Genomic DNA, 43,537 nt, shown 5'->3' with positions numbered 1-43,537 from the left:
CATCCGGCTGCTGCGACAGCCGAACGGTGCAGGTCTTCCACCTCCACGCGATCTCGTGGCGCCTCGTGGCGCACGGCCTCGCCCCACCAGATCACCAGGTGGCGGTAGCGAGCCTGGATGCGGGAGGCCTGGGCGTGTTCGCTGGCGTACTCGGAGCGGTGCCCACCCAGTCGGGGCAGGCGCTCGGCACGGCGTTCCCGGCAGGAGGGGTGGACACAGGTGGCACAGGCGGGGCCGATGAGCGGCTGGCGGCGGGGCAGGGTGCGGTAGAGCGGGTCGCTGGAAGGGCGGGGCGAGGGGATAGGGTTCTGCATCAGATCCTCGTTCCTGGCATATGCGTGTGTTTGGTTTTTGGGGGTTCAGGGCCCAGGGGAAGCGTTGCCGCGCTTTCCTGGGCCCGTCTCATGTCCTGGGTGACATGGCGACCGGTGGTGTTGGTCGCCGGTGTTAGTTGCTGCTGTTCCAGCGGCTTCCGGCCAGGTCGTAGGCGAGGTAGAACCAGACGTTGCGGAAGCTGGCGCGGCCGTTGTCGCCCCAGTCGCTGGCGAAGGCGTCGACCATGGCCAGCCCGCGCCCGGACTTCGCGTTCAGGTCCAACCCGTCCGGGTCGGGCGTGAGGTGCTGGTCGGGTCCGGAGGGCTGGCCTCGGTCGCGGCAGGTCAGGCGGAGCCCGTGGCGGTCGCGCTGGATGTTGAGGATGTAGCTGCCCCCGGGCTGTCCGGAGCGGCTGTGCCGAATCGCGTTGTTGCACAGCTCCGACCCGAGCAGGGTGAACAGGTAGCGGTAGTCGGGTTCGTGCTCGGCCGCGCAGGTATCCAGGAAGGCCCGGACCAGCGGCATCACGGTGGGGGTTCCCGCGAAGTCGTAGCGGCGGGCCCGGTAGTTGGGCCGCTCGGGCCGCCCGGAGAAATAGTGCCGGTAGTGCGGCCGGATGAAGCTGGCCAGCGGCACCGTGACCTCGCCCAAGGCGGGAGGGTCGTTGGGGGCGTTGAAAGGCATGACGAACACACTCCTAGGCATGGCGGTACCTGAGTCGGGGGTCGTGCGTGCTGCCCGTTGAAGAAGTCTCACGGTTGCCGTGATGCGCGGAACGGGCAAGGCATAGCCTGGCCAGATGAACCCTCAGTGATGAGTCGTTCACCAGCCACACTCAATGATGAGATCTTAGAATCCCAAAAGTCAAGCCGATCTTTAGATTCCCTCTTATTTTGCTAGGCTCCCCCCATGAACCACGGCTTCAGCCCCACAATTCGCCGACGTCGCCTCGCCCGCATACTTCGTGACTACCGCGAAGAGTCCGGACATACGCTAGATACAGCCGCAAAAGAGTCAGGCGTGCCAAGAAGCACCATTGGCAGACTCGAAGGCCCAGAGGGAAAACGCATCCAAACAGCGCACTTGGATGCACTGGCTCGCCTGTACAACATGGACGAAGAGTCCTGGCGGAGCCTTCACCAGCTAGCCAAAGACGCTGGTGAGCGGGGCTGGTGGTCCAAGTACAAGGACGTCTTCAGCACCAACGGCCTGCCGTCCTTCGAGGTCGAAGCCTCATGTATCCGGACCTATCAAGCGCAGGTGCTCCCCGGCCTGCTCCAAACAGCCGACTACACACGAGCCGTCTTCACCGGGACTGGCGCGTTTCAGGAAGAGCAGGTCCAGCGGCACGTCGCCGGACGGCTGAAGCGCCAAGAGATCCTAGAGCGGCTCTACCCGCCTGAGTACATCGCGATCGTCGACGAAGCCGCACTTCGCAGGTTCGCGGGAGGACCAGAGGTGATGAGGGAACAGCTGGAGCACCTCACTGACGTTGCCCAACGCCCACGGGTCTCCATCCACGTCCTGCCCTTCTCGGCTGGGATTCACGCAGCACACCTGGGAAGTTTCCAGATCCTGGAATTCCCAGAACCAACAGACCCCACCATTGGTTACATGGATACACCAACCTGTAAAATCTTCTCAGAAGAGGACGAAGAGATACGCCGGTACGAGGCCATGTGGCGCGAAGCCCACAATGCCTCCCTCACCGCAGCTCAGAGCATGACTTTCATCCAGGACTTGAGCGCATCATTGAAAGGCACTACATGACCGTTCTTGAGTTCAAGAAGAGCAGCTACAGCGGTGCAAGCGAGGACTGCGTGGAGGTCGCGCACATCCCCTCTGCCTTCCACAAGAGCAGTTACAGCAGTGATCGGGTTGAATGCGTCGAGGTGGCCGAACTCCCCTGTGGTGCGGCCGTCCGGGACTCGAAGCGACCCGAGGCCGGGCACCTCCCCTTCCCCTCCTCTGAGTGGACTGGCTTCCTCAAGAGCGCCCTCAACCACTGACCTGAGACGCCATCGGGCCCGGCCACAGTCTTGTACCGTGGCCGGGCCCGCGTCGCACATCAACTCCCACCAGAGGTTTCATCTCGGGTGTGTTGTGGGCTCCGTTGCGCGCCGATCCCGAAGCCCTAAGCCTCAGTTCCCAGAGCCAGGTCCACCCGGGTTCCCTCCCAGGCATCCCCGGACCTCCAGATCACCTCGGTCCCGAAGACCTCGCTCACCATCGTGGCCGCTTCGGGAGGCTCCGGCGGCTGCGGGAGCACCAGGAAGGCCCGATCGGCCTTCGTGCCGGTCGCGTACTCGACCTCCATGATCCGCAGAACTCCCTCGCGCATCCGGGCGTACGTGTGCCCGTCCTCCCCCAGGACCTCATACAGGTAGCTGCCCTCGGTCCCGTCGCACTCCACGTCGACGAACTCGGACCACCTCGGTTTCTGCTGCTGTTTGAACAGGTCCGCGATGAGCTGGTGCCGCAGGCTCTCGTGTCCGTGGTCCTCTCTCTCACGCTCCACCGCCGCACGGATGACGGTCAGGAATCCGTCTTCCACGGACTCACTCGTCTCGGACATGCTCTGCTCCATCGTGTTCGGTTTCCGTGGTTGGGGAAGCGGGTCAGCGGGCGCCTCCGCCAGCTCCTGCTCTGAAGGATCCTCCTGCGGGTCAGCCTCCGCCCCTTCCCCCGCATCCTCGGGGCGGTTCAGCCGGTACCGGGAAGGCACCCCAGCCAGGAACTGCGCGTAGCTCCGCTCCAGGTGGACGGTCTGGTAATCCGTCACGGACCGGACGTCCGCGCTCAGCACCAGCCGGTACCCCCGATCGTCCAGCAGCCAATAACCGTCCCTGTTCCGGGACCAGATACCGCTGGTCCACAGGTGGGTCAGCATGTCGCGGAGCTCCACCTGAGCATCCCGCGCACTGGCCCGGTGCCGCGCCGCGAACCGGGCCCGCGCCGCCGCGGAGACACGGACCGCCTCGGGCCCCTCCTCCGGTAGGTCCGGGACTGCCCCGCGGGTGGCGGGGCGGGGCAGAACCCCGGGCGCCTCCGAACGGGGAAGCGGAACCCGCGTCCGGTAACCCCCGCACCCCTCCTGACGGCACCACCTGTCAGCAGCGGTAGTGGAGTTGCGGCAGCGGTGGCCGTCGGTCCGGAACCGGGTGCACCGCACCAGTGCCCCGTGGTCCGCGCCGCCCCCCGGGGTCTGCTCGGGGTCGACCAGGACGTCGGGCAGCGGCCGCGCGTACACGATGCTCAGGGACTGAGTACACCTGGTCAGGGCGACATAGAGCTGGCCAACGCCGTTGGCGTCCGACGCGGTGATCTCGCCCGGCTCCACCAGGACGACGTGGTCGAACTCCAGACCGTTCACCCGGGACACCGGCAGGGCCTGGACCTCCGGACCCTCCTCGGTACCCCACGATTCCTTTCGTTGTTCCCTCACCCGCTCCAGCAGGGACGAGTCGTCAGCGGTGATGACCGCGATCGACCGGCTCCGTCCGCCCGTCTCCCGCAGCCGGTCCACCTGTGCCGCCACCTCGGCCAGGAGGTCGTCGGGGGCGGTCCAGCGCACCGTGACGTCCCCCTCCTCCGGGGGACGCACCGGGATCGGCTGGCGCACGGTCGGCGCCACCGCCACCGCGGCGGGCACGGAGACGTGCATGACCTCGTACGGAACCCGGTAGCCGACGGTGAGCTCGTGCAGGTGCCACCCGTCCCGCAGCGTCAGCAGCTCCACGAAGTCCGACCACTGTTCGTAACGGTGCTCCCCGGTGGACTGGGCCAGGTCACCCAGAACGGTGAGCGACCCGCTGGGGCAGCGCCGGGCCAGCCCGCGGACCTGCATCGGGGTGAGGTTCTGGGCCTCGTCCACCACGATGTGCCGGTACCGCATGGGGCCTTCACCGGTGAGCAGGACCCGCAGTTCCTCCAGGCAGACCAGGTCGGCGCGGGTCCAGGGTTCGTCAGCCTCGGTCCGGGACCTGGCGCGGTTCAGGGCCCGCTGCTCCTCCTCGGTCAGGACGCCCTCGGCCGCGGCGGCCAGCGCGTCGGGGTCATTGAGCAGTCTGCGCATCAGCCGCTTCTCGGACAGTTGCGGGCACACGGCCGTGAGCAGGCGGGTCACGGCACGGCTCTGCGACAGCCTGCGACGGACTCCCCCGTCGCGGCCCAGATGGCCGCTCCGCTCGGCCAGCTCGGCGATCAGGTGGTCGAGGAGGGAGTCCAGGAAGTACTGCCGCCGGTCGGCGTGGGTGCCGGGGCGCTGCCGGGCCTGCTCGACCAACCCCTCCAGGTCCTCCCCCGCCACGACGAGTTGGCGGCTCTCGTCTTGGAAGACGAGCCGTCCGTCCGTGAGGAGCCCGGCCAGCCCCTCGGGTCGGATCAGACCGCGCACCGCCCGCTCCAGCACCGCCGCCATCCTGGCGTCGGACTTGATCCGGGCCTGCTCAGGACCGTCCTCAGCCCGGACCTGTCCCTCCCACAGTCCGCCCAGGGCCTGGGCCCGCACCCCGCGGGTGCCGAGCGAGGGCAGGACCTGACCGACGTAGTTCAGGAACTCCGGGTGCGGCCCGACCACCAGGATCTGCTCGGCCTTGAAGTGGTCGTTGTCCAGCAGCCAGGTCACGCGGTGCAGCCCGACCGCGGTCTTGCCGGTTCCCGGTCCGCCCTGGACGACCAGGGTGCCGGGGCGGGCGTCGGAGACCAGTTCGAGCTGGTCGCGCTGGATGGTCTCGACGATGTCCCGCATCAGACCCTTGCGGGCGCGGTTGAGCTCCTCCAGGAGGAAGGGGTCGACCGTCTCCCCCTGCTCCCGGGCCCTGCGGCGGGTGGCCAGGGCCGCGACCTTCTTGGGTGAGGGAACAGCGGGGCGGGCGGGGGCGGTGGGATCTGAGGTGTCGGAGGTGTCAGCGGGGACGGCCGCGCTCTGGTCCGGCTCGCTGATCTCGTCGAAGTAGGAGAGGACCTTGCTGTCCTGGCACTTGAGCCTGCGGCGTAGGCGCACCGTCCCCGGGGAGCTGGGACTGGCCAGCCGCCACTTCGTGGCCAACGGCGCGGTCCACTTGATGACCAGGCGGTCGCCCTTCCCGTCCTTGACTCCCGCCCGCCCGACGTAGAAGGTTTCGCGTTCGCTGTCCTCCTCCACGTCGGCGCGCATGAACACGAGGGGAGTGCCTCCGAGTTGGAGGTCCTCCAACCTCGCCTCGAACTCCCTCTTCTGGGCGGCGTTGTCCTTCGTGCTCGCGCCCAGCGGGTGCCGGGCGAGCCTGCGGAGGTCGTCCTTCGCACGCTCGAAGTGGTGGTAGGCGCGGTCGACCGCTACCTGCTCCTGCACGATGACCGGGTCCCGGTCTCCTTGGTTCACGTCTACTCCGGCTGTTGTGCTGCGGGGGTATGCACCTGTACTGCGGGGGTGTGCACCGTCGGACGGGAGCCGTCGGGTGGTGCGGGTGGTCTCCGGGTACGGGAAGGGGCCGCGTCCTGACGGGGGTGTCGGCTCTCGTCGGATCAGGGAGAGGCACAGCCGAGGAGGAGCCGACGGGGCGGCGGTGCCGGGCGCCCTTCGGGGGAGGGCGGGACGGCGGTCGGGGGCGGGCCCGCCTGTGGGGCCCGCCTCTGCTTCGCGGGCACACCTGACCAGTGGTCACACCGGAGTTCGGGACGAACCTGCGAATTCCACGACCTCACTGCCCATGCCAACCGAAAAACCCGTCCGTGGTCATGACGCGGGGATGAGCACAGGGGTTGACGCAGAAACCTACCCCTCAGCACCCACCACCAGGCCCCTCCGGCCCCGGCTGCTCTCAGCGCTACCCGCTCCGGGGACTGCCCTCCGAAGGAAGTTCCTCCCCGGCCCGGGGCGCCGCGGGCAGGAGGTGCGGGCTCGCGGGCTCCTCCCGCAGCCACCCCTGGTCCACCAGGTACCTGATGGCCAGCGCGCCCTCCCACTGGTTCCAGCCGAACACCGCCTCCAGCTCACGCCAGGTGGGGCCGTGCCCGTGCTCGGCGAGGTGCTCCTCCACGTGCGCGGCCACCCACGGCTCCAGCCCCTGGACGATCCGCCAGGCACGCATGGTCTGGCCGGTCCGCAGCGCCCGCCGCTCTCCCGCCCGCCCGGGCTCGGCGCTTCGAGGCCGGGGAGCCCCGGACCCCCTCCCCTGGGTCGAGGTCGTACCCGCGCTACGGGTCCGCCCTTCCTGGGAGGTCAGGTGCCATCCCTTGCAGGCCGGGCACTCATAAGCCCGGCGGGGCATCCGGTCCGAGCGGTCGGAGCCGTGGTGGCGGATGGCGGCCAGGGCCAGTTCAGCGCTGATGTTGTCCTTGAACCAGCGTTTGCCGCACCTGCGCGGGCGGGAGGCGTGCGGCGCTCGGGCGGGCTTCGTACCGGAGTGGAGGTGTCGTCTGCTCATGGGGGGCTCCTCGAGATCGGCCGGTACCGGCGGGATACCGGGGTGCGTGCTTCGGGAAGCGAGCGGCTGACCGCTCTGGAACATGCCGAGGACACTACCCAGAAACATCGACCCGATGAAGTACAACCCTTGATAAGGGGACTTATCAGATCTCCACTACCAAAAATCCTCGCTCTGCCCTACAGTGGCCTCACACCCGCACTCCCCACCCCCGACACAGAGAGCGAGGAAGCGGCCCATGCCTTCGTCACCCCTGCTGCTCTCCCTGTCCGACATCGCGGGGCTCGCCCGCGTCCAGCGCCCGGTCGTCTCCACCTGGCGGCGGCGCCACCACGACTTCCCCTCTCCCATGGCGGAAAACGACAGCCGGGCCTGGTTCGACGGCCACGCGGTCGCCGACTGGCTGACCAGCACCGGCCTGGGCAACACCCCGGCGGACGAGATCGGCCCGGAGCTGGTCGCGCACGGACTGGTCCGCGTGGCGGAGGGGGTCGGGGCGCAGCGCCTCGTCTCGGTGCTCGGAGCCCTGCTGTGCCTCCAGTACATGGACGAGAAGCCCCTCACCGACACCACGAAGGACGCTCTGCTCACCCGTGCGGAGCACATGGACCCCGACGACGAGTTCTTCCTGCGCGAGCTGAGCGCCGACCCCGGGCTCTCCGCCCGCCTCGCACCCCTGGCCGAGGACCTGGTCGAGGCCGCCTACACCCCCGGTGGCGCGCACGAACACCTCATGCGGCAGCGGCACCGCCTCGGACTCGCCGACCCCGAGAGCGGATCCCTCGCCCCCGAACTGCGCCGCCTCATCGTGCAGGTGGCGGACCCGCACGAACGGGCCTCCGCCAACGACACGCTCACCGTCGCCGACCCGCACGCCCTGTACGGGGACCTGCTGCACGACATGGTGTGCGCCCTCGACGACCCCGCGGACAGCCGGACCCTGGCCGCCGAGCGGCGCCCCGACCTGGCCCGGCTCACCCGGCGCCGACTGCTGCTGGCCGGAGTGCCCGAACTCGATCTGGACGTGCAGGAGGGCACCGAACTGGAGGAGGGCATCGCCGACCCCGACCTGGTGGTCACCCTGCTGCCTTACCAGGCGGGCGAAAGCCGTTCCCAGGCCCGGGTGTTGGAGGAGATCGAGGCCATCGGAGACCTGCTCGGCCCCGGTTGCACGGCGGTGGTCATCGGCCCCGCCGACGCGCTGGTCGGTGCTCTGGACACCCGTGAGGCGCAGATCCGTTCCCGTCTGATCCGCAGCAAACTGGTCGAGTCGGTCACCACCCTGCCCGGCGGTGCCGACCCTTCCCGCCCCGGATACGAGTGCGCCATGTGGACCCTGCGCAGGGGCCAGGTCGCCAACACCGAGGGCCGGGTGCTGGTCAACGACATCAGCGCGCGTCCCCTGGACGACCAGGTGATGCGAACCCTGGCCGAGGACATCCTGCTCTGGCGAGCCGAGGGCCATCACCTGGGCGGACACGACCCCCGGTACGGGATGTCGGTGACCATCAAGGACCTGGAGGACCGGTTCGGGGAGTCGCTCGTTCCGCCGGGTCCGCCGGTGTCCCGACTGCTGTCCCAGGCAGTCCGCGACCGGCCGGCCCTGATCGCCGAGGCCGAGACCCGCCTGGCCGAGGCCGACAACCGGGCCCGTGCGCACACGGAGTCCGCAGGTCCTCTTCGCGGCGGTCTCCTCCGCCGGGTGGGACCCGCACCGGAGCGGGTCACCGTCAACACCCTGATCCGCCAGGACCGGCTCGTCCCGGTCAAGGGGCACCGGATCGCGGACGAACACATCGACCCTGCGGGGCAGCTGGACCTGATCGGCCCGGACGAGGTCTTGGGACGGTCCCAGCGCGGGGACCGTCGTATCGACCGCCTGGTCCTGGCCGCGGAGTACCAGCACGCGGCCCTGACCGAACCCGGCGACGTGGTGTACACGACCGCCACCGGCTTCGGGGTGATGGTCGACCACGAGGGGGCCTCGGTGGTCTGCTACCCGGCCCGGGTCCTGCGGGTGAACCGCAAGGCGAGACGGGCACTCACCCCCCGGGTCCTGGCACTGCTCCTGGAGGGCGCGGTCTCCACCAACAAACCGACGGGGTCGGTCCGCGCCCCCCGCGGCATCGGGGAGATCTCCCTGCCCGACCTGAACCCGAAGGAGGTGGAGCGCCTGGACACCTTCCTGGCCGAGTCGGACCGCAAACGCGCTCTCCTGGACGCCCAGTACACCGAGCTCGACACCATCCGGCGGCTGAGCGCTGCTGGTTTCGGTGACGGAACCCTGGCTGTCCCCACCGACTGACAGACTCCTAGACACTCCCCTCTTCCCGGTCCCGTTGTTCCTGGACAGCGGTGTCACCGGGTCATATCTACACAGAAAGAACACACCGCACATGCCGCCACGCAAACACGCCAGCACCCAGCAGGGGGAGCTGTTCAACGCCTCCACCCCGCAGGAGATCCGGGCGATCCTCTGGAAGGCCGCCGACCAGCTCCGCGGGTCCATGGACGCCGCCCAGTACAAGGAGTTCGTGCTCGGGCTGGTCTTCCTCAAGTACGTGGCCGACGCCTTCGACGAACGCCGCCGCGAGATCGTCGTCGAGCTGGAGGAGGACGGCGTCCCGGAGCACCGCTGGGACGCCTTCCTGGAGGACCAGGACTCCTACACCGAGGAGAACGTCTTCTGGGTGCCGGAGAAGGCGCGCTGGAAGCACATCGCCGAGAACGCGGCCAGCACCCCCGAGGGGGTCGGCAAGCTCATCGACGACGCGATGGGCGAGATCATGGCGAACAACAAGGCACTGACCGGTGTGCTGCCGCAGATCTTCAACCGCGACAACGTCGACCAGAAGCGGCTGAAGGGGTTGGTCGACCTCATCAGCGACGCCCGGTTCGCGGGCAATGACGAGAAGACCGCGCAGGACGTACTCGGTGAGACCTACGAGTACTTCCTGGAGCAGTTCGCCCGCGCGGAGGGCAAGCGGGCCGGTGAATTCTACACGCCCAAGAGCGTGGTGGAGCTGCTGGTGGAGATCCTGGAGCCGTACGAGGGCCGGGTCTACGACCCCTGCTGTGGTTCCGGCGGCATGTTCGTCCAGGCGCAGAAGTTCGTCGCGCACCACGGCGGCCGCGACCACACCCACGACATCGCGGTCTACGGCCAGGAGGCCAACGAGCGCACCTGGCGACTGGCCAAGATGAACCTGGCCATCCACGGCATGGACCCCGAAGGTGTGGGCAAGCGCTGGGCAGACACCTTCGGCGACGACAAGCTGCCCGACCTGAAGGCCGACTTCGTCCTGGCCAACCCGCCCTTCAACCTCCACCCCTGGGAGCGGCGTACCGACGACAACCGCTGGCGTTTCGGTGTCCCGCCCGCGAACAATGCCAACTACGCCTGGCTACAGCACATCGCTTCCAAGCTGGGTGACCGGGGTAAGGCCGGTGTAGTCCTCGCCAACGGGTCGATGTCCACTCAAACCTCCGGTGAAGGTGAGATCCGCAAGGCGATGGTGGACGCCGACCTGGTCGCGTGCATGGTGGCACTTCCCGGAAACCTTTTCCGCACCACCGCGATCCCGGCCTGCCTGTGGTTCCTGGTCCGGGACAAGGGCGCCCAGGGAGCCGAGGCGACCAACGACCGGCGCGGGGAGGTCTTGTTCATCGACGCCCGCGATATGGGCGAGATGATCAATCGCACCGAGCGAGTGTTCTCCCCGCAGGAACTGGAGAAGGTCGCCGACACCTTCCACGCCTGGCGCGGCACTGCTTCCGCAAGGAGGAAAGGGCTGACCTACAAGAACGTGCCGGGGTTTGCCTACTCGGCCAAGCTCCAAGAGATCGCTAAGCACGACTACGTGCTCACGCCTGGACGATATGTGGGAACGGCCGAGGCTGAAGAGGACCCGAATGCCGAGCCACTGGACGAGAAGATCGCCCGCCTGACGAAGGAGCTCTTCGAGCACTTCGACGAGACAAAACGCCTTGAGGGCGTAGTTCGCGAGCAGCTGGGGAGGCTTGGATGAGCGACTGGCAGGAGACAACACTCGCCAATATGGTCCATCTCCAACGAGGGTTCGACCTCCCATCCGGAGAACGCGTTCCAGGCCCGTATCCCATTCTTGGATCAGCTGGAATCAGCGGTTGGCACAACGAAGGACCCATCACCGGTCCAGGCGTAACAATCGGACGCAGCGGATCATCCATTGGAAAAGCAACCTGGCATGATGGGCCGTACTGGCCACTCAACACCACACTTTTCGCAAAAGATTTCCTCGGAAATAATCCTCGCTACATATTTCACCTGCTGGATTCAATTGATTTCTCTGGACACAACTCAGGAAGCGCACAGCCATCTCTCAATAGAAATTTCATTTCCAGCATCCACGTAACCGCCCCACCCATTGCCACACAAGCTGCCATAGCGAACATCCTCGGCGCACTGGATGACAAGATCAAAGCCAACAACCACACAGCTTCACTCATCGACGATCTCACCCATGCCATCCATTCGCGCACGCTCCAACTCGCGACCGGAGCACCCCTCCCTCGGGGCTGGCACATGGGGCGCCTGTCTGATCTCTGCACGACACAGTACGGATACACCGCCAGCAGTACTCCGCAGAACGTGGGCCCTCGCTTCCTGCGAGTAAAAGACATCAACAAGAACAACTGGATCGAGTGGGACTCGGTTCCTTACTGTGAAATCCCCCAGGAAAAAATTGAAAAGTACAAGCTCTCCGTGGGTGACATTGTCGTCGCAAGGATGGCAGACCCGGGGAAGTCAGCCATCATCGAGGATTACGAAAATTCTGTTTTTGCATCCTACCTGGTTCGCCTGAAAACGGAGTCGCTGAAGCATTCATATTTCATCTGGGGATTCCTCAAGTCGCGTGAGTATCTGCAGTATGCGCAGTCAACGAGGAGCGGTTCAGTGCAATCTAATATGAACGCGAAGGTGATCACCGCTGCCGAACTTCCCATCCCCCCACAGGAAGCCATGGATTCCTACATTCAGAAGATCCAACCGCTGCGTCGCAAGTTGTATTCAACGCTCGCCGAATCCCGCACGCTCGCGGAGTTGCGGGACACCCTCCTTCCTCAACTGATGTCCGGAAAGCTGCGCGTCAAGGACGCTGAGAAAATCGTGGAGGACAACGTATGACGCCCCCCAGACCCGGCGATTCCGCTTCCTCCGAGGTCCCTGCTGAGTCCGGATTCGGTTCCCTCGCCTCGGGGCGGGTAACCGAGGCCGATTGGGAGGGCTACGCCCTCGAAGAGCTCGGGGAGCTCGCCTGGCTACCCGATCCCGGTAAGAAGTTCGCCCCCGGTTCCGGGCAGCGCCGGGTCTGGGATGACCTTCTCCTCCAGGACGACCTGCGCGATGCAGTCGAGCGCCTCAACCCCAGGCTCACCCCCTCCGCAGTAGAGCGTGCCCTGACCATCGCGACCACGCCCGCCTCGCGCGAGCCCCTCCCCGAGAACCGGCTCGCGCACAGCTACCTCACCTCCGGGATTCGGCTCACCTACACCGACGAGTTCGGTGCTGAGCACTCCCCCACCGTCCGGCTCGTCGACTTCGCCAACCCCACCGCCAACACCTTCCGCGCCGTCAACCAGGTACGGCTGCTCGACGGTGACCACGAGCGCCGGTTTGACGTCGTCCTCTACGTCAACGGTCTCCCCTTGGCCGTGGTCGAGCTCAAGAACGCCTCCGACCCGAGCACCACCACCCTCGCCAGAGCGCACGCTCAGCTGGGCACGTACGCGGAGGAGTTCCCGGCGGCCTTCCGGTACAACGTGCTCTGCCTGGTCTCGGACGGGGTCACCGCCAAGTACGGCACCCCCTTCACGCCCTTCGAGCACTTCGCCCCGTGGAACGTGGACGGGCAGGGCGAGCCCCTCGACAGCCCGGACTCCGAGTACGCCGAACACTCCGTCACCGAAAAGCCCGACGCGCTGGCCCTCGCCCTGCGCGGGCTGTTCGACCAGCACCGCTTCCTCGACCTCACCCGGAACTTCGTCAACTTCACCAGCAGCGGCAGCAAGCACGGCAAGCGCGTCGCCAAAGCCCACCAGTACTTCGCGGTGAACAAGGCACTCAAGGCCGTGGTCAGGGCCGCCCAGACCAACGGGCAGGCCGGTGTGGTCTGGCACACCCAGGGGTCGGGCAAGTCCGAGGAGATGGTCTGCCTGAGCGGGCTGGTGGCCCGCGAGCCAGCACTGAACAACCCCACCGTCGTGGTCGTCACCGACCGCACCGACCTCGACGACCAGCTCCTCGGTACCTTCCAGGCCAGTCGTGAACTCCTGGGCACCGACCCGGTCCAGGCCGACTCCCGGCAGGAGCTGCGGGACGTCCTCACCAACACCAATACCGGCGGGGTCGTCTTCACCACCCTGCAGAAGTTCGGGCGCACCAAGGCCGAGCGCGACTCCGGGGCCGACCACCCGTTGCTGTCGGAGCGGCGCAACATCCTGGTGGTCGTCGACGAGGCGCACCGCAGCCACTACGACAGCCTCGACGGGTACGCGCGGCACCTGCGCGACGCGCTCCCGCACGCCACCCTGATCGCCTTCACCGGGACCCCGATCTCCCATGCGGAAGCCAACACCCGCGAGGTGTTCGGCGGCGGCAAGGACTACATCGACGTCTACGACCTGCACCGAGCGGTCAAGGACGGCGCGACCGTGCGCGTCTACCACGAGCCGCGGCTGATCGAGATCTCCCTGCCCGAGGGGATGGACCCCTCGGAGATCGACGAACAGGCGGACACCCTCACCGCCGCGATGGACGACGCCGAACGCCGCCAGGCGCTCAAGGCCGCCCTGAAGATGACCAACATCTACGGTGCCCCCGAGCGGGTGGCCACGCTCGCCAAGGACCTGGTCGAGCACTGGGAGAAACGTTCGCAGCTGGTCCGCCCCTACCTGGGCGGCCCGGGCAAGGCCATGCTGGTGTGTGCCACCCGTGAGGTGTGTGTCCGGGTCTTCGACGCCCTGGCGGAGCTGCGCCCCCAGTGGGTGGGCGAGGGCCCCGACACCGGGGTGATGAAGGTGGTCTTCCACAGCGAGCCCTCGGACGACGCCGAGCTCAAGGCGCATGCGATGCGCCCCTCCGAGCACAAGGTCGTCCAGGCACGCGCCAAGGACCCGGACGACGAGCTGCAGCTGCTCATCGTGCACTCCATGCTGCTGACCGGGTACGACGCCCCGCCGATCCACACCATGTACATGGACCGGCCGATGCGCGGCGCGGGCCTGATGCAGGCCCTGGCCCGCGTGAACCGGCGCTTCCGGGACAAGCAGGACGGACTGCTGGTGGGTTACGCCCCACTCACCGACAACCTCCGCAAGGCGCTGGCCGAGTACTCGTCCAGCGACCAGGAGGACAAGACCCTCGGCCGGGGTGTGGACCGGGCCATCACCGAGGTCCGCAACGAGTACGACACCATCTGTGGTCTGCTGTCGGGGGTCGACTGGCGTCGGCTGTTGGTCACGGGTGAGGAAGACGCCCGTCGGCGCGCCCTGCGCGTGGTCTCCAACCACCTGGTCTCCCCGGAGGCCCAGCGCGTCCCCGAGGGTGAGGACGCCAAGTCGCTGTCGCAGCGCTTCCGGGAGAGCGCGACCCGCTTGGAGCGCTTCTACCAGCTGTGCTCGATGAGCCGCCAGATCAGCGAGCGGTTCGAGGACCTGGAGCACTGGCGACGTGACATCGCCTTCTTCGTGGAGGTGCGCGCCTGGGTGGTCAAGATCGAGGCCGCCAACCGCGAGGCCCGCGGTGAGACGCTGCCCGCCGAGATCAGCATGTACCTGTCGCAGCTGGCGGCCTCGGCGGTGGACGCCGAGGAGATCACCGACCTATACGCCGAGGCGGGCATGGGCCGGTTGGACATCACCCGGCTCAACGAGGCCCAGTTGCAGCGCCTTCAGGAGTCGAAGACCCCGCACCTGGCGGCCGAGGCGCTGCGCCGCCTGGTTCAGGAGAAGATGCGCGAGGTCACCCGGCACAACGCGATCAGCCGGGAGCTGTTCACCGAACGTCTGGAGAAGCTCATGCTGCGCTACATGCAGGAACAGCTCAGCAGCGCCGAGGCGTTGGCCGCGCTGTTCTCGCTCGCAGAGGAGGTGATGGCCGAGGCGCGCCGGGGCGAGAAGTTCGACCCGCCGCTCAACGACGCCGAACTGGCCTTCTACGACGCGGTGGCCTCGCACGGCACGGCCAAGGAACTGATGGACGACGACGTCCTGGCGAACATCGCCCGTTCCCTGGTCCGGGACATCCGCAAGAACCTGAGCACCGACTGGCTCTCGCGCGAGCCGGTGCGCGCCAAGCTGCGCAACCGGGTGCGTCGACTGCTGGCCAAGTTCAACTACCCCCCCGACCAGGAGCAGAAGGCGATCGACTCCGTCATCAAGCAGATGGAGACCTTCGCCCACGAGTGGGCGCCCGCCGCACGAGGCTGACCCTCCTCCGAACACCGAAGGGCCGGGGAACCATGGGGTTCCCCGGCCCTTCGCGCGCACGGACCCGATTCCCCGTACACGGTTTCTGTTATTTAATTATCTGATAACCCGCCTTACCAAGCTAGAAGATCGTCAAATCCCTGTTCCGGGCAGCATGCTGGTTCTTGCCAGCGCACGACGGCCCGCCTCCCGAGACCGCGCGGCGAACACCTGTCCCCGGCCGCGTCCAGGCCGCCGCCCCACCCCATGGAGGAAGACCCGTGAGCACTCTCAAGCCCGCCCTCACCACCACCCTGTCCCTGGCCCTGCTGGCCCTGCTCTCCGCCTGCTCCACCACCCCCGACGACAGCCAGATCGTGGGCCTGGAGCCCAGCCAGAGTGACGACGCCACCGTCGAGGAGGCCGCCGAGGACGAGACCCCCACCAGCGTCGAGGAGGAGTTCGGTTCCGAGTACGTCTACACCGACGACCTCACCGTCCGTCTGACCAACCTGGAGCGCCGGGTCTCCGGCGAGTGGGACATGCCGGAGGACACCCCGTACGTGTACTTCGACATCCAGTTCGAGAACGGCACCGGCAGCCCCGTCGACCTCTCCTACCTGTCGGTCTACTGCCAGATCGGTGAGGAGGGCCGCACCGCCGAGGACGTGTGGACCGACGACACCGGTTCCGGCTTCACCTCCACCGTCATGGACGGCCGCACCGCCACTGCGGGCTACGGCTGCGAACTCCCCGAGGACGAGTCCTACCTCCAGGTCGAGCTGACCCTCAGCGACTGGGAGGACCTCGACGACTACATGCGCGAGACCGTCTACTTCGTCGGCGACATCGCCTGAACCGCCCCGGCCGCCCCGCCCACCGCGCGGGGCAGCCCTCGAACCGTCGGCAACCGGACACAGCACTTGAAAGGGCACCCTCCGCCATGACCTCCCATAAGGCCAAACAGCCGCCTACCACCGGCAAGACCTCGCTCTACCGCCTCAGAAGTGCGGATCCGGCATCGGAGAACCTGCGCTCTCTGGTACTGCGCCGCTACCTCGAACGTGAAGGGTTCCTTGCCCGCCAGTTCACCAACGGCCCGCTCAACGGCCTTCTCGTCACCGGCACCGTCGCACCGGGTACGGCAGGCTGGTGCTCGATGCTGAGCGGGCTGACCGAGCTTCCCGTGGAGGAGGAGAACCGCACGTCCTTCGGCCTCCTGATGGTCCGGACAGACCGTCACGTCTACGCCCTCAGCTACGGCATGGGGCACCTGATGCTCGACCCGACCAGGATCGACCCGGGCTTCGGGATCGAGTTCGCCGTCCGGTGTTTGGAGAAGGACCGCATCACCAGGGTCCGTCGGCAGGTCATGGATGCCCGGGGACGGACCGATGAGAACGCCGCAACGTCGGGCGAGCACATCCGGGGCTTCGGAATCGAGGAGTTCGGTGAGATCGTCAGCCAGATCTCGGGACAGGTCAGCGGTGTGCCACTGACCTTCACCCGGGATGGATCACGTCCCGCGCACATCACCGGCAACGACCGTTCGATCAAGCTCCACCTCGGCCGGAACCCGGAGGCTCTGTTCTCCGATCTTCAGGCCGTTGAAAGGGTGTGCGACCGCCCCGACCCCCTTCCGGAGTTCGAGTTCATCACCCAGGTGCGTCCGTTGCAGGGCAAGTCAGACCTCGCCCGCCGCCTCGATGAGCGCTTGGATTCTCTTCTCGGATCGGAGGACGTGCGGCAGATGGCGCTGACCGTACCCTCCGAGGCCCGGGAGAGGTTCGACCTCGCCGAGACCTTCCGTGTGTCCGTGGCGGGGCACCGTGAAACCGTGACCGACCTCGACGCGGAGTTCCTTGTCCGGACCGCGAAGTCCCAGGCCCCGGGACGGCGACTGGAAGCCTTGCGTAAGGGGCGCGTGACCATGTTCGCCGATACCGACGCCAGTGACCCGATCAGCAGGGCACTCCCCGCCGACCAGTGGCTGACCGTCCAGATCCCGGACGCGAACGTGCACTACTTCTACTGGCAGGGGCGGTGGTACGAGGTCGGAGCGGAGTACCTCACGATGATCCGGCGGCGCGTGACTGAACTGCTCAGCCGCCCCACGAGTATCACCTTGCCGCCGTGGCCAGCCCGCACAAGCGAGGACAAGTACAACAAGCTCGCTGCCGAACAAGAGGGATACCTGCTGTTCGACAAGGACACTGTCCGCACGAAACGCCTTCGTGGAGGCGGGCTGGAAATCTGTGACCTACTCGGTCCTGGAGGACAACTCATCCACATCAAGCGGGCCGATGGACGGAAAGGGACCGCACCCCTCAACCACCTGTTCGCCCAAGGACGGATGTCCCTGGAGACCCTGCGCTACGACGCTACGGCCAAGAGCAGATTCGTCCAGAAGATCGAACGCACCGCTCCCGAGCATCCTGCTGACCGTTCGTTCACCAACCCCACCGTCGTCTTCGGTATCTTCCTCAAGGGCGGAGTGCCGATGACCGTGGACTCGCTGTTCGCTTTCGCGCAGGTCTCCCTCCTCCACACCGAGACAGCCCTTCGTGGCATGGGTGCTGGACTGGAGGTCGTCTCCATCGACAAAGGCGGCAAGGAGCAGTCCGCTTCGCCAGCTCGGCATCCGTGATGTGAACCATCGGCTGGTCTGCCCTAAGGGTTTGAGGAGAGCTACAAGAGTCTCTCCTCTCAACGCTCAGGGTTGTAAGAGCGGAAGACGGCATCCGCATCTCGCGCCTTGTCCACGAGCCTCCCGGAATCCCACGTGCATCACCTCGTCATGCGCACCCATGCCTGTTGAGGGATGAAAGGTTGGCCTGTTGCCGAGATCCAATCCTCGACGAGCGACCTCCTGGAAAACCCGTGAACCCGCCTACACACTCCAGATCCAAGCACAAAGCCTCTTGTTTTCCCTAAATAATTGAGATAAAGCAACGATACCCATACCTGTCCGGGCCCTCCGGTCCGTGGCCTCACCCGGTTGACTGCGGTAGGTGATAGAAAGTCATCGGATTTTACGGAGAGGACCCTCTTGACCATCGAAGCCACCGAAGAACAGCAGGCCGCTCGGGATACCTTTGCCGAAGGCCGAGAACTGGCGCTCATTGCCGGAGCAGGCACCGGTAAGACCTCCACCCTGGCTCTGATGGCCGAGGCCGCCCCACGCCGGCGCGGCCTGTACATCGCCTTCAACCGGGGGATCGCTGACTCGGCCGCAAAGCTCTTCGGCGGGAGGGTTCAGTGCAGGACCGTTCACCAGCTCGCCTTCCATGCGGTCGGCAAGAAGTACGTCCAACGCCTCAACGCTTCCCGTATTCCCGCCCGGGAGACCGCCAGGATTCTCGGCATCGATCGCGACCTCGACGTCGCCGGAAAAAACATCGACCTCTTCCACCAGGTCCGTTTGGTCCGAGGCATGGTGCGACGCTTCTGCTATTCCGCGGACCCGCTCCTCATGGCCCACCATATGGAGCACATCAACGGCCTGGACAATCCATCGAATGACGACGTCGCCGTGGCGCTACTCCCCTTCGCTCAGCGTGTGTGGGAGGACCTCCAGCTCCCCGAGGGGCGGCTCAGGTTCGAACATGACCACTACCTCAAGATGTGGGCACTGACCGAACCCGACCTGAAAGCGGACTTCGTCCTGCTCGACGAGGCACAGGACACCAACTCCGTGTTCGAGAAGGTTTTCCTGGACCAGGACTCCCAACGGGTGTGTGTCGGTGATCCCGCCCAACAGATCTACGCCTGGCGTGGGGCCCGCGACATCATGTCCGGTTTCCAGGCCGAGCACCTTCACCTCACCCGTTCCTTCCGCTTCGGCCAGCCCATCGCCGACATCGCCAACCGTTGGCTGGAATACGCTGAATCCCCTATGCGGCTGACCGGACACGGCCCCGCTCCCACCCGGATCTCTACTTTCGCCGAGCCCGACGCGGTGCTGTGTCGAGGCAACGCAGACGCACTCAAGGAGGTCGTGGACTACCTCGGGCGGGGGATCCCAGTGGCACTGGCGGGCGGCGGTCACGCTTTGGAGTCCATCGCCGAGGCCGCCGATCAGCTCCGAGCCGGGCAGCGAACGTACCATCCCGACCTGTTCCTCTTCCACACCTGGCAAGAGGTCCAGGACTTCGTCGAATCCGACCCCGATGGTCAACAGTTGAGGCCGTTGGTGAAAGCCGTCGACACCTTCGGCACAGAGGTGATCCACAGTGCGGTCAAGCAGCTGTCCGATGAGGAGCAGGCCCAGGTCACGGTGTCGACCGCCCATAAAGCCAAAGGCCGTCAATGGGACTCTGTCCGCATCGGGGAAGGCTTCGCCCGTCCTCCCAAGGATGAGGACGGAGTCCAGTTGCCGATGCTCCCGGCTGAGGCCCGCTTGATCTACGTCGCGGTGACCCGTGCCCGCCACGGCCTCGATATCAGTGCGCTCGACTGGCTTGACGATTATGAGGCAGCCATCGCGGGCCCCGATCAAAGCGGGCACCTCAATGGACGACCGATGGTCGACCTACCGCTTACCACACAGTTGAGGTTCAGTGCCTCACCGGTGTCGGAATTCCTCGATCAGCACCTGCCCTACCACAGCAACATCGTCCGCGAGTACCAGAAGTACGTCGACACGCTGCCTTATCCTGTGCAGCCGATGAACGCACGGCGCCCCAACTGGGCGAACCTCGGACGCACCATCGACTACCGTCTCCGGCTCTCGTTCGGCCGCGACCTGGGCAGTGCGGTCGCCCTAGGCATCGATGCCTTGGGGAGCCAGATGCACCTGCCCGGCGCGCCCGGAGCGGAAGGCCGAAAAGCCCTGTACACGGCCGGTCTGCGGCTGCTGGAGATCATTGGAGACTACCTGGCTGGCTGGGCCCTGCTCAGCGACGCCGAACTCACCCGGCTCTGTTACGTCGCGGGCTTCTTCGAGGACATCATGCGCAGCGGAGTAGTCGGGCGCCAGAGTATGTTCACTTCGGCCTCTCCGGGTACGGTTCTCGCCGACCTCGTCGACTCGGTGCCCTCCTACGCCATCAACGACATCGACGACCAGCTACGGCTCGCACATGAGCCCCTGGCCCCTTTTCAAGGGCTTGGCTACTCCAACGTCTGCGGACCGGTTTTCGCAGGCAGTTCCGACATCGGTGGGGCCGATGCCGACTTCATCCTGGATGGCCTTCTCCTGGACTGCAAAGCCACCACCCGGCCCCGGCATCTGGGCCGCGAAGAGGTTTACCAACTCGCCGGTTACCTGCTGCTCGACTACGACAACGCGTACCGCATCGACCAAGTGGGACTGTACCTGTCGCGCCAGGGAGGACTGATCATCTGGGATGCCGACGAGTTTCTTCGCAGGCTCGGAGCACCTGCACCGCTGCCCCGGCTCCGGACCGAGTTCCGGAGTCATCTACAGGGCCGACGCCGGGCTCTGACCGGTTGAAGGCGCCATGCCTTCTCGCTACGTGGCCGGATGAGGCCAGCGGAGAGCAAGTCGGTACCTCGATCGACGGTCCCCGACCAACCCTCGTGTTACCAGGGCCGCGCGAGCGAACGAGACCGGCGGGCACGGACACGGAGGAAAGGAACGCCGTGCGGACGTAGTGCTTCTCCAAGTAGCCGGTGTGATCGGGGATGTGGGGCGTGACCTCGACCTCGGGGGCGATCTTGCGCTAGACCAGGGCATGGACCATGCGAACACTGCTTCCTTCGCGCCTTCCCTGGAAGGGTCGAGCCAGCTGAAATCCGGCGCCTGTGGTGCACCCGGAGGGTGCACCACAGGCGCCGTGGACGTGCACCCGGAGGGTGCACAATCCCCTGCGGAACGCGGGGAAACCCGGCACAACCAAGCACCCACCTCCCCCACTACCTGCAACTTCTCACATCACCGCAGGTCAACTCACTCCCCCACCAGCATTCAAGTCCCGTCACTCACCCCAGAGGCTCAAGCCCCTGACCAGCGCGAAAGCGCAACGGTCAGGGGCTTTTGCGTTGCCGGGGGCGCACCAGCGGGTGCACGGGCACGGTGACGTCACCGTGATCGCTCATGGAAGCGGACCACCGCTACCCACAGGCGGTGGTCCGGGAACGGAACGGGCCCGGGACGGACCGGTTCACCGTTCCAGCCCGGCCTCGTCCATGCGCCGTTGGAGCCCGCTCTTGCGGCGGTGCCGTTCACGTAGTTCCCGCAGCGGTCGTGTGAAGGCTGCCCGTTCCCCTTCACGATCGGCGAGGGCGTGCAGATCCGCCAGGAGTGAGACGGCCCGGTCGTACTCTCCGGGGAGTTTGGTGGCGATACGGTCCTCGACCTCCTGCCACGCGGAATCGCGCCGTTCGACCAGGCCGTCGAGGCGTGCTTCCCTTGCAGCAGCCTCCTCCTCCCTGCGCAACCGTTTCCGTTGAGCCTCCCGATCGGCCTCCTCCCGAGCCCTGCGGGCCCGGAGTTCCCCCGCGGCAGTCCACAGCTCCCGCACGGTCCGGGCGCCCTCCGCCGCCGGGTCCTCGCGCCCGTTCCCCTGGAAGGCCTGGAGCATCCGGGCCCGAGCCCGGGCGGCCTTTCCCTCGACCACCAGTCCCAGGAGGCGGTTCTTCTCCTGGGCTGGCAGGTCCTCAATCCACCTCGACATCGCCTCTCCCCTGTCGCCTGCGGTCGGCAGAGGGGAGGAGGCACGCGCGGCCACCGCGATCAGGTCCGGGTCGATGCGCAGGAACTCCGCGACCGCGCGCAGGGATGCGCTCAGGTCACCCAACCCCGCGGGGACCGGGGGTTCCACCTCTTCGTCGTCGAGTTCGTCGTCGGCCTGTACCGACAACAGCCACGCGAGATACAACAGACGCCGATCACCGCCCAGCAACTCGGCACGGACCGGAGCGATCCCCGCCAGGCCCGCCGGAAACTCGACGAAATCGGTTTCCTCGTCCTGGGCGGTCAAGGACACGACGGTCCGGCCGCCGCCCGTGGTGAAGCGGGCGTCCTCGGTCAACAGGTAGGGCTCGATGTCGGATGGCCTCAGGATCGTGCTCGGGGCGGAGATCATGATCCACCGCGTACCCCACTCGGCGAAGTAGGCGAACACGTCGAAGTGGGTGCGCATCAGCCGAGCCGGGTCACCGCGGAAGTCTCCCCAGTGGTACTCGTTGGTGAACGAGGTCGCGGTGATACTCGCCCGGCTGGACAGGGCCCGCAGTTCGGCGCGCTGGTCCGCGTCCAATGGCCGGTCCAGGGCGAGGAAGTCGTAGTGCTGGTAGGCGCTCACCGCAGGGCGGTCCTTTCGTCCGGTCGGTAGCCGTGGTCGGCGAGCCACTGGCGGGCACGTCCCAGGCCGCGTTCCTCGCTGAAGATCGTCCACGAGGACAGGGTGTCCCCGCCCTCTCCGTGGACCGTGTTCTTGAACCGTCTGAACGCCCCGCGCCCGTCCAGCTGCTGCCGCAGGCGCCCGCGCAGGTCGACGTCGGCGACCGTCTCGGTGAAGTCCGCCATGTCCTGGTAGGCGTCCGTGCTGTCGGACTCGACCGTGATCAGGCGGTCCCAGTCGAGTTCGTCACCGTCCGGGAGGGCATCGAATTCCAGGACGGCTGCGGGCAGGACCTCACCCGTCACGGGGTCGAAGGCACCCTCCCCCTCGGCCGGGTCGGAGCCCGCGGCATCGGCCAAGTCCTCCAGGTCGACAGGGACGGGCGCGAGCTCCGCGTCGGCGGCCTCGTCCTCCAGGGCCCGGTCCAACGCGTCGGCGAGCAGGCCGTCCCCCGGCCAATCCCTCTCGCGCAGTTCCCGGACGCACCTTCGGGCCGTGTCGGCTGCCTCCGGCTGCCCCGCCCGCAACGCCGCGAGCACGGCGGTACCGGCCCGGTGCGCGACCGCCCCGACGGGCCTCCCGGAGAGCACCATGTCAAGCCCGGCGGCGCCCGGACGGAGTCCTCGGTACTCCTGGACCGCCCATGGGAAGGGCGGGGCGGACACCGTGTTGCTGGAAGCGGTTGGCGAGCCCAGCAGCGTGCTCAGGTCGGGGTGGGCCAGACCCGGATCAGCGGAGAGGATCTCATAGGCGCAGAGCCCGTGGCGGAAGAGGGGGTCTTGCCCCGCCACGGCTTCGATCTCGTCTCGCTCTCCGCGTGCCAGGATGACTTCTCCGGACTCGGCGGGGAGGATCCGGCCGGACAACAGAAACAAGCCGCGGGAATGGTGCTTTTCCAGGTAGTCGATGTGATCGGGCAGGTGGGAGGCCACCGCTTCCGCGTCGGCGGTGTAGCGCAGGATCAGGACGTGGAACATGCGGCCATTCTGCCTCCCCAGCTTCCCCGGGAGAACCGAATCGATCGGCCGAACACCCGACCCGGTGGTGCAGCCCGGCGGACGAACCAGAGGAGCGACGATCAGGCGTCCCTCCCCACACCTGCTCAGCGCTCCGTCAACTCCCCGAACACGGCTCCCTGCGGAACGTCATCACCGTGAGGCATACTCCTGAACGTCGGTTCCCCCGTGGTTCCTCCTGTGCTGACGATGCCGAAAGGGTCCAGTGACTTCCCCGAGCACACTCCCCGAACCCGCTGACCACTTCCTCACCGCCCTCTCCCACGAGATCACGGCCCAGCTGGCCGACGATGCCAGGACCAAGGAGAAGGTCTCCCTCAAGGAAGGCGAACGCGTCCGGGTCGGCGATGCTGAGCACCCCCACGAGTACCTGTTCTCCTGCAACCGTTGGAAGGAGTCCTTCGACTCCGAGCAACTCCTGGTGCGCTTCTCCCGTTCCGGCGGTCCCTGGCAGTACGCCGCGGCCACGGCCCACCCCGACGGGAAGATCCTCGTCACGACGGAGGCCGATCTCGGTCACCGTCCGAAGAACGTTCAGCTCCGTGAGGACGAGACCCGATCGCTGACCGCCCTCGCCGACCGGATCCGCGACTGCGGCCGCAACCCCGGACCCGTGAACGTGACCACAGCCGCCTGGGTCATCGGCGAAGGAGACCCGGCGGTCGGGACTCTGGCCGCCCCGGACCGGTACATCAGCGGGTACCGGGACATGATGCTCAACGAAGGCCAGCGCCGCGCCGTGGAGCAGGCCCTGGGCAGCGGCGTCACCTTCATCTGGGGCCCACCCGGCACCGGCAAGACCGAGGTGGTCTCCCTCATCGTCGAGGGCGCCCACCGGCTCGGTGAACGCATCCTGTTCCTGGCCCCCACCCGCGTTGCCGTCGACCAGGCACTGGAGCGGGTCTGTGAACGGTTTGAGGGCGAGGACGGCTTCGACAGCGGCCTGGTGCAGCGGGCCGGGGAGATCGAGGTGGCCTCGCTCCGGGAGCGGTTCGGTTCGGTGATCGATCCGGAGATGATCGCCGAACGGTTGGGCGCTGACCTGTCCGCCCGGGCCGAGGAGCTGGAGGAGATCCTCGAAGTCGCCGCCGCCCAGCGCGACGCTCACGAACGCCTCGCCCGGGCCGAGGAGGAGCTGGGGAGCGGGGAGGACCTCGCCGAGGAGATCACCCGCGAGGTCTCCCGCCACCGAACCCAGGCCGCCCACTTCCAGCGGGAACTCGACCAGGTGGCCGCGAGCGTCGAGGCGATCGGCGCCCCCTCCGGGATGTTCGCCAAGCGCAAGGCCGAGCGGCTGGCCCGGCTCGTCGACGAGCGCAGTCGCCTGCGCACCACGCTGACCAACGTAGAGCAGCGGATCGACGCCGCCACCGATCGCCTGGAGGACATCAACACGGCGATCACCGAACGCGTGCGGGAACGGGACTCCGCGTTCGAAGCCACTGTCGGCCTGCCCTCCGTTGAGGAGGTGGAGGAGCTGATCGGCTGGGCCGAGCCCGAGCTCACCGAGGTCCGCGATGAGCTCGACGGGCTGATGGAAGCGGTCCGCTCCCGGTGCCGGATCATGGGTACGACTCTGTCCAAGGCGCTGCAGAGCCGCCGCCTCATGGACGAGGTGGACACCGTGGTCATCGACGAGGCCGGGATGGTCGACCTCCCCTCCGCCTGGTGCGCGGCCGGGCTGGCCGGCAAGCGCGTCGTCGTCGCCGGGGACTTCCGGCAGCTGCCCGCCATCACCCAGGCTTCGGGCTCCAGGAAGCTCCAACCCGAGGAGCGGGAGCATGCCCGGCAGTGGATGGACCGGGACGTCTTCCACGCCGCGGGGCTGGTCTCCCCCTCCGGGCGGGTCAACGACGATCCCCGCCTGGTCGCTCTGGACACGCAGTACCGGATGCGCCCCGACATCTGTGCCGTGGTCAACCGGGTCGCCTACCGCGACGCTCCGCTGGTCACCGGACGCAAGGACCGTTCCCGGCTCCCGCACTCGCCGCTGATGGAGCTGCCGGTGGTCCTCGTGGACACCTCGGGCAGCCGTGTCCGAGTCGACGGTACGGGCCGCCACAAGTCGAACCAGGTGCACGAGGCCGTCATTCACGAGCTGGTCCGCGGTCTGCAGTACGACGGAGTCCTGCCCGGGCGCAAACACGACGCGCCGGTCCCGCCCGCCGAGCGCATGGCGGTCATCGCCCCTTACCGCGACCAGGTCAAGCATCTGCGCAGCAGTTTGAAGTACCGCTTCGGCGAGGACTACGAGGGCCTGGCCGACACCGTGCACCGCTTCCAGGGCAGTCAGCGCCCCCTGGTCATCATGGACACCGTCGCCGGGGCCGGGGACAAGCCGGGCTTCTTCTACAGCGGTACGGGGATGTCCTCCTCCACCGCCCGACTGCTCAACGTGGCGCTGAGCCGCGCCCAGGACCACCTCGTGGTGGTCGCCGACGTCGATCACCTGCGCGAACACCTCAAGCCGGGTAGCGAGACCGTAATCATGCTCGACACCCTGGAGGAGATCGCCCAGCGGATCCCGGCCGAGGAACTGGTCCCCGTCCGCACTGCGGGCGACCTCGTCGGCCTCAGCGAGGAGGAACTGCGCCGCCCCGCCTTCTTCCCCGCCGACGAGGTGACCAAGGCACTGGAATGGGACCTGGCCCGGACCACCGAGAGCATCGAGATCTACTGCGCCTTCCTCAACAAGAGGCCGGTCGAACGCTGGCTCAAGCACCTGACCCCCCGTATCGCCCAGGGTGTGCGGGTCACCGTGTTCACCCGCCCGGTCAGCGACTACCAGGACCAACAGGCCGAACGGCACCGGGCCCAGATCCAGCGCCTCCAGGAAGAGGGCTGCGAGGTGCGGCCCCGCGAGCGCATGCACGAGAAGGTCGTGGTCCTGGACGGCACAGTGCTCTGGCACGGTTCCCTGAACCTGCTCTCCAGCAACGGACCGACCGACCTCATGATGCGCCTGACCGACCCGGATGCCTGCGAACGAGTCCGCCGCATCGTGGATCAGGCCCGCCGCGACCAGCCCCTGCGGCACACCCACCAGGCCCGTAACGAACAGACGCCGCCAACGGACGCCCCCACTATCGGCGAGGTAGTGGACGGCCGCCTGTACCTCCAGGTCCCCTTCGGGGAGAAGGACAGGGCCAAACGCGAGGTCAGGGCCCGCTGGGACAAGCAGGCACGCCTGTGGTGGGTCCGCCCGGACACCCCACGGGAGAAAATCACCCGCTGGCTGTGACAGCTGTGCCCGCCGCCCGCGCCCGCAAGGGGTGCGGGCGGCCGGCGCTCCGCCCTTGCCGCGGCTGAGGCCCCGGTGGGGCAGCGCCCACACCCCTGCGAACTGGGAAAATAAGGGATACGGTTTCACTCTCGGTACCGGATTCACGGTGAGAGCGCGCAGAGGAGGAAGCCGTGGGCTACTGGAAGAAGCACCCCCGACCGGACGGCCAGGTCACCCTCGAGAAGCTGAACGCCCTGGGCTGGCAGATCGAGGACCCGCCGGAGCACTACACGCTCAAGTGCCCCTGCGGATCACACATGACCCAGCTCCAGCTCGCACCGTCCGACCCCAAACACTTCGAAGAACGCCTGGGCTGGGCCCGCCGCCTCAACTGCAAACACGAAAAGGACTGACGGCGCCTCAGCCAGCAGTGGCACGGGACGTGGAACCAGGGCCCCACCAGCGGTAGTCCACGAGTGGGCCCGCTGCTTACCCGCGTCGACTTGCCACCGCTGTCGGAACCAACGCAATGCCGATCCCGGTCACGGAGTCCCGTTCTCCTCTGGCGCCTTTTCGCCCTGGTTCAGCAGCGCGAGAAGGCCGTGGATGTTCACCTGAGCGAACTCTGAGAGCGAAGGCGGCAAGAGACGGATGCCCGCAATAGCCTCACGGGTGGCAGGAACGGTGGCCACCTCGTAGGTGCCGCGGCCGGGCTCGGTGAATTCGGCACCCGTACGTCGGCTCAGGTCCATGGAGACCAGACGGGCGAGGAAGATGTGCTGGAGGCTCACGCCTTCGAGGAAGTCGTCAGTGATGAGGAGGACCTGGCGAACCCCGTCGATCTTTCCGCCCAGTTCCTCGCAGACCTCGCGGTGCAACGCGGCTTCGGCATCAGTGTCCTCCGTTTCCAGCCCTCCGCCCACCGAGACCCAGTATGGCTCCTGGCCCGGTTTGGTGCGCTTGATGAACACCAGTCGTCGATCCCTGTCGAACAGGAGTGCACGGGCGCTCTGCTTGACGATCTCCTTCATGTCCATCCGCTTCCAGTCGTGCGTTCGAGGCCAGCGAGAAGCCAGGGAAACCCAACAGACCGACGGCCCAGTGAACGAAGGAGGCGTCCACCCAGGCCCGGCGGAGCAGGGCCGGGCCCGCCACGGGTGGGGCAGAAGGGCTCGCGGATCCCAGGCGCGTGCTGGTGGCGGCATGCTCTTCCTCCTACCCGGAGGCTTGTCGGTGGCGGTCGGCCTGGTCCCGGAACCACGCGATGGCGAAGCGTTGGGTGGCTAGGCCGTAGTCGAGTGTCGCGCGCTGGTAGGCGATGACGTCCTGGTACCCCTCGGGGACGTTCCGGGCGTCGATCTGTTCGTCGAGCGCGCTGAGCCGGGCCAGGTCGGACTCGTAGCTCTCGATGATCCGCCCCAGCACCGGGCCGCGCTCCTGCGGGGCGAGCAGGCCCAGGAAGTACAGCCGGGACAGGGCCGCGGCCTCGGTGTCCGTGCCGGCCAGCTCTCCCGCCATCCAGGTCCGGAACTCCTCGCGGCCGGCCTCGGTGACCCGGTAGACCTTCCGGCCGCGTGCTCCGGCGTCGACGCTGGCGACCTCGATCAGCCCCCGGGACAGCAGGCCGTCCAGGGCGCGTTTGATGCTCCCCGCACTGGCGCTGTAGAAGAGCGAGACCGTCTGCCCGAACGTCTTGATGAGGTCGTAGAGGGACTGCTGGGAAATGAGGAGCATCCCGAGGATCACGTGGGCCATGGGACGAGTCTAGTGCGAAGGTTCTCTTAGACATGTCCCTGAGGCATATGGCGCGCCGCCTCGGCACCCTAGATTCGAGGCATGGGAAAGCGACACACGATCTGCTACTTCGACACGTTCATCACGGTCTCCCCGGACTCGGCCGCACCGGGCGCGATCGAGCCTCCGGTGGCCGCGAAGCCCTCGGTCGCGGCGATGACCTTCGAGATGATCTCCGAGGCACCGTACGCGTACACCTCGGACGATGTTCTGTTCACGGTGTGGGCCGACCGGAAGGAGATCCCGGAGGCGGAGCGCGAGCAGGCGCGCGAGGAGTTCTTCGCCAAGCCCAAGGCCTGCTTCCGCACCAGTGACCTGGGCAAGCGCTATGGGTGGGGAATTCATTCCGATGAGAAGGGGCGCGTGGCCCTGTACGCCATGGGTTCGGCCGAGTACAAGGCCTTCGCGTCGGGCACCTCCCCGTTCACCGGCGGACCCGTCAACGTCAAGGCCGCCTTACGCGCCACTCGACGCTGAGTCTTCCTGGGGTTTTCCGGTTCCCCGGCGGTGGTCCTCGACCGCGGAGGCCACCGCTGTGGCCAGGCCCGGGTAGTCGGTCTGGGCGGGGCCCAGTTTCAGGAGGCTGGAGAGGGCGATCTTCTTCTGAGCGGGGCGCTGTTCGTCCAGGACCCGGGTGGGCAGTACGTAGAAGGTCCACTGGCCGAGGTCGAGCGGGTCCAGGGTCGGTTTGTCCTGGTGGTGCAGGACGCAGAAGACGTAGGCGTCCGCGTGGCGGCGTTTTTCGGTGCTCTGCTTGTTGCCCTCTGCATCCCACCCCATGCTAGGCGCGATGGAAAACGAGATTTTCCACAGTTTGTCCTGGCCCCAGGTCTGTAGATAGGCCGAGGACTTGACCTCCACCCACCATTTCTCCGGGGTCCTGACATCGACGGAGTCCCACCCCCGACGGGTACCGTCGGTGGCATTCAAGGCTGTGGCCACCAGGTACTCGGCGAAAACCCCTCGGGTGGTGTTGTCGGCCAGGTCGGAGTAGGCCCAGCTCCAGAACCCTTGTAGCGAGCCCGCCGCCTCGCCGCCGACCATGAGCGGCTCGTCGCCGCTGCACCGGTTGACCACCAGTCGGCCAAGATGAGAACTCATGTGTTTCCTCGGGGAGAGAGATCAGAAGCGACTTCCGGAGCGGGACCGGGAAAGGTCATTCTGAAGTACTTCCCCGGGCTTGAAAAGTGCCTCGGGTGGGAAACGGATGCGCGGTTTTCGGCGTCGGACAGATGGCAGTGCCGACAAGCACAGACGTCACCCCTGTTTTCCTGGAGGACCGCGTGAGCAATGTGCCCGACCGCCTGCCCGATGCCGCCTCGAACCGGCCCCAGCGGCGCGGGGCCGTTCAACGGCTCCCCCGCGGGGCGGTCAGGTCCAGCGGAACGACCGGTCCCCGCAGAACGGTCGGACCCAGCAGTTCCCGCAGCGTGAAGCGCCCACCCACGCGCCCGGTGAGATGGGTTTCACGAAAGGCCCCGGTCGCGGTGACCAGTGGCAGGAGCTTCCCGAGAGCGTGCGCAAGCGGATGTGGGAAGCACGCCGGGCGCAAGTCCCTGCTCTGGTGGGCCAGTGAGACGGGCACAGGGCAGGACGTCTGGAGGCTGCCCTGTTCGGGGATCAGGCGCTGTGCTTCGCCGACCCCCAGGTGAATGACGCCGGCAAACCGGTGTACTCGCTGTCCGTCTACCACGTGGACCGCGCTTCGCTACGGCAGGAGGAGATCGTGCACCGGGTACGGCCGGGCAGCCGGTTCGACCGGGTGGAGGATTTCGAACCCGTCGGAAGGACGTCGTCGGTACCGCCGCCGGACGCGCGCCCCGGAGGCATAGCGCTCAATCCCCGCACCCGGAAGATCCTCGGCCACCTGCCGCCGCGGGCCCAGGAACTCCTCCAGGCCCCGTTCCTCGACGGGCAGCGGCTCCTGCGACAGGACTTCTACTACCTCGGGTATGAGGGGGGGGGTGACCTCGAGGTCTTCTGCATGGTCTTCGCCGGGCCCCAGGACGTCACCGCTGTGGAGGGCACCCGCACCATCCCGGCCGGGCACACCGAATCCAGCGCCCACTGGGATCTGACCGCCTACCAGGCCGGTGTGACCAAGCGGCGCGGAGCCTGAGCCTCTTGCGCAAAGGCGTTCCTGGGCGATCCAGTACGCCCCGGGGCGCCCGTCGTCTGAGTTCAGGTGGAGAGCTGCCAGCCGGTGGCCTCGTTCTCGGTGTCCAGGGCGCTGATCGCCTCGTCGATCAGCAGGACCGGGGCGGACTTGAGCAGAGCACGGGCGATGGAGCTCCGCTGGCGTTCACCGCCGGAGACCGTGCTGCCGCCCTCGCCGACGGTGGCGTCCAGCCCGTCCGGGAGGCGCTGGACGATCTCGTCCACGCGGGCGCGCCGCAGGACGTGCCGCAGGTGCTCTTCGCAGGCCCCGGGGTCACCGGCGAGCACGTTCTCCCGGATCGTGCCGGAGGACAGGTACGGCTGTTGGAAGACCACGCTGGTCAGCGCCCGACGGGCTTCGGCTGACAGTGCGGCGGTGTCCTGAGCGCCGATGCGCACCGTGCCCGACTCGGGTTCGTTCAGGCCCGTGACGTCAGCGGGGGCATCCACTTCCGCCACGTCACCGGAAGGCCCCGTGGCGCGGCCCCGGCACTGCGGTGTGGCCCGGCAGCTAGGCTCCGGGGCATGCCCCGTTTCTCCGTGGCCTCTGCTCCCACCGTGCTCACCCTGTCCCTCCTCTCCTTCCCGGCTCTGGCTCTCAGCGGCTGCGCGCGGACGCACACCGCCGACATCGGCACACCCGTCTCGGTCTCCCACCCGGTGGGTGCCTACTCGTCCGAGTTCCGCTGGGGCAACAACGCCCACGTGATCTACGCGGTCGAGAACGCCTCCCTCACCGAGACCGGACGAATGGACTTCGATCTCACCGTCACCGTGCCGCCGCTGGGGCGGGTGTTCGGGTTCGTGCGGATGGAGGTCACCTGTGTCGCGGGCGGAGAGACTTCTTCGGCGCACACCCATGAACGTCTCGGAGAGGCCTACGACGGAACCTTCGAGTTCCCGATGTGGTGCGCCGTCCCCGAAGAAGCTGATCTTGTGGCCATCGAGATCGACCACCACGACGAGCACCTGAGGTTCGAGGGCTCCGTAGACTGACCTTCGACCGTGGGCCCGGCCTCTGCCCGGGTCCCGCGAGGAGGGCCCGCTACTGAACGAACGGCTCGCGGGGCGGGCCCCTGGTGAGGCCCGGACCGGTCGGTTCTGGGCAGGGCCACGGGAGGGCACGGGAGGTCGAAAAGTCACGGAAAGGCCCCAAACCCTGACTTTCGACAGGGGACGCGGCCAGGTCCGGCCGGTTAGGTTCCCAGGTATGCGCCCGTTCCCTACCCCCTGTCGCCCTGTCCTGGCGGGGCACCTGGCTCTGGCCGCCGTTCTCCTGCTGCTCCTCCTCGCACTGCGCTGGCCGCTGGCGATCGCCGCGGTGCCCCTGCCCGCCGTCCTCACCGGGCGGCTGTCCCCGGACCTGCGCGCGGCGGGTGCCCTGTTCGCCGTAACCCTCCTGACCGGGGCGGGTTACCTGCTGATCAGCGGCCAGCCCCTGGGCGTGTGGATCACCTGCCTCTTCCTGGCCGTGTTCGCTTTGGTACTGCCCGGGCTGCTCGGCCTGTACCTGCGCAGCACCTCCGATCTCGCGCAGGCGGGCTGGGAACGGGCCCGGACCCTGAACCGGGAGGCGGGGCTGACGGCCGAACGGGCTCGGCTGCGGGAGCGTTCGCGGATCGCCCGGGACCTGCACGACGCCGTCGGGCACGAACTCAGCTTGCTCAGCCTGGGCGCGGGCAGTCTGGAGATGGCCGCGGACCTGCCCGAGGAGCGCCGCCGCCAGGCCGGGCAGCTGCGGGAGACCGCCGGACGGGCTGCCGAACAGCTCATGGCGGCGGTCGGGGTCCTGCGCGCGGACACCGAGTCCGCACCGCTGACCCCGGCCGGTGACAGCATCGCCGAGCTGGTGCGGAATTCGCGCGAGGCGGGCCTGGACGTGTCCTTGGAGTGGGATGACGCTCCGCGCGAGCTCTCCGTGATGGCGGACCGCGCGCTCTACCGGGTGGTTCAGGAGTCGTTGACCAACGCCGCCAAACACGCCCCGGGAGCGGCCCTCCACGTACTGCTGTGGAGCACTCCGAAGGGTGTCCGGGTGCGGGTGACCAACCCCGTGCCCGGGGAGGGGCGCGGACCCCGTCAGGTCCCCGGGGCGGGCAGCGGCCTGCTGGGCCTGCGGGAACGGATCCGGCTGGCCGGGGGCGACCTGAAAGCGGGGCGATCGGGACGGGACTGGGTGGTGACGGCCCTCGTTCCCGTGGCTGAGCCGGCCCTGCCGGCCTCCCCTGGAGGAGAGCCGTCGCGGACCGCCTCGCGAGTGCGGGCGGCCGGTGGAAAGCCAGCCTCCGAGGTCGACGACCGGATCGAGGGCCACGGTGCGTCCGCCCTGCACGATGTGCTCTGGGAGGGCCGGGAGGTACACATCCACCAGCAGGTGCGCCGCCGCACTGTGTGGGCGATCGGCACCATCCTGATGATCCCGATCCTGATGGGGCTGGTGGGATACACGCTGCTGCTGTTGAGCAGCTACCAGCAGGCGGCCGCCGCCACGCTCACCCCGGAGGAGTTCGAACAGCTGCGGCTGGGACAGGACCGGGGTTCGGTGGAGGCCGTGCTCCCCGAGGGGGAGCTCTACCGGGGCACCTTGGCGGAGTCCTCCCAACCACCGGATCCGGAGGGCCTGGTGTGCCGCTACTACCGGAGTTCGAGGGAGCTCACCACCGACTACGACAGGTACCGCCTGTGCTTCGACTCGGTAAGACTAGTGTCGGCCGAGGTGCTGACGTGGGGACAGGGAAGGCCATGGTGATGCGGGAGGTCGTGGGGTGATCAGGGTCCTGCTGGTGGACGACGAGGCGATGGTCCGTGCCGGGGTGCGGTCGATCCTCGGCAACGACCCGGAGATCGAGGTGGTGGCCGAGGCTTCCGACGGCCGTGAGGGTGTGGATCTGGCCTGGTCGCACCGGCCGGACGTGGCGCTCATCGACATCCGCATGCCGGGAATGAACGGTCTGGAGGCCGCGGCCGAGATCCGCCGGGCCGTGCCCGGGACCGGGGTGGCCATCCTCACCACCTTCGGGGAGGAGGAGTACGTGGTGCGGGCCCTGGACGGGGGCGCGGACGGCTTCCTGCTCAAGACCGGTGACCCCAGAGAACTCCTGCTGGGGGTGCGCGCGGTGGCGGAGGGCGGGGCTTTCCTCTCCCCCAAGGTGGCCCGCCGGGTCCTCAACGGCCTGAACCACGAACGCTCCACGGACCGGCTGCGGGCCAGGGAACGGCTGGCCCAGCTGACCGCCCGGGAACGGGAGGTCCTGGCCCTACTCGGCGCGGGGTTGTCCAACGGCGAGATCGGCAAGCGGCTCTTCATGGTGGAAGGCACCGTGAAGGGCCATGTCAGCACCATCTTCCGCCGCATAGACGCCCGTAACCGAGTGGAAGCCGCCGTCCTCGCCCACGAGGCCGGCCTGGTCTCGCCCACCTCGGACAACCCCCGGTAACCCGCGAACCCAGGCCCGCGTGTTCCGGCTTCCCAGCAGGCAGGACTCTCGCCGTACACCCGGGTCGCTGGTCCGCGCTGTGCTCCCCCATGCCGCCCTCCAGACTTTCAGTCGCCGCTCAGGCCCTGGGCGGGGGCGATACGGGCGGCCCGGCGGGCCGGGAGCAAAGGCGCGAGGGCACCGATCACCAAGGCGGCGAGCAGGATCAGAGCCAGCTGCCCCCAGGGCAGGGACACCACCAGCGGTGCCGTCCCTCCAACGATCGCGCCCACCCCGACCACCCCGTAGGGCACCCCGATGAGCAGGCCCGAGACGGCGCCGAGTAGGGCGATCACCGTGGCCTCGACCACGAGTGTGCCGCGCAGCCCGCCCCGGGTGAGGCCCAGGGCTCTCAGCAGCGCCGACTCCCGGGTTCTCTCCAGTACGGACAGGCCCAGCGTGTTGGTCACCCCGATGCTGGAGATGACCACGGTGACCAGCAGCATCACCAGGGCCAGGGCGACCAGGAGGTCGAGGACCTCGGTGAGGTCGCCCCGTTCACTGAGTGCTCCGCTGAGCATGATGTCCGGATCGGCCCCGGCGACCAGGTTCATCTGGGTGGCGAGCGCGTCCCGGTCTGCCCCGGGGGCGGCCACACCCCACACCATGCCCTGCTCACGGCCCTCCGTCATGGCGTCCAGGACATCCGCGCGCACCACCGGGGCTGCCGCACCGGAGGCGGTGGCCAGGTTGGACGGGTGCACGGTGAAGGACCTCCCGGCGCCGTCCACCGTGAGCTCGGCCCTCTCCCCCGGCTCGACCCCGAGCGTTCTCAACTGCTCCCCGGAGAGCAACATGACGGGAGCAGCACCGGAGCCGGCTCCGAGGAGCGTCGTGGTGCCCGTGGCCTCGGCCAGCTCCGGGGAGACCCCCACCATGGTGACCTCGTCCAGACCGGCCAGGGTGACCCGCTCGGTACGGGGCGCCTCCACCAGTTCCAGGCCCTCGATCCGCCGGACCAGGTCCACGGTGTCCGGGGCCACCGGTCCCTCGTCCACCCGGGCGCTGACGTCCACCGGGTAACGGGCGTCCAGGTCGCCGTCGATGGTGGCCCGCCCGGTGGCGGCGGCCGTGGTGAGCGCGGTGATCAGGCCGAGCCCCAGCACCAGGGTGAGCGTGGCCGTGGCGGCCCGGCCGGTATCGCGCCGCAGGTTGGCCCCGGCCAGCTCGGCGACCCCGCCCATCCGTCTCAGCGGGCCGTGCGCCAGGTGGATCAGCCGGGCGATGAGGTAGCGCAGCGCCAGGAGCAGGCCGACCGCCCCCACGAAACCGCCGCCGATGGCCAACGGAAGAGCCCGTGTCCACGCCCCGGCGAGCATGCCACCCACCCCGAGCGCCGCGAGCACGCCACCCAGGACGTGCACCGCGCGCAGACGCACCCCGCCGTCCGGTACCGCCGAACGCAGCGCCTCGATCGGGGCGGTACCGGCGGCCTTGCGCGCCGGGAACCAGGCAGCGATCACGGTCGTGCCCACCCCCACCAGGAAGCAGCCGACCAGCGCGAGGGGGCTCAGGTGGAGTCCGGCACCGGCCAACCCGGTCAGCGCGGCCCCCGCGTACCCGGCTGCGATCCCCGTGCCGGCCCCGACCAGGGCACCGGCCGAACCGATGAGCAGGGCCTCGGTGACCACCAGCGCACGTACCTGGCCGCGCTCCGCCCCCACCAGACGCAGCAGCGCGGTGTCCCGGCGGCGCTGCGCGAGCAGGATCGTGAAGGTGTTGGCGATGACCATCGCCGCCGAGAGCAGGGCGATGAGAGCGAACACGAGCAGGAGGAGGCCGAGCTGCTGGGACCCGCCCGCGAAACGGTCGGCGGCCAGCTGGGCCTGCTCCTCGGCGGTCATCGGGTACAGGTCCCGGGGAAGAGCGGCGGCCAGACCCGCCACCACCTCCTCGGCGGAGACCCCGTCGGCCACGTTGGCCATGACGCTGAACGGGCTGTCCCCCGCGAAGTAGGCCTCGGGTGCATAGAGCGTGTACTGCACCCCGGTCAGCGGCTGGAACCCCGGGTCCACACTCCCCACTACCGTGAGCGTGCCGCCCCGCCCCTCTTCGGTCCCGGCCCCGGTGTCCTTCGACTCGATGGATTCGGGGCTGGTCTGGTTCTCGTCCACCTCCGTGATGACCTGGACCGGGTCACCCACCCGGAGGTCCAGGGCGTCCAGGGTGGCGGTGTCGGCGACCACCTCGTCGGGGGAGGTGGGCCAGGTGCCCTCGGTCAGGTCGAACCAGCGCAGGCCGGGGTCGTCGGCGATGCTGTAGACGTTGGCGCTGCCCCGGAGGCCGTCGGTGACGAGCTGGACCGTGCGGGCGTGGTACTCGGTGACGGCGGTGATGTCCGGGTGGGCGGCGATCGGGTCCGGCCAGTCCGGGCCGGGGTCGGCGGCCTCGGTGTCCCGGTCCACGATGAGGTCGGCGGCGGTGAGCGGAGCCGCGGCCACCGCGCGTAGGCCCGCGTTGGAGGTCGTGGAGAACACGGCGGTGGCCGCCAGGAAGAGGGTGCCGAGCACGATCGCCAGCAGTACGGAGAGCAGGCGGGCGGGGTAGGCGCGGATCTGCGCCCAGGCGAGGGTTCGCATCAGTGCTCCGTCCGGGCCATGGCGGCGAGGACCTCGTGGGTGGCGGGTTTTTCCAGGGCCCCGCGCAGGGCGCCGTCGGACATCATCAGGACCCGGTCGGCGTAGGTCGCGGCGGTGGGGTCGTGGGTGACCATGACGATGGTCTGGCCGAGTTCGGTGCCGGCGCTGCGCAGGCGTTCGAGCAGTTCGCGTCCGGTGGTGACGTCCAGGGCGCCGGTGGGTTCGTCTGCGAAGAGCACGGCGGGCCGGGTGAGTAGGGCGCGGGCGACCGCGACCCGTTGTTGTTGTCCGCCGGACAGCTCCGTGGGCCGGTGGCCGAGCCGGTCCCCGATCCGTAGGGATCCGATCACCTCGTCGAAGGAGGCGCGGTCCGGGCGCTGTCCGGCGAGTCTGAGCGGGAGCAGGATGTTCTGTTCCGCGGTGAGGGCGGGCAGCAGGTTGAAGGCCTGGAAGACGAAGCCGATCCGTTCGCGTCGTAGCCGGGTGAGTCTCCGGTCGTCCAGTAGGGCCAGGTCCTGCCCCTCGACCAGGACCTGCCCCGAGGTGGGGGCGTCCAGCCCGGCGAGCAGGTTCATCAGCGTGGACTTGCCGGAGCCGGAGGGCCCCATGACCGCGGTGAACTCCCCCTGGGCGAAACCGAGGCTCACCCCGGCCACGGCGGTGACCGCGGTCTCGCCCTCCCCGTATCTCTTGACCAGGTCGACCGCCTGGAGCGTGGGACCGGGTGGTGGGGTCGGTGCGCTCGCCCTGCTGTCCTTCACCCTGTTGTCCTTCAACCTGTTGTCTCTCAACCCACTGTCTCCGCCCATGTGTCGTCGATCCGAGAACCACGCTAGGAATCGGCACCCCCGCGCTGACACCGACGACGGGCGGGGCAGCCCTCTGACGAAAGACAGGGGCGGAACGGGAGCTCGGGTGGTACGCGCGCCCGCATTCACGCACGAGACCGAAACACCGCTGATCGGCTTCGTTCGGAGCGTTGACGCGGTGGGGGCGCGGTGAACCTGTTGGAGGAGGACTACGAGGAGGCCCCGGAGCTGCTCTCCGTCGCCGCCCCGAGCGGGCCGGACGGCCGGGGGCCTCGGCTGGTCATGGTCTCCCTGCTCCCGTTCCAGATCCTCACTCTGCGCCTCGAACGCTGACCGGGAACCGGTGGCCCAGACGGCCAGCTCGAATGCACCGCGCGGATGCACCGGTCGGAGGCGGCTCCAAGGGCCCCTGGCTCAGTCGCCTCGGAGGGCGTGCTGGAGGGTCTCGGTGATGCGGGCCTCGGTGAGGTCCTCGTCGCCGAGCAGGATCCGGGCGCACAGGCCGTCCGCGGTGGCGGCGAACTGGCGGACGGTCAGGTCGTCAGCGCCCTGGCCCTGGGCCACCTCCGAGACCGCGTCGCGCCAGCGCCGGGCGACCGGACGCAGGGCCGGGCGGCGGGCGGCCAGCAGGTTGAGCTCGCGTTCGGCCAGTGCCCGGGCGCGCCCCTCGCCGCCGGCGGAGGCGATCACCCGGGCCAGCCCCGCCACGGCCTCACCCTGCGAACTGCGAAGATCGGCCAGCTGGTCGATGTAGGTGTCCGAGGCAGCGGTCAGCGCGGCGACCAGCAGGTCGTCCATGGTCTTGAAGTAGTAGACGGCGGAGCTGGCCGGGACGTCCGCTTCGCGGGCGACCGCCCGGTGGGTGACCCCGGCGACGCCGTCGCGTTCCACGACCCGGAGCGTGGCGGCGATGATCTCCTCGCGCCTGCGCTCACCCCGGGCCCGACGCCCGTCGACCCGCTCCGCCGTGCCGCTCACATTCTCCCCCGTCCGTGTTCTGGCGGCGACGATACCAGCGCTGGTACCAGCGTGTTCAGGAGCGAACCGGTTCCCTGGAGACCAGCGGTTCCTCGGGAACCCGGGCCCGACCCAGTTCCAGGGCGAGGGCACCCGCCATCACCAGGGCCAGTCCGGCGATCTGGACCGGGGTGAGGCTGTCACCGAGGAAGACCGCCCCGATGAGGGCGACAATCGCCACGCCCGCGGCGGTCCACACTCCGTAGGCGACGCCCACCGCCATGCCCCGTTTGAGAGCGAGCGCGAGCAGGTAGTAGGCGGCCAGGACGGTCGGGACCGCCACCAGGACCGCGATCGGGCGGGTGAACCCCTCGGATACCCCGGTGGCGGTGGCGCCCACCATCTCGGACAGCAGCGCGGCGATCAGGAAGAGCCAGGCCATGTTCGTTCCCCTCAGTCATCCTCGACGGATCGAGGCAGGCAAACTACTTGAACTATCGTTCAAATAGACGTGTACCCTGACCCTAGAACTAGTTGAACCATCGTTCAAGTACTTTGGTGTCAGAGACCGCAGGAGGCTCCGTGTACCTCGCCTATCTTTTCCTTGCCGGAACCGTCGCCCTGGAGGTCGTGGGCGCGATCGCCAGCCGCTACTCGGAAGGGTTCACCCGCCCGTTGCCCACCGCGGTCACCGTAGTGACGATCGTCGGCGCCTACTACCTCTTCGCCCTGGCCCTGAACGAAGGGCTCGGCATCGGTGTGGCCTATGCGATCTGGGCGGCCGTGGGGATCGTGGCCGTCACCCTCATCGGGGTGTTCGCGCTCCGGGACCGGATCACCCGCACCCAGATCGCGGGGGTCGTCCTGACCGTGGTCGGGGTCCTCGCCCTCCAGCTCGGCGGCTGAGCCCGGGGACTCTGGGGGCCACTGTTCGGGACAGCTGCTTACCGCTCGGGGTAGACCGACTGGATGCGCTCGGCGACGTCCGGGAAGCCGCTGCGCTCCAGGATCTCCACCTGCTCGCGAACGAACGCGGCCCGCTCGTCCTCGCCCTCGACCGAATCGATCAGCCCGCGCAGGATGGCGACCTGGACGTCCTGCTCCATGGCGCCCTGGTCGTCGTCCTGCTCGGCGGGCCACCAGTAGCTCTCGTAGCCCTCCTCGTCGACCCCGCTGCCCGGCATCGGGGCGGCGGGCTCGGCTATTCCGAGCAGGTCGGAATCCTCATGCGGATCGGCCAGGTCGGACAGGTCGGACACCTCGTTCGCCGGGGCCGGGAGAACTGGCCCGGACTCCGGACGGAGATCGGGAGCGGCGCCCTGGCCGGGGATCCCGGACATCGCCGCGCGAACCCGTGCCGCCTCGTGCTCGGCCGCCCAGAGAGCGCGGTCCTTGCGCAGCTGGGCCATGCGCTGGAGGCGTTCGTCGTCGTCGTCGGCCAGTTCCAGCCGGACGTTCTCCGCCCACACCTGGATCACGCCCCCGGAGACCGGATCCTCCACCGCGAACACCGACTCCAGCTCGCTCTCGGCCACCGCGCGCTCCGCGGGGTGGACGTCGCGCAGGTACTCGCGGGCGCGGAGCACGATCGAGTGGACCGCCGGGCCCGCGGGGTTGCGCAGGCTGAGATCGACCCGGTGGGCCCAACGCCAGTGGACCAGCGCGGAGAACTCGAACGAGTAGTCCTCCACCGCGCTCGGCAGCTCGGTCCGGCGCGTGCGTACGCCCCGGGTCCCGCTCTGGCCGCGCGGAACCTCGATCGGCGCGGGCTCGTCGCCCTGGTCCGATCTGTCGCGGAGATCATCTCCCGAACCCCGCACCGACTCGCCCTCTTCCTCGCTCCCGCGTTTCTCCCGCGCACCCTTGCCCGTCACCAGGTCCACCACCGCCACCAGCAGCTCGGGGCGGGCCAGCACCACGCCCAGCAGCACCACGGCGAACGGCAGCCACAGCAGTGTCCATACTCCGACCAGCGGAAACAGCACCACGGGAACGGTCAACACCACGATGACCGCCACCAGGCGGATACGGGCGAAGGTGGCCACGGGGGTGTCTCCTCATGCGGGGGCAAGGGGCTCAGAACGAAAGGTCCTCTGGCAAGTGTGCCCGAGAACCGGCGTGCACGTGCCACCAACGCCGAGTCAGAGTCCCCGCGGCCCCCTCCGATGCCCCTCCCCGAGCCCTTCCGTAGTCCCGCCCCGATCCCTCCACCCCGCGCCACCAGGGCCCCGTTTCCCGCTCCACCCCGCCGGATATGACCCCTTGCGTCCGCCTGGTGCCTCCCCCGTCCCCACCGCCCGGCCTGTTTCCCTCCGCCTCCGCGGAAGGCACCGGAACACCCCCGCTCAACCCCCACCGAGGTGAGAAGAATGTTCAGTGCCGAGCTCCGCCTCCGTCGGCAGCAGGCCGGGATGAGCCTTGAAGCGCTGGCCCGGAAGGTCCACTACAGCAAGAGCCACCTGAGCAAACTGGAGAACGGCGCGAAGAACCCCTCCCGGGAACTGGCCCGGGCCTGCGACGCCGTCCTCGGCGCCGACGGGCAGCTCTCCCGCCTCGTCCCGGAGAACAACCCGGGGAACGCGCCGGGCGATACCCCGAGCCGTGCCGAGGACCAGGCGGAGCCTCTCACGGACGACCAGGAGGTATGGCTCATGAGCATGACACCGGACGGCCAGACGGGCTTCGCCGGAATGGACCGCCGCACTGCCCTCTCCCTCGGCGCTCTCTCCGTTCTGGGCGCGGGAGCGGGCTCCGGGTCGGGTGCCGGTTCCGCACTCGGCGGCACCGCCCCGCGCGCACGCACCGACACCGAACCCGCCCTGGCCAGCTTCCGCACCCAGCTGGGTGAGCTCAGGACCATGGGGCAGCACATGGCGCCGACCATGGTCTTCCCCATCGCCATCGCCCAGACGAACGCACTCCGCCAGCTGGCCAGATCCGCGCCCCCGGCCCAGCGGGGCGCGGCACTGCGCCTGGCCGCCCGGTTCGCCGAGTACACGGGGTGGATGGCCCAGGAGAGCGGATCGGAGCAGCGGGCCCTGTGGTGGACGGACACCGCCGTGTCCCTGGCCGAGGCAGGCGGCGACCGGGAGATGGGCGAGTACGCTCTGGTCCGCCGGGCTCTGGTCACTATGTACGCGCACGACAGTCCCCAGACCATCGCCCTGGCGCAGCGCGCGCAGCGCGGTCCCGAGACGTCGACCCGGGTGCGGGGGCTGGCCGCCAAACGCGAGGCCCAGGGGCACGCACTCGCCGGCGACCTGCTCTCCTGTGAGCGCGCGCTGGAGCGCGCACGCGCGCTCCTCGCCTCAGGCGGGGCGACCCCTGGGAGCGGGCGCGGGCACGGACCGGAGGTACTGGGTTCGAGGCACGTCAGCGACCCGGTGGGGGTTACCCGGGGGTGGTGCCTGGTCGATCTGGGGCGTACGGAGGAGGCCGCTCAGCTCCTGGACCAGGAGTGCGCGCTGCTTCCGGCGGACGCCGTGCGGGCCCGGACCCGATTCGGGGTGCGCCGGGCGATCGCCCACGCCCTGTCCGGGGAGGTCGACCACTCCTGCGCGATCACCACCGAACTCCTGACCGGGGCCTCGGAAGTGGACTCGGCCACCGTCCGGTTGGACCTGCGCCGACTGCACCAGACGCTCGCCCGGTATCACGGCCACCGTTCGGTGCGGGAGCTCTCACCGGTGCTGCTGGCCACCCTGAGTGGGGCCTGAACACCGGAAAGCGGCCGGGGCCGTGCTCGGGCAGTACACCCGAACACGGCCCCAGCCCAGACCGGAACGAAAGACTCAGTGCGGGACGAAAGACTCAGTGCGGGACGCCGTTGCCGTTGGGTGAGGGCGTGGGCACGGGCCCTGGTACCTCATAGGTGACCCCCAGGTCGAAGTCGTCCTCTTCATCCGGCAGGGGGTGAGCGCGCCGAAGCAGTTCCGCGATCCCGGTCAGCGAGGCCCCTTCGAAGAGACCGACCCACCGGTGCACCAGTTGCACACGTTTGTCCTCATCCTCGATCTCCTCCCCGATCCTGGCCACGATCTTCTCCACCGACTGTGCCAGGTCGTCCTCGCTGCTCTCCACGACAAGATCGCTCCCGTCGAACCCGCTCCGCTCCTCCACTCCCACAAAGCTCTCGACCGTCCGCTCCTCCCGCACGATCTCGTCAAGGAAGGAGAAGGCCTCCGGGGAGGCCACCCGCAACCGCTCCAGGAGTTCCGCCGGGTCCGCACACTTCGACGCCTCCGCGACCCGCGTGAGCACCTCGATCAGGTCGTGGGTGCGGTTGACGTCCGCGTCCCCGCGCACCAGGTCCCAGACGATGGCGCTGCCGGGGGTGGCCAGCACGTCGTCCGCGAAATATCTGCGCTTGGCGGACTCCACGGAGCGCTCCACCTCCCACAGCGCCCCTTCCTTCCGTGCCTTGGCGATGCGGGCCAGACGGCTCTCGTCTTCCTCGGAAAGCGTGACCGTGACATCCTCCGCCCACGCCTCCAGAGCACCGTCGAACCCGTGTGCGGCCACCCCCAGAACCGACGCCACCCGATGACGGGCCACGTCGTGGTCCTTGGGCCGGTAGCCCGTGCTGACCCGCTCGGCCTGTTCCATCACCATGTGTTTGGCGAACTCGCCGGGGTTGCGCAGCCTGGGGTCGGGTTCCCCGGTCCACTTCCACCGGACCATGGCCGAGAAGACGAAGGGATACTCATCGTCCTGGCTGGGCAGCGGGGACTCCCTGATCCGGGCGCCCTGCGGCCCGCTCTCCACGAACGGGTCCGGCGGGGTCTCGGTCTCGCCGGGCAGCGCCGCCTTCGTGCTGCTCAACATGAGCGCGAGCACCCCGATGAGCAGCAGGGGCGGGACCAGGGCCAGGGCCCACCAGTCGAGGAACAGGAAGAGGGCGAGGACCAAGGGGACCGCGATCGCGGCCAGGACCGCGATGCGTCGCAGCAAGGGGCTCATGGGGTCTCCGTACGTCGTTCAGCGGGGGTGCCGACGGGCGCGTCCAGGCCCTCGGCGGCGTCGATGAGCCGGATCAGCTCGGCGCTG

At 68.4% G+C, this 43,537-nt stretch carries 36 protein-coding genes (1 of these 36 cut by a window edge); 19 read left to right on the top strand and 17 right to left on the bottom strand.

What is annotated here, in order from left to right; genetic code table 11:
- Both D457_RS32825 and D457_RS0118090 read right to left on the bottom strand, forming a co-directional pair.
- The coding region (locus D457_RS32825; RefSeq protein WP_239646142.1) for a hypothetical protein at positions 1 to 314 on the bottom strand (314 nt) is incomplete at its 3' end.
- A 133-nt stretch (positions 315 to 447) separates the two neighbouring features.
- Positions 448 to 999 carry an ATP-binding protein gene (locus D457_RS0118090; protein ID WP_017582082.1) on the bottom strand — a complete coding sequence of 184 codons (552 nt, stop codon included), beginning with the start codon at positions 997 to 999 and terminating at the stop codon, positions 448 to 450.
- Positions 1,000 to 1,224: 225 nt separating this feature from the next.
- Between D457_RS0118090 and D457_RS32820 the strand changes: the two genes are divergently transcribed.
- Positions 1,225 to 2,085: a helix-turn-helix domain-containing protein gene (locus D457_RS32820; protein ID WP_039831405.1), complete on the top strand. Its 861-nt coding sequence runs from the start codon at positions 1,225 to 1,227 to the stop codon at positions 2,083 to 2,085.
- Positions 2,082 to 2,324, top strand: a complete 243-nt coding sequence (locus D457_RS0118075; RefSeq protein ID WP_017582080.1) for a DUF397 domain-containing protein — start codon at positions 2,082 to 2,084, stop codon at positions 2,322 to 2,324. The genes D457_RS32820 and D457_RS0118075 overlap by 4 nt, the downstream gene beginning before the upstream one ends.
- 125 nt (positions 2,325 to 2,449) lie before the next feature.
- Here D457_RS0118075 and D457_RS32815 read toward each other — a convergent pair whose 3' ends face one another.
- Positions 2,450 to 5,680: a HelD family protein gene (locus D457_RS32815; protein ID WP_017582079.1), complete on the bottom strand. Its 3,231-nt coding sequence runs from the start codon at positions 5,678 to 5,680 to the stop codon at positions 2,450 to 2,452.
- A gap of 445 nt (positions 5,681 to 6,125) precedes the next feature.
- Positions 6,126 to 6,725 (bottom strand): hypothetical protein, encoded by a 600-nt coding sequence (locus tag D457_RS0118065; RefSeq protein ID WP_193374512.1) that lies wholly within the window; start codon positions 6,723 to 6,725, stop codon positions 6,126 to 6,128.
- 238 nt (positions 6,726 to 6,963) lie between these two features.
- Between D457_RS0118065 and D457_RS0118060 the strand changes: the two genes are divergently transcribed.
- From D457_RS0118060 to D457_RS32810, 7 genes are all read left to right on the top strand, one after another.
- Positions 6,964 to 9,030 (top strand): hypothetical protein, encoded by a 2,067-nt coding sequence (locus D457_RS0118060; protein ID WP_017582077.1) that lies wholly within the window; start codon positions 6,964 to 6,966, stop codon positions 9,028 to 9,030.
- A gap of 91 nt (positions 9,031 to 9,121) precedes the next feature.
- On the top strand, positions 9,122 to 10,753 hold the full coding sequence (locus tag D457_RS0118055; protein ID WP_017582076.1) for a class I SAM-dependent DNA methyltransferase: 1,632 nt from the start codon (positions 9,122 to 9,124) through the stop codon (positions 10,751 to 10,753).
- Entirely contained in the window at positions 10,750 to 11,892 is a 1,143-nt protein-coding gene (locus D457_RS34875) for a restriction endonuclease subunit S (RefSeq protein WP_083926796.1), read from the top strand. Before D457_RS0118055 ends, D457_RS34875 begins: the two co-directional genes overlap by 4 nt.
- On the top strand, positions 11,889 to 15,194 hold the full coding sequence (locus D457_RS0118045; RefSeq protein WP_017582074.1) for a type I restriction endonuclease subunit R: 3,306 nt from the start codon (positions 11,889 to 11,891) through the stop codon (positions 15,192 to 15,194). The genes D457_RS34875 and D457_RS0118045 overlap by 4 nt, the downstream gene beginning before the upstream one ends.
- Positions 15,195 to 15,454: 260 nt before the next feature.
- Entirely contained in the window at positions 15,455 to 16,030 is a 576-nt protein-coding gene (locus D457_RS0118040; RefSeq protein WP_017582073.1) for a hypothetical protein, read from the top strand.
- An 86-nt stretch (positions 16,031 to 16,116) separates the two neighbouring features.
- A complete protein-coding gene (locus D457_RS0118035; protein WP_017582072.1) occupies positions 16,117 to 17,820 on the top strand; it encodes a DUF6119 family protein in 1,704 nt (567 codons plus the stop codon).
- A 402-nt stretch (positions 17,821 to 18,222) separates the two neighbouring features.
- Positions 18,223 to 20,628: a UvrD-helicase domain-containing protein gene (locus tag D457_RS32810; RefSeq protein WP_017582071.1), complete on the top strand. Its 2,406-nt coding sequence runs from the start codon at positions 18,223 to 18,225 to the stop codon at positions 20,626 to 20,628.
- Positions 20,629 to 21,298: 670 nt separating this feature from the next.
- Here the strand turns inward: D457_RS32810 and D457_RS0118025 are convergent.
- Both D457_RS0118025 and D457_RS35790 read right to left on the bottom strand, forming a co-directional pair.
- Complete coding sequence (locus D457_RS0118025) at positions 21,299 to 22,441, bottom strand: hypothetical protein (RefSeq protein ID WP_017582070.1); 1,143 nt, start codon at positions 22,439 to 22,441, stop codon at positions 21,299 to 21,301.
- Positions 22,438 to 23,457 carry a UPF0158 family protein gene (locus D457_RS35790; RefSeq protein ID WP_017582069.1) on the bottom strand — a complete coding sequence of 340 codons (1,020 nt, stop codon included), beginning with the start codon at positions 23,455 to 23,457 and terminating at the stop codon, positions 22,438 to 22,440. Before D457_RS35790 ends, D457_RS0118025 begins: the two co-directional genes overlap by 4 nt.
- 244 nt (positions 23,458 to 23,701) lie before the next feature.
- Here D457_RS35790 and D457_RS34865 point away from each other — a divergent pair, with 244 nt between their 5' ends.
- Together D457_RS34865 and D457_RS0118005 are read left to right on the top strand one after the other, a co-directional pair.
- Positions 23,702 to 26,737: an AAA domain-containing protein gene (locus D457_RS34865; protein ID WP_017582068.1), complete on the top strand. Its 3,036-nt coding sequence runs from the start codon at positions 23,702 to 23,704 to the stop codon at positions 26,735 to 26,737.
- A 173-nt stretch (positions 26,738 to 26,910) separates the two neighbouring features.
- Complete coding sequence (locus D457_RS0118005) at positions 26,911 to 27,132, top strand: hypothetical protein (protein ID WP_017582067.1); 222 nt, start codon at positions 26,911 to 26,913, stop codon at positions 27,130 to 27,132.
- 129 nt (positions 27,133 to 27,261) lie between these two features.
- On the opposite strand, the gene D457_RS0118000 is transcribed toward D457_RS0118005, so the two are convergent.
- Complete coding sequence (locus D457_RS0118000; protein ID WP_039831434.1) at positions 27,262 to 27,750, bottom strand: NUDIX hydrolase; 489 nt, start codon at positions 27,748 to 27,750, stop codon at positions 27,262 to 27,264.
- Positions 27,751 to 27,934: 184 nt separating this feature from the next.
- Complete coding sequence (locus D457_RS0117995; RefSeq protein WP_017582065.1) at positions 27,935 to 28,474, bottom strand: PadR family transcriptional regulator; 540 nt, start codon at positions 28,472 to 28,474, stop codon at positions 27,935 to 27,937.
- An 81-nt stretch (positions 28,475 to 28,555) separates the two neighbouring features.
- Here D457_RS0117995 and D457_RS0117990 point away from each other — a divergent pair, with 81 nt between their 5' ends.
- Positions 28,556 to 28,990 (top strand): DUF6157 family protein, encoded by a 435-nt coding sequence (locus D457_RS0117990; RefSeq protein ID WP_017582064.1) that lies wholly within the window; start codon positions 28,556 to 28,558, stop codon positions 28,988 to 28,990.
- Here the strand turns inward: D457_RS0117990 and D457_RS32795 are convergent.
- Positions 28,970 to 29,614, bottom strand: a complete 645-nt coding sequence (locus tag D457_RS32795; protein WP_039831401.1) for a hypothetical protein — start codon at positions 29,612 to 29,614, stop codon at positions 28,970 to 28,972. The two genes, D457_RS0117990 and D457_RS32795, sit on opposite strands and share 21 nt — an antisense overlap.
- Before the next feature lie 547 nt (positions 29,615 to 30,161).
- Between D457_RS32795 and D457_RS0117980 the strand changes: the two genes are divergently transcribed.
- Positions 30,162 to 30,632: a hypothetical protein gene (locus D457_RS0117980; RefSeq protein ID WP_017582062.1), complete on the top strand. Its 471-nt coding sequence runs from the start codon at positions 30,162 to 30,164 to the stop codon at positions 30,630 to 30,632.
- 62 nt (positions 30,633 to 30,694) lie between these two features.
- On the opposite strand, the gene D457_RS37110 is transcribed toward D457_RS0117980, so the two are convergent.
- Positions 30,695 to 31,120 (bottom strand): ATP-binding cassette domain-containing protein, encoded by a 426-nt coding sequence (locus D457_RS37110; protein ID WP_017582061.1) that lies wholly within the window; start codon positions 31,118 to 31,120, stop codon positions 30,695 to 30,697.
- Positions 31,121 to 31,195: 75 nt separating this feature from the next.
- Between D457_RS37110 and D457_RS37105 the strand changes: the two genes are divergently transcribed.
- The 3 genes from D457_RS37105 (at position 31,196) to D457_RS0117960 (ending at position 34,107) form a co-directional block, all read left to right on the top strand.
- Positions 31,196 to 31,666, top strand: a complete 471-nt coding sequence (locus D457_RS37105; RefSeq protein ID WP_017582060.1) for a hypothetical protein — start codon at positions 31,196 to 31,198, stop codon at positions 31,664 to 31,666.
- Between the two features lie 214 nt (positions 31,667 to 31,880).
- Positions 31,881 to 33,419 (top strand): sensor histidine kinase, encoded by a 1,539-nt coding sequence (locus D457_RS0117965; RefSeq protein WP_017582059.1) that lies wholly within the window; start codon positions 31,881 to 31,883, stop codon positions 33,417 to 33,419.
- A gap of 16 nt (positions 33,420 to 33,435) precedes the next feature.
- Positions 33,436 to 34,107: a response regulator gene (locus tag D457_RS0117960; RefSeq protein ID WP_017582058.1), complete on the top strand. Its 672-nt coding sequence runs from the start codon at positions 33,436 to 33,438 to the stop codon at positions 34,105 to 34,107.
- Positions 34,108 to 34,214: 107 nt separating this feature from the next.
- Here D457_RS0117960 and D457_RS0117955 read toward each other — a convergent pair whose 3' ends face one another.
- The gene (locus D457_RS0117955; protein ID WP_017582057.1) at positions 34,215 to 36,725 is read right to left on the bottom strand and encodes an FtsX-like permease family protein; all 2,511 of its coding nucleotides are present in this window, start codon (positions 36,723 to 36,725) and stop codon (positions 34,215 to 34,217) included.
- Entirely contained in the window at positions 36,725 to 37,501 is a 777-nt protein-coding gene (locus tag D457_RS0117950; protein WP_017582056.1) for an ABC transporter ATP-binding protein, read from the bottom strand. Before D457_RS0117950 ends, D457_RS0117955 begins: the two co-directional genes overlap by 1 nt.
- Before the next feature lie 222 nt (positions 37,502 to 37,723).
- Here D457_RS0117950 and D457_RS36220 point away from each other — a divergent pair, with 222 nt between their 5' ends.
- On the top strand, positions 37,724 to 37,867 hold the full coding sequence (locus D457_RS36220) for a hypothetical protein (protein WP_017582055.1): 144 nt from the start codon (positions 37,724 to 37,726) through the stop codon (positions 37,865 to 37,867).
- Positions 37,868 to 37,948: 81 nt separating this feature from the next.
- Here D457_RS36220 and D457_RS0117940 read toward each other — a convergent pair whose 3' ends face one another.
- Positions 37,949 to 38,512, bottom strand: coding sequence for a TetR/AcrR family transcriptional regulator (locus D457_RS0117940; RefSeq protein WP_017582054.1), 564 nt, complete (start codon positions 38,510 to 38,512; stop codon positions 37,949 to 37,951).
- A 55-nt stretch (positions 38,513 to 38,567) separates the two neighbouring features.
- On the bottom strand, positions 38,568 to 38,933 hold the full coding sequence (locus D457_RS0117935) for a DMT family transporter (protein WP_017582053.1): 366 nt from the start codon (positions 38,931 to 38,933) through the stop codon (positions 38,568 to 38,570).
- A gap of 116 nt (positions 38,934 to 39,049) precedes the next feature.
- Here D457_RS0117935 and D457_RS0117930 point away from each other — a divergent pair, with 116 nt between their 5' ends.
- Positions 39,050 to 39,397 (top strand): DMT family transporter, encoded by a 348-nt coding sequence (locus tag D457_RS0117930; protein ID WP_239646141.1) that lies wholly within the window; start codon positions 39,050 to 39,052, stop codon positions 39,395 to 39,397.
- 38 nt (positions 39,398 to 39,435) lie between these two features.
- Here D457_RS0117930 and D457_RS0117925 read toward each other — a convergent pair whose 3' ends face one another.
- The gene (locus tag D457_RS0117925) at positions 39,436 to 40,536 is read right to left on the bottom strand and encodes a hypothetical protein (protein WP_017582051.1); all 1,101 of its coding nucleotides are present in this window, start codon (positions 40,534 to 40,536) and stop codon (positions 39,436 to 39,438) included.
- 324 nt (positions 40,537 to 40,860) lie between these two features.
- Between D457_RS0117925 and D457_RS0117920 the strand changes: the two genes are divergently transcribed.
- Positions 40,861 to 42,207 carry a helix-turn-helix domain-containing protein gene (locus D457_RS0117920; RefSeq protein WP_017582050.1) on the top strand — a complete coding sequence of 449 codons (1,347 nt, stop codon included), beginning with the start codon at positions 40,861 to 40,863 and terminating at the stop codon, positions 42,205 to 42,207.
- Between the two features lie 94 nt (positions 42,208 to 42,301).
- Here D457_RS0117920 and D457_RS0117915 read toward each other — a convergent pair whose 3' ends face one another.
- Positions 42,302 to 43,450: a hypothetical protein gene (locus D457_RS0117915; protein ID WP_017582049.1), complete on the bottom strand. Its 1,149-nt coding sequence runs from the start codon at positions 43,448 to 43,450 to the stop codon at positions 42,302 to 42,304.
- Positions 43,447 to 43,537 carry the end of a hypothetical protein gene (locus D457_RS0117910; RefSeq protein ID WP_017582048.1) on the bottom strand. 1,964 nt of this gene lie beyond the right edge of the window, so the window shows 91 of its 2,055 coding nt (coding positions 1,965-2,055); the start codon falls outside the window, past its right edge; the stop codon is at positions 43,447 to 43,449. The genes D457_RS0117915 and D457_RS0117910 overlap by 4 nt, the downstream gene beginning before the upstream one ends.

The organism is Nocardiopsis valliformis DSM 45023 (assembly GCF_000340985.1).
Classification (GTDB): Bacteria; Actinomycetota; Actinomycetes; order Streptosporangiales; family Streptosporangiaceae; genus Nocardiopsis; species Nocardiopsis exhalans.
This window is presented reverse-complemented; position numbering and strand designations above follow the sequence as displayed.

Coding starts and splice junctions, on each gene's coding strand:
- D457_RS0118090 (WP_017582082.1), bottom strand. CDS start 999: ATGCCTTTCAACGCCCCCAACGACCCTCCCGCCTTGGGCGAGGTCACG.
- D457_RS32820 (WP_039831405.1), top strand. CDS start 1,225: ATGAACCACGGCTTCAGCCCCACAATTCGCCGACGTCGCCTCGCCCGC.
- D457_RS0118075 (WP_017582080.1), top strand. CDS start 2,082: ATGACCGTTCTTGAGTTCAAGAAGAGCAGCTACAGCGGTGCAAGCGAG.
- D457_RS0118065 (WP_193374512.1), bottom strand. CDS start 6,725: ATGAGCAGACGACACCTCCACTCCGGTACGAAGCCCGCCCGAGCGCCG.
- D457_RS0118060 (WP_017582077.1), top strand. CDS start 6,964: ATGCCTTCGTCACCCCTGCTGCTCTCCCTGTCCGACATCGCGGGGCTC.
- D457_RS0118055 (WP_017582076.1), top strand. CDS start 9,122: ATGCCGCCACGCAAACACGCCAGCACCCAGCAGGGGGAGCTGTTCAAC.
- D457_RS34875 (WP_083926796.1), top strand. CDS start 10,750: ATGAGCGACTGGCAGGAGACAACACTCGCCAATATGGTCCATCTCCAA.
- D457_RS0118045 (WP_017582074.1), top strand. CDS start 11,889: ATGACGCCCCCCAGACCCGGCGATTCCGCTTCCTCCGAGGTCCCTGCT.
- D457_RS0118035 (WP_017582072.1), top strand. CDS start 16,117: ATGACCTCCCATAAGGCCAAACAGCCGCCTACCACCGGCAAGACCTCG.
- D457_RS35790 (WP_017582069.1), bottom strand. CDS start 23,457: ATGTTCCACGTCCTGATCCTGCGCTACACCGCCGACGCGGAAGCGGTG.
- D457_RS0118000 (WP_039831434.1), bottom strand. CDS start 27,750: ATGAAGGAGATCGTCAAGCAGAGCGCCCGTGCACTCCTGTTCGACAGG.
- D457_RS0117995 (WP_017582065.1), bottom strand. CDS start 28,474: ATGGCCCACGTGATCCTCGGGATGCTCCTCATTTCCCAGCAGTCCCTC.
- D457_RS0117990 (WP_017582064.1), top strand. CDS start 28,556: ATGGGAAAGCGACACACGATCTGCTACTTCGACACGTTCATCACGGTC.
- D457_RS32795 (WP_039831401.1), bottom strand. CDS start 29,614: ATGAGTTCTCATCTTGGCCGACTGGTGGTCAACCGGTGCAGCGGCGAC.
- D457_RS37105 (WP_017582060.1), top strand. CDS start 31,196: ATGCCCCGTTTCTCCGTGGCCTCTGCTCCCACCGTGCTCACCCTGTCC.
- D457_RS0117965 (WP_017582059.1), top strand. CDS start 31,881: ATGCGCCCGTTCCCTACCCCCTGTCGCCCTGTCCTGGCGGGGCACCTG.
- D457_RS0117955 (WP_017582057.1), bottom strand. CDS start 36,725: ATGCGAACCCTCGCCTGGGCGCAGATCCGCGCCTACCCCGCCCGCCTG.
- D457_RS0117935 (WP_017582053.1), bottom strand. CDS start 38,933: ATGGCCTGGCTCTTCCTGATCGCCGCGCTGCTGTCCGAGATGGTGGGC.
- D457_RS0117920 (WP_017582050.1), top strand. CDS start 40,861: ATGTTCAGTGCCGAGCTCCGCCTCCGTCGGCAGCAGGCCGGGATGAGC.
- D457_RS0117915 (WP_017582049.1), bottom strand. CDS start 43,450: ATGAGCCCCTTGCTGCGACGCATCGCGGTCCTGGCCGCGATCGCGGTC.